Consider the following 49,130-nt stretch of genomic DNA (forward strand, 5'->3'; position numbering starts at 1 on the left):
ATACGGAGATTGAGAAGATGGAGATCGCGCGGCGGTTCCTGGTGCCGAAGCAGATGAAGGCCACAGGCATGGAAGCCGACAACGTCGCATTTGACGATTCGGGCCTGCTGGCGCTGGTGCAGGGTTATACGCGAGAAGCGGGCGTTCGCAACCTGGAGCGCGAAATCGGGAACGTATGCCGCAAGATCGCACGTCAGATTGTTGTGGCGCAGTCGGCCGCGGAAGCGAAGGCTGAGGCGGAAGGCGGCCCGAAGGCGTCGAGTGATTCGGTGGTGCCGCCGACCAGCGTTTATCCCAAGGTCGAAGTGGATGCGGCCAAGGTGGGCGAGTTGTTGGGGCCGGCCCGGTACCGGGACCTGACGACGGAGAAGAAGCCGGAAGTCGGGATTGCGACAGGTTTGGCTTGGACGGAAGTGGGCGGCCAGGTGTTGACGACGGAAGCCAGCATCATGGAAGGCCGCGGCCGGTTGATGATTACCGGCAAGTTGGGTGATGTGATGCAGGAATCGGCGCAGGCCGCGATGAGCTTTGTGCGGTCGCGCGCCAGTATGCTGGGTCTGCCCAGGGACTTCTACCGGCACCTGGACATTCACATCCATGTCCCCGAGGGCGCCATCCCGAAGGATGGGCCATCCGCGGGCATTACGATTGCGACCACGGTCGCCTCGGCACTGACGAAGTTTCCGGTGCGCGGCGATGTGGCGATGACCGGAGAGATCACGCTGCGCGGGCGGGTTCTGCCCATCGGCGGAGTCAAGGAGAAGCTGATGGCGGCTCACCGTCACGGCATTTTCGAGGCGCTGCTTCCGCGCGATAATGAGAAAGACCTTGCGGACGTTCCCGAGAACATCCGGAAAGAGATGAAGATCCACCTCGTCGACTGGATGGACGAAGTGTTGAGAATCGCTCTGGCCGGGGATCTGGACTCTCTTGCTTCGCAGACGCCGGTGCATCCTCTCGAGGTTGTGCCTGAGTTGCCGGCGGAAGAGAACCGGGCCCACTAGTTGCTCGTCCGACAGGAAGAGAATTGAAATAAGCCGGCCGTGGTAACACCCGCGGAGTTTCTATTAAGCGCGACGAATGCCGGGCACTTCCCCCCTGAGGGGATGCCGGAAGTGGCGTTTCTAGGGCGAAGCAACGTGGGCAAGTCCACGCTGCTGAACCGGTTGCTGGGCCAGAAGCTGGCATTTACCTCCAGTACGCCAGGCCGGACGCAGTCGGTAAATTTCTTCCGGGTGGAGGATCGGATGCTTTTTGTCGATCTACCCGGGTATGGATACGCGAAAGCCCCGAAAAGTGTTTCGCGGGCGTGGCAGGAAGTGGTGGATGCCTACCTGCTGCAGCGGGAACGATTGGCGTTGTGTTGTGTCCTGTTGGATTCACGGCGCGGCTGGATGGAGACCGATCTCCAGTTGAAAGAGTGGCTGGAGTTCCATCAACGCCCCTACGTGGTGGTGGCGACGAAGGTGGACAAGCTCAACCAAAAAGAGAAGAATGCGAGCCAGAAGGCGATCCGGGAGCATTACCCTTCCGGAGAAATCATCTGGTTCTCGGGCCTTTCCGGCCAAGGAGTAAAAGAGATTTGGCAAACGATCTGGAAAAGAACGGCTCGGTAAACCCCGAGGCCGCGCCCACTGAAACGACGCCGGAAACCAGGCCGTCCGAAACCCCCTCCAAAGAAACCCAACCGTCCCGGAGAAGGACGGAATCTCGTGCAAAGGGTGATAACGGAGAAGCGAAAAGCAAGTCCGAGAACGGTGCAGAAAAGCCCAAAGTGGAGCCGCCCGTGAAACAGGAAGAACCCAAAGCCGCCACGCCCGTCGTGGCGCCGAACGCCCCACCGGCGGCTGCCCCTCCGGCAGTTGCCACCACTCCCGCGCCGGCTGAAGGCGCGCTGCCACCCCTGACAGCGGAAGAACGCCGCCAGGGTGCGCTCAACAAGCGAGGCAATCTCGACTTGGGTGAGCTGAAGGAAATGTCCATCTCGCGGCTGAACCAGATCGCTCGCGATCTCGATATCAGCGGCGTGGCCGGCATGCGCAAGCAGGAATTGATCTTCAAGATCCTCCAGGCGCAGGCCGAGAAGGCCGGCCTGATCTTCTCGGAAGGCGTAATCGAATGCCTGCCGGACGGATTCGGCTTCCTGCGCGCTCCGGAATACAACTACCTGCCTGGCCCCGACGACGTGTACGTCTCGCCTTCGCAGATCCGGCGCTTCGACCTGCGTACGGGCGATACGGTGAGCGGGCAGATCCGGCCGCCGAAGGAAGGCGAACGGTATTTCGCGCTAATCAAAGTGGACGCGATCAATTTCGAGCCGCCAGAGCAGTCGCGCAACAAGATCTTCTTCGACAACCTGACGCCGCTGTATCCGCAGGAGCGGATCAAGCTGGAGACGGTGAAGGACGGCTTCACCGGGCGTGTCATGGATATGCTGACGCCGATTGGCAAGGGCCAGCGCGGCCTGATTGTCGCTCCGCCGCGCACCGGCAAGACGATGCTGCTGCAGTCGATTGCGCACTCCATCACGGCCAACCATCCGGAAGTCGTGCTGATCGTCCTGCTCATCGACGAACGTCCGGAAGAAGTCACCGACATGCAGCGTTCGGTGAAGGGTGAAGTGATCAGTTCGACCTTCGACGAACCGGCCCAGCGCCACGTCCAGGTGGCCGAAATGGTCATTGAAAAGGCCAAGCGGCTGGTGGAGCACAAGCGCGACGTCGTCATCCTGCTCGACTCGATTACGCGACTGGCGCGTGCCTACAACACCGTGGTGCCGCCCAGCGGCAAGGTGCTCTCGGGCGGTGTCGATTCCAACGCGCTGCAGCGCCCCAAGCGCTTCTTCGGCGCGGCCCGCAATATCGAAGAGGGCGGCTCGCTCACCATCATGGCGACGGCGCTGATCGATACGGGCAGCCGCATGGACGACGTGATCTTTGAAGAGTTCAAGGGCACGGGCAACATGGAAATCCACCTCGACCGCAAGCTGGTGGACAAGCGCATCTTCCCTGCGATCGACATCAACAAGAGCGGTACGCGCAAGGATGAACTGCTGATCCCGCGCGATGAGCTGAACCGCATCTGGGTGCTGCGCAAGGTGCTGGCTCCGCTATCGCCGGTGGAGAGCATCGAGCTGCTGCTGGACAAGCTGGCCAAGACGCGCTCGAACTCAGAGTTCCTGGCGTCGATGAGCGCCTAGTCCGCTTACTGCCGAATCAGAATCAAAGGGCGGAGAGCCTGTTCCCACCAGGGAGCGCGGCCTCCGCCCTTTGTGTTTCGATCCTGGTTAGAATCGAAGACGCATGGCGCGTGTCACCCTGATTCACTGGAATGCCGGAGAGGCCGCCGGGCGGTTGGAACAACTGCGCGCGGCGGGTCATGAGGCCATTCACTGGGCGCCGACTTCGGGCAATGACCTGAAGACCTTTGAAGCTGCCGACCTGTTCGCCATCGACCTCTCGCGCGTGCCTTCCCGCGGTCGCGATGTCGGCACGGCCCTACGGCGCGGCAAGGCCACGCGGCCCATTCCCCTGCTGTTTCTCGACGGTGAACCGGACAAAGTGGAGCGCGTGCGCAGCGTGCTGCCGGACGCCGTATATAGCGATTGGGCGCATGTGCGCGCAGCCGTTCTTCAAGCATTGAAGACGGTTCCCTTGAAGCCCGCGGTGCCGGACGCCATGGCCGGCTATTCCGGCACGCCGCTGGTGAAGAAGCTGATGATCCGCGCGAAGGATTGCGTGGCGCTGATCGACGCTCCCGACGGCATGGAGGAGAAGCTGGCGCCGCTGCCGGAAAGTGTGCGCATCGTGACACGGCTGAGTGTGCAGTCGGACGTGATCCTGCTGTTCTGCCTGTCGCGGCATGACCTGGAGTCCCGGTTTCACAGTGCTTCGAATGCACTTGTGAAGAAGGGACGCCTGTGGCTGGCGTGGCCGAAAAAGTCTTCCGGGTTACAGTCCGACCTGACTGAGCCGTTCGTGCGCGAATACGGCCTGGCGCAGGGTTTCGTCGATTACAAGATCTGCGCGATCGACACAACGTGGTCGGGGCTCTGCTTCGCACGCCGCTAGAAACGTACAATGAGCCCTATGAGGGTTTTCCTTTTTCTTTTGGCCGCGACGGCGCTGCCCGCGGCCGACCTGCGCCTGGGCATCGTCGGCACCGACACCTCGCACTCCGTTGCCTTCACCGCGTTGCTGAACGATGCGGCGAACAAGAACCACCTGGCCGGCGCACGTGTCGTGGCTGCCTATAAGGGCGGCAGCAGCGACATCAAGGAAAGCTCCAGCCGCGTTGATAAGTTCGCCGAAGAACTGAGCACGAAATACGGTGTGGAGTTGACGCCCGATATTGCCACGCTGCTGACCAAGGTCGACGCGGTGCTGCTGGAGAGCGTCGACGGCCGCAAGCATCTCGAACAGTTCCGGCAGATCGTCAAGGCCGGCAAGCCCGTATTCATCGACAAGCCGCTGGCCTCCAGCCTGGCCGATGCGCGCGAGATCGCACGCCTGGCCCGTGAGAACAATGTGAAGTGGTTCTCAGCCTCGGTGCTGCGGTTTAGCGATGTGCTGCCCGCGCTGAAGGTGGACGGCCTGAACGGAGTTTATGCGTGGGGACCGGGGCCGCTGGAAGAGCACCACCAGCTGAGCCTGTCCTGGTATGGCGTGCACACCGTGGAGACGCTGTTCACGATGCTGGGCCGGGGCTGCGAAGAGGTGACGTTCACTGCATCGGACGATGCGGATGTAGTCACCGGCAAGTGGAAAGACGGGCGTATTGGCACGATTCGCGTGATCCGGCCCTACTCCGCGTTTGGCGTCACGGCGTTCTCTCCGAAGGCCATCAAGACCAATGAAAAAGACCTCTACACCGGCTATCAGAACCTGGTGAAGGAGATCATCCAGTTCTTCCAGACTGGCAAGGCGCCGATCGATGAACAGGAGACCCTGGAGATGTTCGCGTTCATGGATGCCGCGCAGCGCAGCAAGGAAGCGGGCGGCGCGCCCACGAAGCTGCGGTAGCGATCCGCCATGCGTACGGATTTCGTCCTCTTCGGGCCGGCGCACTTCGCCATCATCGCGGCCATTCCCTGTTTCGGAGCCCTGCTCGCCTGGGCGGTGCGAGGTAAACCGGAAGCCGCTCGCCGCACCCGGCTCGGCTTCGGCTTGTTCCTGCTGGTGAATGAACTGGTGTGGTATGGCTACAAGCTGGCCCATGAGGGCAGCCGCTTCCCGGAGGGGCTGCCGCTGCAGCTCTGCGACCTGTCGCTGTGGCTTACGGTGATCACACTGCTTGCGCTGCGCCCCTGGACGTTTGAGCCCGGCTTCTTCGTTGGCATTGCCGGCGCCGGCATGGCGGTACTGACGCCGGAACTGTGGGCGCCCGCATGGTCGTACCCGACGGCCTATTTCTTCGTGGCGCATGGCGGCATCATTGCGGCCATGCTGTTCCTGGTCTGGTCGGGCCAGGCGCGGCCCAGGCCGCACGCCATGTGGCGCGGTTTGCTGGTGCTGAATGGCTGGGCGGCCTTTGTGGGAACGTTCAACGCCATATTCCACACCAACTACATGTTCCTGTGCCGTAAGCCCGTCAGCGCGTCGGCATTGGATGCGATGGGCCCGTGGCCCTGGTATCTGCTGGGCGGGGAGGCGGCGGCGCTGGTGCTGTTCGCGCTGATGTCGCTGCCGTTCAGGAAGCCCAAGGCGGCTTAACCCCGCCGCTACGCGCCCAGTAGTTCCGGTTTCTCGAGGCGGCCCTTCATCACGGGCGGCAGGCGGAACACCTGGCCCTTCTGATTAGCGAAGTAGAGGCACGATTCCGAGGGTTTCAAGGCATTGCCGTCCGCCCAGAAGGCGTAGAAATCTGGATGCGCGTTCAGCGGCCGCCGCACATAGGAATGGTTGCGCTCGCTGTTCTTCGTCAAAGCCTGCGTCCGCTTCCAGGTCAGGCCCTCATCGAGGCTCTCCCAGTTCTCAACTTCGCCGCCGGTGCTCCAGGCCTGGGGGCCGGCCCCCGTGGGTCCGATGAAGCGCCACACGCTTCCCTCGAGATAGAGCGACCCGTGATCGTAGTTGTGATCCGTCTCCGTGATTGTGGAAAAGCGCCATTCCGTACCCGCCCAGCGTGCCAGGCAAAGCTGCCGCGGACCATTCCGCGGACCAGGCTCATAGCCCTTGCTGGTGAGATAGAGCAGCACTGGGCGGCCCTGCGCGTCATACTGGATGTCCTTGAGGTAGACCAGCAGCCCTTCCTTGCGGTAGTTGCGGACGAGGGCTGGGCCTTCCTCCGAGGAGATGGGCAAGAGGAGGCCCTCGCCTTCCACGGATTCCCAGGAGAGACCCGCATTGACGGTCTGCATGAAGTAGAGATTGGTGCGCTGGTTGAGCCCGCCGGGGTCCGGATGGAAATCGAAGGCGGTTCCGAGACGCGTCCCGGCCTGGTTGGGCCAACTCACCTGATAGTGGCCCTGGCCGGCGAAGGCGATCTCGCGCGGCTTGCTCCAGGAGACCCCATCCAGGCTGCTCATGGAGTACAGCGCGCGGCCCGAGGCGCCCTTCTCGTCGCCCAACTGGCGGTAGCGCGTATGCAGGAACAGGAAGCCGTGGCCGGTCAGATACCAGGGCTGCGTGTAAGAGAAGTTCGTCTCCAGGACACGCTCGAAGGCGTCGATGGAATAGGGCCGCTGGCTGCGATGGATGAAAGACGGCCGCGTGGTTCCATGCGAGCTGGAGAAGATCCAGATGTAGCCTCGATCGTCGAGGGCGATGGTCGGATTGTCGTGTGCGTCGTCGGTGTGCTTGTTCAGGAGGATGGTGGGCCTGGGCACCATGCCGGTCTTGTGGTCGTAGTAAGAGACCATGTGCAGCAGTTCCGGCTTGTCCTTGAGCGACCCGCCGTAGCAGAAGAAGGTCTTCTGTGCCGCCTTGGAATAGATCGCGATGGGTGCGTGCTGCTGCGGATAGGTGGCAAAACCTCCGCTGTACTTGTAGACGTACTGATCATCCGAAGGCTGGTTGAAGTACCAGATCCCGCGGTAGCCGTCGTCTTTCCTGGGTTGGGCGCCAGCCTGGGCCTGCAACTTCCTGGCGATGGCCGGCGCGCCCGCCAGGGCTCCGGCCAGGAATTTTCTCCGGTTGAACATGGATGAGAACAGTCGACTAACTGGACTCTATCATGCTCCTTTCGCAGGTTTGAAGGGGGCTTTTCCCTAGATTGTGCTAGACGGAGTGCAAACGGCGGGCGGCGTCGACCCTTGAAGCCCGCCAGGCGGGGAACGCCGCGGCCGCGATAGCCGCCAGGGTGACGGAGACCCCGGCAGCCAGCAGGGTGGCCGGACTGCGGGCGGTGACCCCGAAAACAAGGTCCTCCAAGCCGCGGGCGGCGGCCCAGCAGCCGGCGCAGCCGAGGGCGATGCCGGCGAACGCCAGGCGGAGTGCGTGAAAACCTGTCCAACCGAGGATTCTGGAGGGTGTGGCGCCCAGGGCAAGCCGGATGGCGATTTCCGGCTCCCTGACGCGCACCCAGTAATTCAGCAGGCCGTAGATGCCGACGGCGGCCAGGCTGAGGGCGAGGGCTGCGAACAAGCCCAGCAGCACGGTGATGAACCGGCGGCGGTTCAAGCCGTCCTGCAGGCTCCCGGCCAGGGGGAGGAGGCGCTGCACAGGCAGATTGCGGTCGAGTTCCGACACACGTGCCCGGATGGCCGCAGCGAGCAGGGCCGGATCTCCGCCGGCACGGATCATCACGGCCATGGCGCTGCCGGTCTGCTGGGCGAAGGGCTGGAAGATCTCCGGTTGGGGTTCGCTATCCAGGCCGCCCTGTCGGACGTCGCCGGTGACGCCCACGATTTCGAACAGGGGGCCTTCCATATAGGGACCGCCCACTTTGATGCGGCGGCCCACGGCGGATTCGCCCGGCCACCACCGGCGCGCGAAGGTTTCATTCACAATGGCGGTCTTCGGGCCGGTGCCGGTATCCTCCGCGGTGAAGGCCCGGCCCTGCCGGATGGGCACGCGCATGGTCTCGAAGTAGCCCGGCGTTACCGTGTTGAATAGGGCGATGGGGACTTCGTTGCGCGCGGGCGCCGGCCGGCCCGGGATGGAATAGAACCAGTCGCCGCAGTCGCCGTTGCCGGGCGGGCAGTGGACTGCACTGACGCTGGCAACCCCCGGAATGGTCCGCAGGCTCACCATCAGGGTGTCGTAGAAGTGGCCGCGTGCCTGTTTGTTGGCGTAAGTGGCCTCCGGCAGCAGCAGTTCGAGAGAGGTGACCTGCCGCGGATCGAAGCCAGGATCGGCATTCCGGGCCGCCGAGAGGCTCTTCAACAACAGGCCGGAGCCAAAGGCCAGCACGAGGGTCAGCGCGATCTCGGCGACTACGAGGGCGCTGCGCAGGGCCTGGCGGCGTTTTCCGCCGGTCGAACGCACGGAGTCTTTCAACGCGGTTGTCAGATCGACTCGCCCGGCTGTAAAGACAGGCGCCAGGCCGGCGAGCAGGCCTGTGGCTAAGGTGATGGCCGAAGCGAACAGCAGCACGGGCAGGTCGAGCGTAATCCCGGCGATGCGCGGGATGCCCTCCGGGGCAGTCAGGATCAGCAACCGCAAAGCCCAGCCTGCCAGCAGGACACCGGCCAGGCCGCCGCACAGGGCCAGCACCAGATTCTCGGTGAACAATTGCCGGACCAGACGCCCGCGACCCGCTCCAATGGCCGTCCGAATGGCCAGTTCGCCTCCGCGCGCCGTGTTGCGCGCCAGCAGCAGGCTGGCCACGTTGGCGCAGGCGATCAACAGCACCAGCCCGGCGGCGCCCATCAGCACCAGCAGCGTACCCTTGACGTCGCCGGTGGTCTGTTCGGCATAGAACCGCCCGAAGCTGCTGTGTTCGTTCTCGGGACCCGGGTCCGCCTCGGCCAGGTGGCGCATGATCGCGTCCAGATCGGCGCGAGCTTCCGCCAGCGTCACGCCCGGCTTCAGGCGCGCCAGGGCGCGGATGGAGCCGTGTTTGGCACGGTCAGTGGTCGACCCTTCCACGGCGCCCAGCGCGACATAGTAATCCACAGGACCCGGGCTCCAATAGGGCGCGGCCACGCCGGCGACTTCATACAGTTGCCCGTCCAATGTCAGGGACTTGCCCGCAATGCGGGGATCGCCGCCCAGTTTCTCAGACCAGAAGCGGTGGTTCAATACCACGGAGCGGGTGGCGCCGGGACGGTCGTCCGCCGCGGTCCAGAACCGCCCCAGCACCGGCCGCATGCCCAGAAGGGAGAAGTAGTGACTCGTGACGGCCAGGCCGCGCGTCATCAGCGCCTCGCGGCCGCCGGTGAGGGTCATGCCTACGCCGCGAAAGGCAGCCATGTCTTCCAGGGTGTGGTTGCCGCCCAGCCAGTTCTGATAGTTCACCCAGGTGACACTGATCCCATTGGCTTTGCCGGTGGACTCGCCCAGCCAGATGAGCCGCTCACCCGCCGGATAGGGCAGAGGCTTGAGTACCACCGTATTGAGAACGCTGAAGATAGCCGTATTCACGCCGATGCCCAGCGCCAGCGTGAGGACAATCACCAGGGTGAGCGCGGGCGTCCGGCGCATGGCACGGAAGGCGTAGCGGACGTCCTGCAGCAGGCTTTCCAGGGCAGGGAACCCCCAGGCGTCCCTGGACTGTTCGGCCACCCGGACCGGATTCCCGAAGTGGCGCTGTGCCGCCCGGCGAGCCTCTTCCCGGCTCAGGCCGTGCGCCTCACGGTCGGCCGCATCCAATTCCAGGTGAGCCTGGATCTCTTCGGCCAGGTCACCGGAGATCGCGTCGCGGCCCGTCAACCAGCCTTTCAGGCGGGACCACCATTGGCGCATACGTGTCAGCCCTCCGGATTCAGCACGCGGGTCATCGCTTCGACAAACCGCTGCCATTTCGAACTTTCGCGGATCAGTTGCTCGCGCCCGCCAGGGGTGAGCGTGTAATAGCGTGCCCGCCGTGAGTTGGGCGAGACATTCCATTCGGCGGCCAGCCAGCCGCGCTGCAGCAGTCGTTGCAGCGCCGGGTAGAGGGAGCCGTTGTCGACCACAAACTCATGGCCCGATTGCTGTTCCAGGAACTGGGAGATGCCGTAGGCGTGGTTGGGGCCGGCTTGCAGGCTGCGCAGGATCAGGACTTCCAGGGTGCCCTGTAGGAACTCGAGTGGTTCCCGTGGATCGTCTACCGTAGACATTCTATCTGTAGAATGCGGGCAGACAGCCGGCAGGTCAAGAATGAAAGCAGTCGAGGCGGTGAGTTGTTACAGGAGTGACGGAAGGGAGGAGGAAGAGGGGAGCTAACACAAAAAGAGCAGGTCGCCGGACCTGCCCTTCTCGCGAATTCGGTTGTAGAAGAGGGAAGTTACTTCGCCTTCTTCTGTTTCTGCTGACCGACGCGGACCTTGAACTGCTTCTGCTGCATATCTTCCCAGGCTTTCCAATCGAAGCGCTTGGAGGCATCGGCAAGGTACTGGTCTACGTCCGCACCCTTCGGCAGGACAGCCATCAGGGTTGCTTCCTGGCCCGTGGGGCCGGTGATGCGAAAACGGCGGACATTCGGGATCGACATGACCACTTCACTATAGCAAATCGGATAACGCTTCGCCTAGTTCCGGGCGTTGAAACTGGAATCCCTGGTCCAGGGCAGCTACCGGCATCACCCGCTGGCTCTCGGTGAGCACAGCCGCCATCTCTCCGTACAGCAGCTTCAAGGCAAAAGCCGGTACAGGCAGGAAGGCCGGGCGGTGAAGGGCGGCCGCCAGGATTCGCGTAAAGTCTTTATTCGTAACGGGATTGGGTGATACGCAGTTGATGGGCCCCTGCACCTCCTGGTTCGAGACAGCCCAGCCAATCAGGCGCACCATGTCCTGCACGTGGATCCAGGACATCCACTGCCGGCCACCGGCCAGCGGCCCACCGATTCCGGCCCGGAATGGCGGCAGCATTTTTGCCAGCGCTCCGCCGCCCCGACCCAGGACGACCCCGGTGCGCAGCTTCACGACGCGGATGCCCAGCGCCCGGGCGAGGTCGGCGGTGGCCTCCCACTCCCGGCAGGTGTCCGGCAGGAACCCTCGGCCGGGCTTCGAAACCTCGCTGAGTACTTCCGCCCCGCGATCGCCGTAGTAGCCGGTCGCCGATGCGCTGACCAGCACCTGCGGACGGGGCGACAGCGTTGTCAGGGCCTCCACCAGATGCCTGGTTCCCTCCACCCGGCTGCGGCGGATGGCGGCTTTGACGGACGGGCTCCAGCGCTGGGCAACCGGTTCACCCGCCAGGTGAACGACGGCATCGGCGCCGGCCAGGCTCGCTTCGGGCGGCTGTCCCGACTGGGGATCCCAGGCGAAATAGCCTGCGCGGCCTGCCGGATTCCGGCTGAGAATGCGCAAGTCGTGGCCCTCGGACCGCAGATGCGCTGTCAACGCGCTGCCGAGAAAGCCGGTGGCTCCGGTGAGTGTAATCTTCATGGCCTTTTTAGCGGACCCGGAACGGATCCTTTCCCGTCTGCTGCAGGTGTCCGATCTCGCGCAGATAGGCGTCGACGCCGGTCTTGCGCTTCATCCCTTCCAGGTTCATATATCGGATCATCCCGAAAATCGGACGCTCCTGCCAGGGCCTGTCGTGCAGTCCGAAACACCACAGGATATTCGTATAAGTATTAGGATCGCGCCCGTCGAGCGCGTAGCGGTCGTGGATATGGACCATGGTCTCCAGCGCAGCCTGGCAGGTGGGTGACCACTCGATGATCTTCTTGCCCCAATACATACGGTAGTAGCCGTGGATCTTGCCCCGCAGCAGCATCTCGGCCTGGCAGGCGTTCCACAGGGCATCATGCGTTTCGGCCTGCTCGAATTGCTGCAGGGAGTAAACCGGAGATCGCTGGTCCGCCGCATGTTTGTTCAGCGTGGCCTGCGCCCAATTCGGCAGATTGCGGAAGGAATCGGGCTGCTCCACATGCCGGGCGTAGTTGAACGCCAGTTCGCGGCGGACGATCAGCTCTTCCAGGAATTCCGATGCAATCAGGTCGTGTTCCTGCGCGTACTCTGACGCAGCGAGCGCAAGCTCCAGCGATGAGATGTGCCCGAAGTGCAGGTACGGGCTCATGTCGGACGTGGCGTGGGCGGCGGGTTCGTTCCGCTCCCGCGCATAGCGCCGCAGGTTGTTGCGGAGGAAATGCTGGAGCAACTTCTCGGCAGCCAGGCGCCCACCCGTAAAGGAGATCGACGGCGCCACCGAGTGATCGATTTCGCACGAGGCGACCAGCGCCGGAATCTCCTCCGCGGCCAGCGGCACGTGCCACTCAGGAGCGGCCGCCGCCCACGCGCGCTTCGGCTTCGTCACGACGCACGGTGCCAGATACTCCGGCAGCAGGCGTGTGATCTTGGGCCGGATCGTATACGCTGCGTACTCGCGCTTCTCCAGGACGTTCATCGGCACCACGCAACTCGAGTCCACCACGCTGAAGGAGACATCGAGCTTCGCGGGTACAGACGCGTTGTGACGGGCCGCGATAAACGTGGGATAGTCGTCCGTTACGACACAGGCAGCCCGCCGGGCCAGGCGGTACAGCACGTCATTTGGATCCGCGCGCCGCCGGCGTGGATAGAAGCAATAGCCGATGCCGAGCCGGGCCAGGCGGCGCGCCATCTCGGGCACACCTTCCAGGATGAACGTATGCAACCGGTCATTGGCTTGCTGGTAGGAGCACGTCAGGCCCTCATAGCAAAGGACGGGCAACTTCAATTCATTCGCGCGTTGAATGGCCCAGGCCAAGGCGTGGTTCGCATCCACGCGCCGGTTCATCTGGGACCAGTACAGGACGTACTCCGCATCGGGGCGGACCGGCGCGCTGTTGAGCGTCCGCACGCGCTGTTCAAGTTTCGTCGTGGCTGCCACTAACTCTCTGGATGACAAAAAAGCACGCGATGGAACAAAAGCGTGTTTGTTACATCCATGCTAGATCCTTTTCGCACCGCTCTTGCGCGTCTTTTCACAGCGGGCCACTGACGCAGAAAACAAGACCCGCGCAATCTTAAGGAGATTCAGCATGAGCAGAACAGTATGGGCGTGGTGTGCCTTCATCGGGGTATCCACTGTCTTTGGTCAGCCAGTCATTGGGAAGAGGAGCGTTCGTCCGGTCGCGCCGACTGCCTCGGCGGCTGGCCTGGCGCGCGGTTCGGCCTTCCGCATCCTGGGCGACAACCTGGGTCCCCTGGACACGGTGAAGGCCGAAATGCCCTACCCGACGGAGATCGATGGTGTGAAGGTCATCCTCAAGAACAAAGCCAGCGGAACTGAGGTCCAGGCCTATCTGTCGCTGGCAGGCGCCTTCGAGATCCAGGGTGTCGTGCCTTCCGCCGCGGAAGCGGGCGCCTCCACCGTGCGCGTGCAGACCAATGCCGGCACCAGCAGCGAGATCGAGGTCAACGTGGCCGACCAGGTCATCGGCATTGTCACCACCACCAACCTGAACGGCGCGCTGGCCGCGGCGAACATCGTCCGGCCTGACGCTGATCCGCAGCGGTTGCGGCTGACGGCGCCCGCGCACCCAGGCTCCACGCTCAGCATCCTGGCCTCCGGCTTCGGCCCCATCAACACTTCAGACGGCGACCCGGCCGTTGAGCAGCCCCTGCTGGAAGGAGCGGAACTCCTCGTCGGAGGAGTGGCCGTGCCCGTCCGCTACGCGGGCCGCTATCCCGGCAAAGCGGGCTATGACCAGATCCTGGTCGACCTGCCCGAGACCGGGCTGCAACTCGGTTGCTATGTGCCCGTCTCCCTGCGCTCCGGCGACAAGCTCAGCAACGCTGCCTTCGTCTCCATCGCTGCCGCGGATCAGCCCATCTGCGACGCTGGTGGTGCCCTGACCCCCGAGGCGATACAGGCGATTGACGAAGGCCGGCAGGTGGTCATCCCCGGGTTCGAGATCACGGACAGCGCCACCGAGTTCGAGTTCGGCGACGAGTCGATCGAATTCCACACCCGCGCGGCCAGCGGCGCCTTCTACGCCTACAGCAGCTATGAACTCGAGTCCGGCCTGGCGTTCCTCAATGGCAGCGTCCAGAACCTGAATGGCTGCTCGGTGGTGACGCTGGAAGGCTCTTCGGACGAGTATGAAGCCGCGGAAGCCTCCGGGCTCGATGCCGGCCAGATCCTCAAATTCAATGGCCAGGCCGGTGCGCAATTCGAACTCGAGCGGCAGCCGACCATTGTCTACACCGGCGACCTGGGCAGCAGCATTCCCGTGCTGCCCGGCATGTTCAGCCTGGAAGACAAGGCAAACAACATGATCCGGCAGGCCAAGTCCGCTGCCGTCAAGCAGGCCGGCCGGCGCCGTGCGGATTTCCCCGTGATTGCGCAGGATCTTACACCCGGCACCTACAGCCTCATCGGCACGGGCGGAACGGCGATTGACGCCTTCTCCGCCACGGTGGACCTCGGCGCGCCCATCACCTGGACGAACAAACAGGCAATCAACGACATTGACCGCGGAAATCCGCTCTCCATCGTATGGACGCCTGGTCCGGACGCCGACATCGTGACAGTCACCGGTTTGGCCATCGGGCCCGTACCCGGGGCCCCCAAGGCCCTGGGCCGCCTGTTCACCTGCCAGGCCCCGGCCAGCGCCGGCGGGCTGACCGTTGGAGCCGATATCCTGCAACTGATGCCCGTCACGGGCGGGTCGGAAGACAGCATGGGCCTGCTCTCCGTCCTGCAGAGCAACACACCCCCGAACGGCCGCTTCAAGGCTCCGCTGGTGGGCGGCGGCGAGACCGAGTATGGCAAGATCGGCTACACCTACGGCGGTCAAAAGAGCGTCAATTTCCAGTAAACCGCTAGAATGGTACCAGGTGAGAGCCTGGAACCGAGCCAAATTGTTGTGGGGCTATGCGCGCGGCCGGATCCGGCTGCGCGCCCTGCCCGTTGAGTACATCGTCGAAACCACGGCGAAGTGCAACATCTACTGCCCGATGTGTCCGCGGGAAACCCACCCACAGCCCAAGGAAGACATGACCGACGAGGTCTTCGAGACGCTGGTCCGCCAGGCGTCGGAGACCGGCGAGCACATGATGCTGATCGGCCTGGGTGAACCCTTCCTCGATCGCAAGATCTTCGACCGTATCCACTTCTGCGACCGCCACGGCGTCTCTTCGCTCATCTCCACCAACGGGACGCTGCTGGACGAAAAAGCCGCTGCCCGCCTGCTCGACACGCCGCTCGAACACATCACGCTCAGCTTCGACGGCTACAGCAAGGAGACCTTCGAGTTCTACCGCAAGGGCGCGAAATTCGAGCGTGTGCGCGACAACTTCCTGAGCTTCTGCCGCATGAAGCACGACCGTAAGTCGAAGCTGCAGGTCGTGGTGCAGATGGTCCGCATGGACGGCAACCGCCACGAGGTGGACGACTTCACGAAGTTCTGGCGCGATGTTCCAGGCGTTGACCTCATCCGCATCAAGGAAGACGAAACGAACCTGATGCGGCCCGATGCCGGCCACGGCGCGGCTGAATGGACGCACCCCTGCCATTACCTGTGGCGCGGGCCCATGTACATCAAGCACAACGGGGATGCGTATCCGTGCTGCCAGAGCTACATGCTGGATGGCGCGCCGGTGGGCAATGTGACGCAGTCGAGCATGGTGCAGATCTTCGACGGCCCCGAGATGCAGCGCATGCGGCGTCTCCACCTGGATGGGCGAGCCGGAGAGATCGACATCTGCTCCCGCTGCTGCACCACCATCCCACACCCTTTCCTGGTGGCCGGCAGCCTGTTGTTTCACGGCCGCACGGTCCGCACCCTGCTGCCGTTGGTCGAACGCCTGGTTTACCTGGCGAAGTTGCCCGCCCGCTGGTTGAATCCGCCCAAGCCGGCGGCAGTCAATCGCCAAAGCTCAGACTCGCCTGCCGCTCCGCTGGTTCAGATAGGCCCGCCTCAACCCCGCAAGTCCTCTGACTCCGCCAGGCCGGAGTAAAATCCGGCGTCACGGTCCAACGCAGCATGCGCCAGTACTCGAAATCGCCGGGAGCCGTATCCAGATGCGCGCGCCAGCGCTCCGCTCCGAAGTTCGAACCCCAGGCTTCATCCGCCAGCGGTACATAGGGCCGCTGCCCTGCGACGTGTTGTGAGGCGCTCGACCACGGGTAGTCGCCCGGCGCTGCCGCCAGTCCGATGCGTTGGGGTTCCAGTTCGATGCAGGCGAGCGCCGGCCAGCGCTGTTGACCCGCCAGTTCCCGCACTCCATAGCCGGCATGCCAGAGCCTGCGCCGGTCACCGCGGTCGTCGCGCAGATAGCTGGAGAAACTGCGGCGCAGCCAGCGGATGCCGGTGTGAAGGTCCTCTGGTCTGGGCACACTCAATAGCAGGTGGGTTCGTTCCGGCAGCAGGCAGTAGCCCGATATGCTCCATGAGAAGCGCTGCACGGCCCGCCGCGCCAGGGCCAGGTAGACGTAACGGTCGCGGTCGCCGCGAAAGAGTGTGCGATGCTCCAATGCCGCCTGGGTCACGAGCTTTGGGCAAAGCAGGGGCCGGGCGGCGACTTCACTAAGCATACTCACTTAGTCGCCGGGCAAGAACATTACTCTCGAAAATGTTTCAGAAGTCCGGATGCTTCTCTGGTTGAACTTCCTGCGGGAGCAGCGGATTGTACAGATTGTGGTCGAAGTAGTAGCCGGGCCGGGCACGCTCCACGACGTTCGCCACGGAGCGGCTGATGACGCGGAAGAAGGGCCGCGGTCCGAGGCCGATCCAGAAAGTGAGGATCAGCAGCGGGGTGAAGTAGGCGATTTCGCGCCAGTTCAGGTCCTTGAGCGTCTTGTTCTTCTCATTCTTCAAGTCGCCCAGCATGGTCCGCTGGAACAGCCACAGCAGATAGGCCGCACCCAGGGCGATGCCGATGCCGCAGGCCAGCGCCCACCAGAACGACATCTCGAACGCACCCTTGATAATCGTGATTTCGCCGATGAAGCCGTTCAACGGCGGCAGGCCCATGGAGCTGAGCGCCGCGATCAGGAAGATGAAGGTGAAGATCGGCATCACCCGGAACAGGCCGCCGTATTCGGCGATCTCGCGCGTGTGCCGCCGCTCGTATACGACACCGACGATGAGGAAGAGCATGCCGGTTGAAACACCGTGATTGATCTGCTGGATGATCGAGCCGGAGATGCCGGCTGGATTCAGCGCGAAGATGCCCAGTGTGCAGAAGCCCATGTGACTCACGGAGGAGTAAGCCACCAGCTTCTTCCAGTCCTTCTGCATCAGGCTGACCAGCGCTCCGTAGATGATGGCGATGATCGAGAGCGCGACCACCGTGCCCAGTACCTTGGGATCGCGTGCTGTTTCGGGCAGCATCGGGATGGAGAAGCGGATGAAACCGAAGGTGCCCATCTTCAGCAGGATACCCGCCAGGATGACTGAGCCGGCCGTGGGCGCTTCTGTATGTGCGTCGGGCAACCAGGTATGCAGCGGCCACATCGGCACCTTGACGGCGAAACCAACGAAGAATGCCCAGAAGACCCACCAGGCCATCTCAGGCGGCATCTTTGTCTCCAGCAGTGCCGACATGTCGAATGACAGGCGGTGGAACTGTACGTATTGCTGCCAGTAGAAGGCCAGAATGCCCAGCAGCATCAGCACCGAGCCGGCCAGCGTATAAATCACGAACTTGATGCTGGCATAGCCGCGCCGCTTACCGCCCCAGATGGCGATGATGAAGTACATCGGGATCAGCGTGAGTTCCCAGAAGATGAAGAACAGCAGGAAATCACGCGCCGCGAAGACGCCCAGCATGCCGAACTGGAGCATCATGAACCAGCCGTAATACTCCTTCAGGCGCTCAGTGATCGCACTCCAGGAACACAACACCGACAGAAACCCGATGAGTGCGGTGAGAATCACCAGCAGCATCGCGTAGCCGTCGACACCCAGATTCCAATATGCCCCTATGGACTTGATCCACGGAACCTTCTCGACAAACTGGTAATCAGCCCGCCAGTCAAATTGGAACCACAGCGGTAACGTGACGAGAAATCCGACAAGGAAGACGAAGTTAGACCAGAGCTTGATCAACTTCGGGTTCGAAGAAGGCAGGAAAAAGAGAGGAATCAGTCCCAACAGGGGGATGCACAGAACTAGCGAGAGCAGGTGATCCATAGCGACCGTCCGGCCAAGCAGCCATTCTATCCCAGATGGGACAGAAATGGAGAATTGTATCTGAATTCACTGAAAGGAAAGGGCGGGGCCCTGCGAGCCTCGCCCTCTGTGTATTCAGACCCGGACGTATGGTTACTGGTAGCTGAGCGTCTTGGTCCAACCCACCAGCCAGGCGAAGGCGCCCGGTTCGGTGTTTCCGCCGGCCACCAGAGGAGCCGTAAACAGCCCGTTGATGGGCAGGCTTACCTGCTGCAGCGACAACGAACCCAGCGAAACCTGGGTTGGATCGGTGCTGATATCTACACCCGAGGAGACCGGCAGCTGCTGGAGGAGGGAGGACGGCACCACAATCTGGTGCACCGAACCCTTGGCCCAGCAGGTGAAGACGCGATTGACTACCTGGCTGTTGTCCTCAGGCGCAGGCCCGCGGGAAAGCCCTGTCACTTCAACAAGATCCGAGTCGGCTCCGCCAGACCACAGGACACTGAGGTTGTTGGCCCGGGTCACGGCCGTAATCGCATCCTTATTGGTCCAGGTGATTGGCGAGGTCATGTCCGTCGTGGCTTCGAATGGACCGACCACGGTTCCGCCCGGCCCGGTGAGCTTATACTGGCCGGCGACCAGCACATTCGCCGTCGCGCCAGTGCCCGGCAGGCCTGGGATGTTCGGCAGGCCTGGGATGCTGGGGATCCCGGGGATGCTGGGGAATCCACCGCCGCCGATGCTGGTTGAGGTGCTCAGCGAGAGTGTGTAGGTGTTTCCTTCCACTCGGGGCACGTCCTTGGTCAGCCCGGGTCCTGTGAGCGCCAGTTTCTCGCCCGCGTCCACTGCTACGGCGGAGGGACCGCTCACGGCGGGATCGGAATCCGTCACCGTGAAGAGGTAGCACCCGCTGTCAGGGTTCACCAGATATTGCGGCATGAAGTTCTGGGCGGCGTAGAGCGCGAACGCCTCGGCGTTGTAACTCTCAAAGCCGCCGGCCACCGCCTCTGTCGTCGTATCCATGGAGATGCCTTCGATCGTGGCGGAAATCGACTGCCGGGTGAGGGTAAAGCCGCCGAAGACGATCGAGCCGCCGCTCACCAGTTGGTCCAGGGAAGCAGGCGAAACGCCCATTGGATTCGTGCAGGCCGCATCGGCCGAGGCCACAAGAGGCATCGTGAAACTGGACGAGGTGGTGCCCCAGTACTTGATCTGGAACTCGACATCGCACCCGGTAGGTACGTTTTCCGTAGGCAGCGTGAACTGCACGAGGTCGTAGCCGGGACGCGCCGGATTCCGGCCCAGGTAGGTGATGGGAATCTCCTGGCCCGCCACAACGATGACCGCATCGCCGATGACTGAGCCGCCGGCCGGAAATTCGTTGTCCGGTGTTTCGATGGGACCCCAGCCCGTGGCGTCGAATTCCACCGCGGCGCCCGGCGTGACGGCCTTGGTGTAGGTCACGGCCACCGCGCCCGTTTCAGGCACCAGGACGCGGCCAGCCGCCTGGCCTTTGACCAGTCCGGCGGCGGTGATCAACCCAAAGTTCTGGTCGGCGACCTTCACGGCGAACGGATCACTCGTCTCGCCGTTGTAGGTGACGGTGACCTTGTAGTCGCCAGCGGGAGTGCTGGACGGGACCAGCGCGACAATCTTCCCCGGGGCGGTGGAAAGGAGATAGGCCTGGACTGTGGCGGCGTCGTCGGCCGTGGTCAGGGCAACGGTCAACCCGCCGCCGTCCTGGGGATAGGGCACGTCAAATGTGACCGGATCCACCCCGGCCAGTTCCTGGCCCACGATGGAGAAGACCGAGCCGCGCGCGAGTGTAGTCGAAGCGGCGGTCGCGGCCAGGGTGCGGACTCCATTCTTCGCATTGATTTGCGGCTTGGCGAAAGCCAAACTGGCACACACACTTGTGGCCAGTACGAGATACAGCACTTTGTTCATATTCCTCCTAAACGAACAACGGAAGGACCAACACAAGCCCGGAACGGGACGTATTCAGGACCTGTCTCCGAAAGTCTTCAATCAAGATTAGAGAAAACACCCCCGCTGCGCAAGGAAGAATGTATCTAATTGAAAGATAGCGACTTGTTGTGAAACGGATGTGTAGCAGCCGTCACAGATCTAGGGGATCGTCAATGGCCCCACCGCATAGGAGTACCCATAGCGGAAGCCGGCCGACTCCGTGGTCCCGCCATTCACCAGCGGCGCTGAAAAGAAGCCGGTATTGTCCGGATTGGAATGCGCCAACGACACGTTGGCCATCCAGGCGCCGGTCGGATCTGTATACTTGATCGCGGCGATCAGTGGCAGTTTCTGCACCTGGCTGGCTGCCAGCGTGACCTGCCCTTTGTCGGCCGTCGTGTAGCAGGAGAATGCGCGCGTGACCAGCTTCGAAGCATCCTCCGGAGCCGGTCCGTGCGCATACCCGCTGGCGACGATCATGTCGTTCGGTTGCCCGCCCGTCCAGGTGAAGACAACGTCTTTCGAACGATCCAGCTTGTCCGTGAAAGCGCCCTGATTTGTCCAGGTGAAGGGATCGCTGACGTCGAGGCTGACCGTGAAGGGGCCGACGACCGAGCCGCCCTGCCCGGAGAGTTCGTAGTGCCCACCCACTATGTTTAAGCCCAAAGACGGTGTGATCACGGGCGTTGGTAGCCCGGTGAGCAGTGAATTCAGTGTCACGTTGTAGATGTTCGGATCCGCCACGTTCCTGGGTACGGCGGTGTTCCAGGCTGGCCCGGCCAGCGCCAAGCCGTCGCCGGCATCCACATAGACTCCACCCGATGTGACCGGGACGTCCCACACCACACAGCCATTGGCGTCACGATTGGCCAACTGGAACTGGCCGCGGGCCAGATTGTCCAGATACTGGGCGGCTGTCCACTGTATAAAGCCGCCGCTGAAGAAGTCACTGGTCTGCGTATAAGTGACCGTGCCGGAACGCGTGGTGGAGATCACCCGGTTTAGCGTCATCCCGCCCCCAATTAGCGTTCCGCCCTCCGAGAGTGTCTTCAAGCCATCCACCGAGACGCCCGCCAGGCCGCTGCAAACTGCCCCCGAAGCTTCAACTGGTTCGCCCTCGGACGGAAGTGCCGCCAAAGGTAGGGAATACTGTGAACTGATTGCCTCGCCTATCCGCAGTTGGAACATGGTCAGGCATCCGGTCAGGGTGACATCCGAGGGCAAGGTGACCACCACTTTGTCATAGCCCGGCTTCAACGGGTTCCGGCCGATGTAGGACACGGGGATCTCCATCCCGCCCAGCACCAGCACTACCCCTTCCCTTGCATTCACCTCCAAGGGAAACTCGTTATCCGGTGCTTCGACCGGACCCAGGCCCGTCGCATCCAGTTCCAAAGTGGAACCAGGCAGGGCGCTGTTGACGAAAGTGAGCGCCGATGGCTCCGCGCCTTCCTTCAGGATCCGGCCCACCACGCCGCCGCCGGCCGCTCCCGTATTCGTCACTAGTCCGAAGCTCGAGTCCGCCACCTTCACGGCCGTACCCACGCTCGGCTCACCGTTGTTTGTCACCGTCACCACATAGTCGCCCGCGGGCAGGGAAGACGGCACGATCGCTACCAGTCGCGTCTCGGCCGTGGATACCATGTAGGCCTGCGCGCTGAGCGATCCGTCGGCCGAGGTGATCGCGATTGAGACGCCGTTCAGCTCCTGCGGGTAAGGAACCTCGGCGCTCACCGCGTCGCCCTCCGCCAACTCCACACCGTTGACAACAAAGACTGAGCCGCGTGCCAGAACGCCCCGGTCGGCCGTCGTCGCGAGGCTCAAGACTCCGCCCGGACTGGCCACCAGTGGGTGGGCTCCCGCCACATTCGTAAAAATGAAGACACTTGCCGCGCAGGCAAGAATTGCTTTGACCAATTGTTCCTCCACCAGGAGCCAGCCCCAGAGGCAGACCCGCCGCTCGCAGATATTCCCTCTCGGAGGCTACTCTCCTCCGATCCCCAATTAAGGCTAAGCAGAATGGCGAGGCGATTCAAGTTAAAACTGACAGGATGGTTCTGATTCCGCCCTGTCCTGGGTGGCTACTCGCGCGGAGCAATGCCCAACGCCCGCATCTTCTTATAGAGGTTGCTGCGCTCCAGCCCGAGCAGTTCCGCAGTCCGGCTGACATTCCCACTGGATTCATCCAGTTTCTTGAGGATGTAATCGCGCTCGGCTGCCTGCCGGACCTCCAGCAGACTCGCTGTGCGGTCCGACGGCTTCGGCGTTACGCGCCGCGTGACCGGCAGGGGAATGTGGCGTGCATCGATCCGCACCTGCGGATACATGATCACGATGCGCTCCATCAGGTTCTTGAGCTCCCGGACATTGCCCGGCCACGAATACTCCGCCAGCGCCGAATATGCTTCGGGCGTGAGTTCCTTCCCCTTGCGGCCGTAGGCCGAGGTGAACTCGTTCAGGAAATGCTCGGCCAGCAAGGGGATGTCCTCGATGCGCTCCCTCAGCGGCGGAACCTCGAACGGAATCACATTGAGCCGGTAGAACAGATCCTCGCGGAAGTTGCCCCGCTCGATCTCTTCCTCCAGGTTCTTGTTCGTTGCCGCGATGAGGCGCACATCCACCTGGATCTGCTCGGCCGAACCCACAGGTTCAAAGCGCTGCTCATCCAGCACGCGCATGACCTTCGCCTGGGTTTTCAGGCTCATGTCACCCACTTCGTCCAGGAAGAGGGTGCCACCGTCGGCCTTCTCCAACTTGCCGATCTTGTCGCCGTCCATGCCGGCAATGCTGCCCTTGCGATGGCCAAACAATTCACTCTCGATCAGCTCTTCCGGAATGGCGGCGCAGTTCAATTCGACAAACGGCTGATCGGCGCGGGCGCTCTCAGCGTGGATCGCATGGGCCACCAGCTCTTTGCCCGTGCCGCTCTCCCCATATATAAGGACCCGCCCGTTCGTCGCCGCCATCAGCAGGATCTGCTGGCGCAGCGCCTTCATCGGAACGCTTTCGCCGAAGATCCGCAGCCGGCTGCGGCTGGTGTCCTTGATCTCACGCAGTTGCAGTTGCATGCGCCGCTGCTCCAACGCGTTGTTCAACACGACCATGACCTTCTCGATCGTGAGCGGCTTTTCCAGGAAATCGAACGCGCCCAGTTTGGTAGCCCGGACCGCCGACTCAATGCTCCCATGGCCCGAAATCATAATGACGGCCGGCAACGCCGCATGCGATGCGCTCTTCACCCGCTGCAGCACTTCCAGCCCGTCCATGCCAGGCAGCCACACATCCAGCAACACCGCCTCGTAGGCGCCGTTGAGAATCTCCTCGACCGCCATCTCGCCTGTAGGCACGGCCTGGACCTCGAATCCTTCGTCCTCAAGGACGCCCCTGAGTGACTCGCGGATTCCAGGTTCGTCGTCGACGATCAGCACCTGGGTGGGCTTCATGCACGCACCTCTGCCGGCCGGGCGTCAAACTCAGCGGACGCGATGGCCGGTATTTCGATGATAAAGCGTGCACCCACCGGATTGTTGTCTTCCACACGGATCCGCGCGCGGTGTTCGGCCACAATATGGCTGACAATGGCCAAGCCGAGCCCCGTGCCGCGCTGTTTGGTGCTGAAGTACGGCAGAAACAGCTTCTCCTTGTCGTCGGTCGTAATGCCGCAGCCGGTGTCGGCAATCACCAGTTCGACCACTTCCGGCGAGGCGGCATGCGTCTCGATAAAGAGGTGGCGCAGCGGCGACTCCGCCATGGCCTCGGCTGCATTGTCGACCAGATTCACGATCACACGCTTAAACTGGTCGCGGTCCAACGCCACCATGGGCAGCAACGACGAAAGCGACACATGGATCGAGATATCCTCCAACCGGCCGTGGAATACCGCCAGACCTTCTTCCACCACGGCGTTCAGGTCGGCCGGAGCCGGGTGCGCCGACGGGAACCGGGCAAAGCGCGCAAACTCGTCCACCAGCGTTTTGACGCTCTCCACCTCCCGGCCGATCGTTGCGCAGCACTCGCTGACGATCCGCCGCACCTCGGGCGGAGCCGCGGTCTTGTCCAACTGCCTCAGAATGCGTTCGGAACTGAGCGCGATCGGCGTCAGCGGGTTTTTCAGCTCATGCGCGATCCGCCGCGCCACCTCGTGCCAGGCCGCCGCCCGCTGTGCGCGCATCAACTCGCTCGTATCTTCGACCACCACCACAAAGCCGCTGGTGACGCTCGCCTCCAGGGCGGCCGCCGTGACCGAGAAATGGCGGACTCCGTCTTCTGTCCGGATCTCTACCTGGCGGTCGGCTGTCCCCGTGCGGCGCGCCCGCTTCAGCAGCCGGGAGAACTCTTCCTGCCGGTCCCGCGGCAACAATTCCATCAGCTTGCGCCCGGGCTGTACCCGGCCGTCCGGAAAGATGCGCAGCAGCGCCCCATTCACCAGTTGCACCGTGCCGTCATGCGTCAGCGAGAAAACACCCGTCGGGATGCTCTGGAGCACCGCCTCGATAAACCGCCGCCGCCGCTCCAGTTCATCCTGGTTCGCCTGCAGGTCCTGGGTCATCTCGTTGAAGGCACGGACCAGCGAGGCCAATTCGTCGGTTGCCTCCACCTTTACCCGATATGACAGATTACCGCCGCGCACCGCGCGCGCCGCCTCCAGCAGGGCCGCCACCGGGGAAGAAATTTGTCGCGCCAGGAACAGCGCCACCCACACCGCTATAAATAGGATAAAGATCGTAATCAGCACCAGAAGTTGCAGATAGAAGCGGCGCGTCTCCTTTCGGCCTGACGCCAGCCGGTCGTAGTCGCTCACCTGCTGGTCCATCTCCTTCTTCCTCTGCACCAGGTCGAGTGGCAGACGCGCCTCAATCACCACGTCACCCACCCCATCGATGGGAGCCGTGGCTCTCACCGGTCCGCCCTTCTCCGGTTTCTCGCCTTTGGGGTCAGGATTGGTCTGGCAGATGGAGATCTGGCCGCCGTCCGAGCGATGCACATACGCCCGGTCAGCTCCGGCGAGATCGCACACCGAGGCGAAGAACTCGGCCGGCACGTGTCCGGTCTTCAGGAAGGAACGCAGGTCTTCACTATCGGCCACCCAGCGGGCCGAAGCCTGCAGCCGCCCGCTCGCCTCCCGATCGATCACGGCGCTGATCTCCTGCATGTTCAGCTTCATGATCTCGGCCGGCCGGCTGAACCATTTGTCGAGATTGCGATTGAGTACGGAGATGCTCCACAGGACGAGGAAGATGGTGGGCAGAAACGTCAGGCTGAGTGCGCCCACCAGCATCTTGGTGCGGATGCGCGAACCTTCCACTCCGGCGCGCCGGGCGAAGTACAGTTTCACCGCGTCGCGGAACAGCATGAACGCCAGCAGCACCGTGAGCAGGAACGTGAGGGTCGACAGCCCCCAGAAGACATACGTCTGCTCCGGGGTCGAGGGGCCGTAATCGCCCACCGTGAACGACCCTTGCAGGACGACGAGGTAGATCAGGATGGAAAGCACCACTAAGCCGGCGCCGAACCGTACCCGCTGTCTCATGTGCCTATTCTGCCATTTCGGACTTGACGAGTTGCCTCAAATATCTGAGCCTTGCACAAACAAAACCGGCTTCCGTCCGTTGGGAGGGAAGCCGGTTTGATGCGGGCGTACCCGCGCTTAACTGGAACGCTTCTCTAGAAGATGAAGCGCAGGCCCAGGCGGATCTCTCTGGGGCTCTGGTAAGCGAGAGGCAGCTGGTAGATCGGGCTGTAACGGGCGTTGGTCGATTTCCCAGTGATCTTGTTGATGTTCTGCGGATTGACGTAGTCGCTCAGCTTGTAGCCGCCGAAGAACTGGCTCAGGGGCAGTTCCGCCGCGGTGATGGCCGCGCTGCGGTTGATCTGCTGCTGAACGTTGGTCACCGCCGCCTGGTTGAACAGGTTGATCGCATTCGCTTCCAGGCGCAACCTGGACCGCTCGGTCAGCGGGATTTCGTGCGAAACCTGCATGTCGGTCTGCGTGTAGAACGGCGTCCGGCCCATGTCGCCGCGACCGTTGGTATAGGTCGGCGCCGACTGGTAGATCACCGACGTCGACAACGGCGTGCCGCTGTAGGCGTACTGGCTCAAACCGAAGATCGTCGAGCCTGCACGCGTCTTCAGGTCGTAGCTCGTGAACACCTTGAAGGTGTGCGGACGGTCCGTTGCCAGGCGTCCAAACACATTCTGCTGGCTGCCGCTGCCATCGAAGTAGTAGTACGGCAGGTCGAACGCGCGATCGTTGTTCGGGTTCGAACGGCCGTTTTCATCCGAGTTGGCCAGGCCGGCGTAGTTGCCGTACAGGCGGCTGTAAGTGTACGAAGCATTCATCTGGATCCCGCGCGCTACGCGGCCGCGTACGCTGAGTTCCACGCCATCATAGTCTCGGGTCGCCTGCGGAACCAGAAACTCCTTGCCGTTCGGGGTCTTCTGTCCGTAAACGGAACTGGTGTCGCGGGTCAGACCGCGGCCCGGGTTGCCGATCAGGTAGACTTCGTTGTCTTCCGCATCCAGCACGCCGATGTCGTCGATCGAATTGATCAGGCGCTTGCGCGTGTAGCGGATGCCGCCAACCATCTTGTCACTCAGTTGGTGATCCAGGTTGAAGAAGAGCTCCTTCGTCTGGTACGGCTTCATGTTCGGATCGTTTCCATCAATGACGCCGGCCGAGTTGATCGGCAAGGTGCGGTTGTCGTAGCTGATGATCTGGGTGCCCAACACGCCAGGGTTTCCTTTGGCCAGGTTCTGCACGTTCGGATCATTCAACTGGTAAACGTGGGTAACCCAGAACTCGCCGCCGAAGGAGCCGCGAGCCAGGTTGAACTTCATAACGTCAAACACAGAGGCGTAGCCGCCGCTGAGCTTCCACTTGCCGTCGCCCAGGACGTCCCAGGCCACGCCGATACGAGGAGCCACCTTGTCGCCCCAGCCGAACGAAATCGGGTTGGCAATCTTCACGCCAGCCTGTTCCTTTTTGTAGGGAGGCAGGAACTCGTTCTCCAGACGGATACCCAGGTTGACAGTGACGCGGGAATGAATGCGCCACGCATCCTGTACGTAGAAGCCCATGTTGCGGCCATTCACGTTGGAGTTCAGGCGGACCCCGTCTTCCCAGGTGTAATAGCCATAAGTGCCGGTGGCCTGGTTGATGCTGCCGCGGCTGTACTTTTCACCCCAGTAGATGAGGAAGCGGCCGTTTGTGTAGTCGGTGGCCACATCGTTCGACTGGCGGTTCAAGGCGAAACCAAACTTCACCGAGTGCTGGCCCTTGGCTTCGAAGATCTTCGTGGCGTCGACATAGACGTTGTTACGCGTCGTGATGTCGCGAGCCGTGGCCAGCGTCGAGCTTGAACTCGAGAAGCCATTGGAACCCGCCACACCGGAGGGCACTGGCACAGGAGAGGATGCTGACGCTGTCTGATAGGTGTAATAGGGAACACCCGGCAGACCGTAGTTCGAGGACTTGGCGTTCTCGTACTTGTAACCATAACGGGCCGTGACCAGGAATTTGGGGGTGACCGTGTAGGTCGCCGAAGCCGTGAAGGCCTGGGTTGGCGCCCAACCGCCGGTCACCGTCAGGTCGTTCGACGGCGGAGCGCGACGGATGTCGGTGGAGGGCAGCGTGCCCGACAGGCGGTAGGGAGACCACAGCCAGGAGGTGTTGATGTTCAGCTTGGAGGTCGCCGAATAGTCAACGCGCGCGATCGAATAGTGCTGGATCTGCTCCTGGTTGTACTGACGCGTGCCGAGTGTCTTGTTCGCGGTCACCGGGTTCGAGGCTGCGTCGTAGTGGTTCGTGCGCATATTCCGGATGAACTCCGGCATGTAGCCCACAAAGAAGTAGATGCGGTCCTTCAGGATCGGGCCACCAAAGGTGAAGCCGGGGTACTGTTTGCGATAGGTGTCTTCGGTAGGGGCAAAGAAATCGGCCACGTCGGCGTTCAGGGGAGACGTCTGCCACGCGCCGCGGGGCCGCGGGTTGAGCTGATTGCTGGTGAACTGGTAGTTGAGTTCCCCATGGTATTCATTGCTGCCGCTCTTGGTGGCCAGATTGACCACGCCGCCGGTCGCACCACCATACTCAGATTCAAAACCGCCGCTCTTCACCTGCACTTCGCGCAGGAACTCGAACGGGATGTTGGCGGAACCGCCCAGCGAGCCGTTCAGCGTGTTGCTGACTTCGACGCCGTCCAGAATAAAGACGTTTTCAGAGCCGCTGGCGCCGTCGACGGAGATACCGCCGACACCGGCGGAACCGGACTTGGATTCCAGGCGCACGCCCGGGGCCATGGCAAGAAGGCTATTGAAGTTGCGCGACTTGGGCAGCTCAACGACTTGGTCGGAAGTGATGTTGGTTGAGGTACGGCTGCTGGTGACGTCCAGCGAAATCGCGGTTTCCGTGACTTCCACGGTCTGGGAAACCGTGCCGACACCCAACTTCGGGGTCAGCGTGATCTTCGCACCGAGGGTGACTCGGATGTTCACCTGCTTCGACGTGGTGAAGCCGGTTTTCGTAATGGTGATGGAGTACACGCCAGGCGGCAGACTCGGGAAAGCAAAGTACCCGGCTCCGTCCGATACGGTTTCCAGGTCTCTCGGCAGAATTGGCGCCGAAGCCACCAGTTTCGCGGCTGGCACTGCGGCACCAGTCTCGTCAAGCACCGTGCCGTCGATCCGGCCCGAGTTTTCCTGAGCGAAGAGAGCGCCCGTTAACCCCAACAGAACTGCGAGCAGGAGAACACACGTCCTCACTGCCGCAAAACTACGCTTAAGCATACAGATCTCCCTTTCCTTTGCTAAGCACCCTGGTTAAGTGGTGCTGCGCGATGCCTCAAAGCCCACTCCTTGGTGAGGAGGATTTTGCAAGAGTAAAATACGGCATCCCTGTATGTCAATGAAGAATTTACAAATAGCCTCAATTGTATTAATTCTATCGACATCGGGTACATTGCTTCGGTGTCGTATTCCGCCGCAAAACTGCCCCGTTGCCTCGGCGGCGTGCCACCAGCCGCAGGGGGTGCTGATACGCCTGCAACGCGACCAAGTAACTCCAAGTGTTTGAGTTACCTGCCTGTCACTGTCGCTGGCCGCTCGCGGGGCGAAAGGACCTGCCGGTCCGGTCCCCACTGCAGCCAACTGGATTCCAGTTACAAGTTTTCCCTTTGAAACATTTATGTGTAGATTGCAGGGATTTGCTCGAAAGATAGGTTGTCTGGATAAATCACTACACTTCCGTCTGGAGACGCACTCGAGATTTTGAAGCAGATACGCAGAAGCTCAGCGGCGAGCACCTGTCTGGCCGGTGTAACGGAGGCGAATATCTGATTTTTGATGCGAACTTCAACGGTTTTGAGAGCCAGATCGTTCGATTGGGGCGAAGCGAAGGCGAACTTGCAGTGAATCTCCGATTGGTTTGTTTACTTTTGTTTCGTTACACTTGCAAAGTTACGGTCTTGAAACCGCGGATGCCCGGCAACGGGTGGGGAAGTTAAGAACATCAGATCCGCGTATGCTCAATTTGATGGCTTGATAAGCTCCCGTGATGTTACAATCAACACATTGACGTGTGATCTCTGTTTGGGGAGTTTAGGAGTGCTTTGGATGATAGCTTCTCCGGGGGGTTTACCAACCGTCCGAAGAGCTCGAAATCGAGTTGGAGCAACTCCTGCGACCAGGTTGCAGGTGGCCATTCACACTAGTTGTGACCCGACCACTCCAAGCGCCAAAACGCCACCCTGCCCCAACTACGAAGCAAATCTCCCGGTCCCGATCGGACGCTCCCAGCAGAGTTTCACAGTCTCGTTCCAGGCCCACGTTGGTTTATGGACTCGGCGGGGTGAAATCGTTCGGGAGTAGCCAATCAACCTAATTTTGGGAGGTTTCAGTGTTAAGTAAACTAATCAAATGCTTCAGGGGCTCAAAAAGCCTCTTAACCGTGTGCCTGGCTCTAGTCACCTTGCTGGCAGGCATTGCGGTCGGTCAGGAGACCACTGGCACTATCGCCGGACAGGTGACCGATGCCTCCGGCTCAGCAGTTCCTAACGCCAAGGTCGAAGTAACCGGCCCTTCTCTTCCGCGTCCCATCGTAGTTAATTCGGACGCGACCGGCCAATACCAAATCAGCCAGATTCCTGCCGGTATCTATACGGTGAGTGGCACGGCTCAAGGGTTCTCTATGGTCAAGAAGAACTCGGTCCCCGTGAACCTGGGCCGTACAACCCGCCTCGACTTCAAGATGGAAGTCGGACAAGTCACTGAGAGTGTTGTGGTTAGCGCGGACGCCGTCCTCGTCGACACGAACTCCAGCTCTTCGGCGGTCGTGGTTGACAGAACATTCTTTGACACCCTGCCCAAGGGCCGCGGCTTTGACAGCCTGGTTGCCCTGGCTCCCGGCGCCCGCAACGAAGGCAAGGGCGGCGGCTATCAGGTGGACGGTTCCTCCGGTTCCGAAAACACGTTCTATCTCGAAGGTCTCGAAGTCGGAAACGTGCAAAACGGCACCCTGGATAAGCGGAATCAGATCCCGATGGAAATGATCCAGCAGGTGCAGGTGAAGAATGGTGTCATGGAAGCCCAGTACGGCGGCGCCATGGGCGGCGTGGTCAACGCGGTCCTCCGCAGCGGCTCCAATGACATTCACGGCTTCGCCGGCTTCTACTTCAACAACTCGGCCATGCAGGCCCGTCCGCGGCCGACTCTCCAGTTGGATCCGACCAGCGGCAGTGACGACACCTACCGGTATTTCAATCGCAGCGACAAGCAGGTCGACCAGTTCACCACCTGGAATCCGACGTTCAATCTCGCTGGCCCCATCCTGCGGAACCGCCTGTTCTTCTTCGCCGGCTTCAGCCCGACGACGACGAACACCGATCGGTATGTCGTTTTCAATGACGGCCACACCGGTAACTACCACCGCAAGGAATTCAATCAGAACACGATCGGGAAGCTCGACGCAGTGCCATTCGGCAAGCTGCGGCTCAACGCGACCTGGATCTGGAATCCCAGTTACGGCCGCGGCAACCTGCCGGCCGCCGATGGCACCAGTTCGTTCACCAGCCCTTACTCCGGCCTCGGCAATTATAGCCCCGGAAACGTTCTCTCCGGCCAGGCCGACTACATTGTTAGCAGCAAGTTGATCCTGTCGTTCCGCGGCGGCTACAACTACAGCAACAACAACACCGACTATGGGTTGCCCAGCTTCACGTCGATCTACTACTCGGGCGACTCGACTACCGTTCCGCCCGCCGATCTGCGGGCGCCGAATGGTTACATCCAGAACCCCACGACGAAGGTCGTGTTCGACATCTACAAGCGCACCAATCTGAACGCCGATGCGTCCTACACCTTCAGCTTCGGTGGCCAGCATACGCTCAAGGGCGGCTGGCAGGCGAACCTCCTGTCCAACTCCGTCAATCGCAGCGATTGGGCCAACGGCTACTACCGTTACTACTGGAACAACAAGTGGACCTGTATCACCAACCAGTGCTCTGGCGCGCAAACCGGTACCCTCGGTTTCTACCGCTATCGCCAGATTGGTACTTATGGCGACGCTTCCAGCACCAACCACGCGATCTTCCTGCAGGACAACTGGCGCGTAAACAAGCACCTCTCCCTGAACCTCGGCATCCGTACCGAACGCGAATACCTCCCCAGTTTCTCGGTGGCCGGCCAGACGACAGCCGCTCCGCCCATCGAATTCTCCTGGGGCAAGAAGTTCTCCCCTCGCGTCGGCGCCTCCTGGGATCCCAAGGGTGACGGCAAGATGCGCGTCTACGGTTCGTTCGGCTACTTCTACGACATCATGAAGTACGAAATGCCTCGCGGCAGCTTCGGTGGTGACGTGTGGCTGGAGTACTACTACTCCCTCGACGATGCGAATGTGGTCAGAACCAATACCGGCATCCCGGCCGATCCGCGCAAGCTGCCCGGCAAGCTGTTCGAAGTCGTGAATTGGCGCATTCCGTCCAACGACCCCTCGGCCCAGTTGATCGACCCCGATCTCAAGCCGATGAAACAGCGCATGATGGATTTCGGTGTCGAATACAGCATCAACCCGATGCTCGTCGGCGCCGTCCGCTACACCAACCGCCGCCTCATCCGGACCATCGAAGATACCGGCTACATCGGCGAAGATGGCGAAACCTACCTCATTGCCAACCCGGGCTATGGCGTCACCGCCAGCGCCGCCAATTGGCTGAAGTGGATGGGCCCCGGCATCCCGACGTCGCCGAAAGCCCAGCGCGACTACGACGCCGTTGAGTTCCGCCTCGACAAGCGTTTCGCCCGCAGCTACAACTTCACGGCCAGCTACACCTGGAGCCGCCTCTACGGCAACTACAGCGGTCTGGCCAGCTCTGACGAAAACGGCCGCACCAGCCCGAACGTCAACCGCTACTACGATCAGCCCTGGGTCGGCATCGATCAGTCCGGCAAGTACAGCTACGGCCGCCTGGCTACCGATCGCCCGCATACCTTCAAGTTCTTCGGCACCTACAGCGCGAAGAGCAAGCTCGGTACCACCACCTTCGCTCCGAACATCCAACTCTATTCGGGTGTTCCGCTCACGACTGAAGTCAACGTTGTGTCCACCACCCCGGCGTTCCCCTACGGCCGTGGCGACCTGGGCCGCACGCCCGTGTTCTACAACTTTGACATCAACCTGATGCACGAGATCACCCCGTTCAAGAGCCATGAAGCGCTGAAGGCCCGTTTCGAACTCGCGGTCTTCAACCTCTTCAACAGCTCCATCGTGACCGACAAGAATAAGACTCTCCTTCACGAGAACGACGGGCAGATCGGCTTCGATGACTACGCGGACGTGTTCAAGGGCTTCAACGCCCTGCAACTGATGAAGACCCAGGATCTCCGCACCAACCCGATGTACGGCTTGGCCAGCGCTTTCCAGTCTCCTCGTCAGCTTCGTCTGCAGGTTTCTTTCCTCTTCTAACCGATCAGGAATCAGAACTAATCCAGCAAGGCGGCGCCCACCGGCGCCGCCTTTGCTTTTTCCGACTAGAAAGTCAGCCGGAACGTCAACCGCATGCTCCGCGGATTCTGCCACCCGTACGGCATCCCATACAGGCTGTTCAACGTCCTCGATTGCGAGTTCGCTGCTCCGATATAGTCATACCCCTTCGACATCAGGGCCCCGTAATCAAAGCCCGACTGGTTGATCTGCGTCGGAGTGCAATTCGTCCCCGCCGTTCCGCATTGCGCCGGATTCAGCCCCGATGTGCTGATCAGGTTCTGATTCACCAGCGTCACGCTCTTCTGGTTGAACAGGTTGAAGATCTCAACCCCGACCCGCGCCTTCATCTTCTCGTTCGACTTGCTCACATTGAAGTCCTGCGAGAAGCTCAGGTCCGACTGGCTGAAGATCGGCGTTCTTTTCGAACTCACCCCACTCGCCGACCAGTCGCCCGTCGTCGCATCGCGCGTTACGTTCACGAAATTCCCGCGCCCTTCGACAAACACTGGAGCGCCCCACACGCTGATATAGCTGCTGAGCGGTGTGCCCGAGTAGATCTGCTGGAACCCGCCGATCATTGCGTTCACCTTCCACCACCGCAGGTTGTAGTAGCCATACCCCTTAAAGGTGTGCGGACGATCTGTGGCCAGCGGACCATTGGCTACATTGCCGTGCGCGTCAAACTGCATGAACGGCTCGTCGAAAGCCCGGTCGCTGTTCGCGGCGTTCCGTCCGCCGCCGCCGTCACTCACATCCGTGGCCGTCAGGCCGCTGTAGTTGCCGTACAGCCGGCTGTACGTGTACGAAACCGAACCTGTGAAGTTGGAACTCATCCGCTTCGTCAGGCGGAATTCGATCCCGTCATAGTTGCGGATTGCCTTCGGGTTCGGCGGACAGCCATTACAGTCCTGCACGCTCTGGTTCACGCCATAGCCCGGATTCACGATGTAGTAGACCTCGCCGTTCTGCGTGATCGTCCCCGCGTCCTCAATCGTCCGGTCCAGCCGCTTTCGCGAGTACCGCGGCTCGAACACCAGCGAGGGGGTGATTTCCCATGCGGCGCCGAAGACCATCTCGTGCTGCTTCATCGGACTGAGGTTCGGATCGACCAGGCCCGTTGATCCCAGCGAACCCACCTGGTTCGGATCGTTTGCCGGCTCGCGGTAATCGAAGTTCTCGATGAACCGCAGCCCGTTGGCCGGGAAGTTGCCCACCGCCGGAGTGGCGCCGCCGCCCAGCGGACAGTAATGCCCCTGCGCATCCCGCTGCGGCAGGATCTGCGTGAAGTTTGGAGTGTCCAGCGCGTACACGCAGTCGTGCCAGTAGTCGCCGCCGAAGCTGCCGCGCGGCAGTTGGTATTTCATGATGTCGAAGAAGTAGCCGAAGCTGCCGTAAACCTTCAGCTTGCCCTTGCCGGTCACGTCATAGGCGGCGCCCAGTCGCGGCGCCACCTTCTGGCCCCAGCCGAAATTGATGCCCTGGAAGCCGGGCAACGAGTTGTAGGAGGGCAGGCTCTCTTTGTCGAGCCGCACGCCCACGTTCACTGTCAGCCGCGGCCCGATCGTCCACGCATCCTGCGCGTATAACGCATGATTCCAGCCGCCCACCTTGCCTGCCGTACCCAGGTCGCGCAGGTTCACCGTACCCCACAAGCCCTGGCATGAACTGCCATCGGCCGCTCCGCCCGGTTGCCCGTACAGGCTCTGGTTCTGGGCGATGATGCCCTGGCATCGCGCGATGCCGTTCGTGGTCTGCGGTCCATAGGGCACGTTGTACGCGACAAAGACGTCCGCCGAGTTGTAGCCGCTGATCGTATTGTTCGTGCCGTGGTTGAAGGTGTAACCGAACTTCAGGTTGTGCGTGCCGAAGCCCCGCTTGAACCACGCCAGGTCCTGGCTGAAGTTGTACTTCTTCCACTGGTCGAACACGGTCTGCGTGTTGTTCCCGATGTTCGTCCAGCCCGTCGAGTTCACATATTGCGACGGCAGCAGCGTTCCATCCAGCGCCTTCGTAGTCGCCAGCGCCGGAGCGTTGCCTGTGCTGTACGGATAGTTGGTGTCGCGGTAGATATACTTCAACCCACTGGCCAACCCGCGGTCCTGATAGTCGTAGTAGAAATACCCAAACCGCGAGGTCAGCACCAGGTTCGGCGTCAGGGTGATGTCCGCGCCCGAGCTGTAAATCACGTTCGGAGCCACATAGCCGATGCCGTTGTTCCAGTTGTCCGGATTCGTCGTCGAGTTCGAATTGAACTGGCTGCTCAGGTCGTCGGCCTGGGGCAGGGAAGTGCCGGTGCCCTTCGCATACGAGTACGACCACGATCCATACAGCCGGATCTTCTGCGTCGCCAGATAGTCCAGCCTCCCCGTCGAGTAGTAGGTGTCAATGTTGCGGTTGAACGTCCGCAGGCCAGGAGTACCTGAAGCCGCCGCGAAGTTCACAGTCCGTCCCAGAACCTGATACTCGGGCGCGCCGGAGGCGAAGAACCACAGCCGGTCTTTCACCAGATATCCGCCCAGCGTGAAACCAGGTGTCACTGTGCGGTAATGATCCTGCGCCGGCTGATAGGTCTCAGCGGGCTGGTCCAACCGCTTCGCGCCATTGGCGTTTGTCGGCACCAGCGGGTTCTTGATCAGTGTCGGATTCGGTCCGACATCCAGGCCGGAGCCCGAGTAATACGTGAACAGGCTGCCTGTGAACTGGTTGGATCCGCGCTTCGAGATGACGTTGACCACGCCACCCAGCGCGCCCCCATACTCCGCCTCAAAACCGCTCGTCTTCACCTGCACTTCCTGGATGAAGTCCATCGGGACGTTCGCGGCCGAATGACCATCGAACAACGAAGCCGTCTCCATGCCTTCCACCAGGTAGGCGTTTTCCGAATTGCTCGCGCCGTCGATCTGGTAGCCGGCCTGCAACGGTTCGCTGCGCGCCCCCGGCGCGAACTGAATCACGCTCTGGAACGACCGCGATTGTGTCGGCACGTTGGCCAGAATGTTGCTGCCGATATTGGTCTGCACCTTGCTCTGGCTGACGTCGATGGTCACCGCATCGGCCGCGACCTCCACCACCTCGGCGGTCGAACCTACCTCCAGCACGATGTCGAGCGAAGGCAATCGGCCCACTTCCAGCGCAATGTTCTCTCTCCGGTACCCGCGGAATCCGGAGGTCGTCACCGAGACCGAGTACAAACCCGGCGGCAGGTTGGCGAACCGGAAGTAGCCGCCCTGGTCGGTCTCCTGCTTCTTGACCCCGATCAGCGCGGGGCTCCTGACTTCCACGGCCGCGTTGACGATGACAGCGCCGCTTGGATCCTTAACGGTCCCTTGCAGGCCGCCCATGGTCTCCTGCGCAACGGCGCCCATAGACAATAGAGAGAGTGAGAGCAACGTCCTGAGAAGGACGGCTCCAGATGGTCTTAGACCATCGTTGATTACGATGTTCTGTCCGTAGATCTTCCTATTCATTTCAACTCCCAGCGAAAATCCGGCGTAGCCAACGGATGCTTCGCGCGCCCAAAGCCCTCGAAACTCCAGGCGGCTGTTGATCCACTTGGAGTCCGCTGTCTTCATAATGCCGTTTACAGCTTCACATTTAAAGTGATTAATGTAACTCAAAAGGGCTATTGGCTCACCCTGGATAATTTGCAGGAAGAGTTCATCGGTGGAAGTAGATGGTTTATAAAACCTTTCAAATCAGTTGGTTATGTCGATTCATGGAGATGGAGCCAGGAAAGAGCAAGCTGGAGAGTCCTTGTCCGAAAGATTGGGAATATCGTTTTCCGCAATACTTATTGCTGATTCTGGCTGGTACGTAACAGAAGCAAGTAATTACAGTTGCGCCGCGATATCCAAAAGATTGGATAATTCTGGATGCTCTGTGCCAAAGTGAGTACGGCCGCCGGCTATTTCGATCAGGCCTGTGGCGTCCCGCTGCCATCCCAAACCAAAAGATCTACTGATTGCGGTGAATGATCGCAGTACAATGCGCTTGTCCAGGCCCGCCGGATCTTGACCTGCTCGCTCGAGCGCACCTATCCCCGATGACTCCGGAGCGCTGGGTGCTGTGACGATTGTTTGGCTCGGCCCGAATGGCTCAGTCGCCGGTATCGGCGATGTAGGCATCCACTTCGATCTCTACGAGTAGTCGCGAATCTACCAGGCCGCTGATCTGGACCATTGTCGCCACGGGCCGCACATGGCCCACCGCCTCGAAATGCGCCCGCCCGATGGCATCCTGGTGGCTGAGATGCGTGATGAACATCCGCGTCCGCACCACGTCGTCGAGGCTTGCGCCCGCCTGTTTCAGCGCCCGCCCAATCTTCTGGAAGACATACTGCGCCTGTTCATACGCGTCGTCCTCGCCCACGATCTCGCTGTTTTCGTCCACAGCCGTGGTCCCGGCCACCCAGACGTGCGCGCCCACCCGCACTGCCCGCGAGTAACCCACCACCGGTTCCCACTTGGCGCCAGAGGATATGTTGATTCTCTGCTCGCTCACGCCGCCTCCATCGCCAGGACGAACGCCCCGCTCAAACCCGGATACTCCAGTCCCGGCGGCACAATCGCCGGCAACGGCAGATAGCCCTGGCTCAGCTCTTCGGCCCGTGTCCGCACCAGGGGAAACAGGTGCCGTTGCCCCATGACGCCACCGCCCAGGACAATCACCTGCGGCGACACCACGCATGCCAGATTCACGCAAGCCTGCGCCAGGTAGTCGGCCTCAATCCGCCACGCCTCGTGCTCCGGTGGAAGTTCGTGGGCCGGTACGCCCCACCGTGCCTGCATCGCCGGACCGCTCGCCAGGCCTTCCAGGCAGTCGCCATGGAACGGACACACGCCCGCGAAATCAACCTTTTCTCCCGAGGCGCGCCGCACCAGCAGGTGTCCCATCTCGGGATGCATCAGGCCGTGCACCAGTTGCCCGCCCACCAGGGCTCCGCCGCCGATGCCGGTGCCTACGGTGATGTACACCAGGTTCTCCAGTCCCTTGCCCGCACCGCAGCGGGCTTCGCCCAGCGCCGCGCCGTTCACGTCGGTATCAAACCCGACCGGGACATTCAGCCCGCGCCGCAGAGCATCGCGAAGCGGAAAGTTCTGCCATGCCAATTTCGGAGTGTTCGTGATCGCGCCGCTGGCGAAGTCGATGGGCCCGAATGTCGCCACGCCCACGCCCTTCAGCGGACCCCGCTCCTGGAAGTACTGCACCACTTCCGCCAGGGTTTCCAACGGATTGTTGGAGGTCGAAAAACGCCGCACCTCGCGCGGCTGCAACGGATCATCGCCGACGGCCACGACAAACTTGGTCCCGCCTGCTTCCACGGCTCCGTACAAACTCATCCCTACAGTATGCCGCGACCGCCAGACCCTTGCCCGCGCCCGACTAGAACGACTCGCCCGAATCCGCCAGCAGGTTCATCACCGCGTCTCCACTGCGCCGGATCTCCTCCCGCGCCATGGCAACACTCCGCTGGCCCGCTGGAGCCCAGGGTTGCAGCATCCTCCGGAACTGCGCCATCCACTCGGCCGGATGATCGCTCTTCACCGGGGTGTCCCGCAGAAACCCGACATACGACGCCAGCGACGCGTTCAACAAGGCATCATCCGGCGCCACATCCAGCAGTTTCCGGTACAGGCCCGCCTTGCCCTGGAAGAACTCCATCGCGTCCTGTCCCTGTTCGGGGCGCCAGCCCTCCACACGGTGCAGCACGGCTGTGAATCGAGGCGTCCAGTCGTCAGCTTTGGCATCCGACGCCATGCGCAGTTCATTCAACGCCTGTCCGAGGTCCCGCGCTAAACCCTTCGCCGAAAGCGGTTCCGGCGCCTCGTCCGCCGGACATGGCTTCGCCTGCTGCACACCCACGAAGTATTTGTAGGCAGAGGCCAGCAGAGTGCCTTCCTGCGACCCTTGCACCAGCCCTTCCACTTCCTCGTCCAACTCCGGAACTGCCGCAAATGACCGCGGATCCGCGGGCGCCGACCGTAGGGCCGAGCCCAGCGCCGCGATCAACGCCGTCCGCTCCTTCTCGCCCGTTTCAAACTGCGCCACCAGCCGCACCGCACCCAGCAGTTGCCCAGGCGTCGACGACATCGCGATGATGTGTGCCAGGTACTGCGCCGGCCGCCCCTCCTCGCGCTGCTTCGTCGTGAAGCCGCGCCGTGCAATCGCCAGCGCCAGCCCGTAATACTCGTCCACCCGGGCCACCAGCAGGTCCGCACACGTAGCCTTTGGCGGCGCCGGGACCTGCATCGACAGCGCCATCTCCTGCGCCCGGGCCGGACTCAGGTTCATCATGGCCAGGACCGCCCGCACTTGTAGCCCCAGGCCATCCAGGTTCTGCAGGCTCGCCTCCTGCCGCTTTCCGGCCACCGAGTCGAACGAGACTTCCGCGCTAGCCCGCACCAGTGGATACGGCATGCTCGCTCGCGACGCCAGTTCGAACGCCTCCTCCAGCACCGCCATGCGCCGCTCTTTTGAGGGGATCCGTTCCGGTGTCGCCTGCTTCATCAGCAGCCAGGCCGCGATCTCCGGCGGAGCCTGCGCCGCCCGCTGCACCAGATCCTCCGGCGGACTCGCCGCCAGGCAAATCCCGGCGCAAGCCCCTGCCCACAGCAGCGCGCGCGCAATCACTATTTCTTCACCCTGGTCATCGCCTTCGTCACTGCCTCCTGGATCCGGGGCTCCACCTCTTCCGTGAATGGTCCAGGGTGCCCGTAATAAATCATGCTGTCCACCGCTTCATATCCGCCTTCCCGCAGCACACGCGCACTCGGGATGTAGCAGGCGACGTCGTTCGAATAGCCTGCCACCATCAGACGCTCTCCGGGGAACGTCCGTTGCACCCACAGCGAGTAGTCGATCACTACCTCGCCGCCCAGGGCCACCAGCGTGAATCCCTGGTCAAAGCGGATGATCTGCACCGGATACTGCAGAGTCCTCGGCGCCCGGCCCTCTTTGTAAAGGGCCAGCATCATAGCGGCTCGCCTCGATTTGAAGACGTTCTTGTCATTCAGTTCGTTAGTAAACTGCTCACTGGAGTGCGGAGCGAAGGGCAGCTCCACCATCTGGTATGCGCTCTTGATTCGCCCTGCTACCGCCTTCATCGGACTCTTCACGACCCGCGCCACTTCACTGCCCAGCGCCCCACCATGCCGCTCGGCAAACTCCAGTTTCGACCGCGGATTCGGATTCTGGTCCCCCGCGCACAGTTGTACAAACAGAGCGATTGCCCCAGGGAAGGTCTTCTCCACGGAAGACTGCGCATACCCCGCATAGTCGCCCGTAATTTCGTAAAACTCCGCCGTCAGCGTCGTGTTGTGGCAGGCATACCCGAACAACACCGCCCGCACCTGCCCGTTCGGCGCCAACACCCGCAGCACCGGCACCTTGTGATCCACTGGCCCATTCGGGTTCACGCCCAGCAGCACGCCCTTGTCCGTCACCACCCGCCGGTTCGTCGCAAAACCCGTTTCGCCGTAATCGAACGCCAGCGTCGCCGGCTGAATGTCGCCGAGCGCGGCCGCGATCACCGTCACCAGTTTGTCGCGCAGCGTATTCGCGTACTCTTCCACCACCCGCTTCTGTGCCGGCTCCTGCGCCCCCATCACCGACAGGTTGTTCCGCACCACCGGCCCCGTATGCGTGTGTGAGGAGTTGAAGACAATCTGGCTGCGCTCCAACTTGTACTTCTCAATCACCTGAGCCGAGACCACGTCCGTGATTGTCCTCGGCAGGCCAATCAGGTCGGTCGTCACAATTACAGCCGTTGTGCCCTTTGAATCCTGCAAAGCCAAGGCCTTCGCCCAGATGGGCGTAGCTCCTTCGCTCGGCTTGGTCCGCGCCGCGTACCCCGCCATCCAAATTGGACCTGAGGGTGTGATTTCCACCTTCGCGACCCCCGCTTTGGAGCTCGGAGCCGCAAATATATACGGTGAAGTACTGAATAAGGCGATCAGAAAGAGCGTAGGTTTCATATCAATGTAATGTTAGAATCCCTCTGTTCATGTGTGAGTCGGCGTTCCTGGAGTCGCTCATGATGCTGTGCCGTACCCTGTTGACGTTAGCCCTGTTGCCTCTCGTCCTGTATCCGCAGGCACAGAGTAACGCCGGAAGCGTGAAAGGTTCCGTTCTCGATCAATCAGGCGGAGCCATTTCGAATGCCAAGCTTACCATCACCGACGCGGCGCGGGGCATCTCGAGAAACGCAGAGACCAACCCGGATGGGGCCTACTACTTCGCCCTTGTGCCGCCCGGTCAGTATCGCCTCAAAATAGAGGCCGACGGCTTCACCACCAAAACACTGGAAGGCGTCGATGTCCGCGTCGGGGATACCCTTTCGCTTCTCATTCAGATGGTGGTCGGCGGAGTCCAGCAGGAAATCAGCGTCCAGGCGGAAGTGCCCGTCGTCGAAGGGGAACGCGTCCAACAGGCCAACACGATTGAACTCGGCCGCATTCAGGGCCTGCCCATCAATCGCCGCAATTACCTCGACTTCGCCCTTCTTGCGCCCGCTACCGCCGACACTTCCGCCATGGTCGACGGCACCGACTACCGCGTCGCACAGACCCCGCAATCGGGCATCAGCTTTGGCGGCGGCAATGGCAGAGGCAACGGCTTCTTCATTGATGGCGTGGAGAATTACATCAACTCCGGCGGCGTCCGCCCGTCCATCAGCCAGGAAGCTGTCCAGGAGTTCCAGATCAATCGCAACTCGGCCTCGGCCGAATTCGGCTGGGCCGCCGGAGGCACCGTCAACATCGTCACCCGCGGTGGCAGCAACGATCTCCACGGCAACGTCTTCGGCTTCCTTCGCAATCGCAGCATTCAGGCCCGCAACTTCTTCGATCCTGAGAAGTCCGGCTTCACCCGCGTCCAGGCCGGCGCCACACTCGGCGGGGCCATCCGCAAGGACCGTACCTTTTTCTTCGCCGCCTATGAACGCCTCTCCCGCCAGGAGACCGCCTTCGTCCCCATTCTGCAGGACCGCTCGGCCTTCAACGCCCCCACCGTGCCCCAGCAGAATCTCCTCGCCGCCCTCAACGCCTCCGGCAGCCCCACACTCATCGGACTCGGCCGCGCACTCACCGCCGCCCTAACGCCCGGCGCGAATCCTTACGTCACCAAACTCTTCCAGTCCAACAGCGGCACCTTCCCCTTCAGCGAAGGCGATAACGCCGTCTCCGTCCGCCTCGATCATCGCTTCTCTGATCGCCACAGCATCTACGGCCGCGGCAACCTCTCCACCCTCCGCAACCAGAACGATCAGTTCGGAGCCCTGGTCGCCTACAACCGGGGCCGCAACTTCAAGCTCTGGGACGGCACCACCATGCTCAGCGATATCTTCGTGCTCGACAGCAATTGGGTGGTGGAAACACGCGCCATGTTCAACTTCAGCACCGTCTTCGTCACGCCCACCGACGGCGCGGGGCCGGAACAGAACGTCACCGGCTTCGGCTACTTCGGCCGCGAGATCTTCCTGCCCTCCCGCACCTACGAGCGCCACTATCAGGTCATCCAGAACTGGAACCGCCACTCCAACGCCCACGACATCAAGTTTGGCGTCGACCTCAATCCTGTCCGCGACACTGCCGACACCGAGACGTTCTTCAGCGGCCGCTTCAGCTTCGGCGAAGCCATCCCGCTTTCCAATGTCATTGCCGGAGCCGCCGGCAGCACCGCCGTCGTCCAGCAGATCTCGCAGTTCCTCCAGGCCGCCGGTCAAAGTGCCCTGCTGCCCGTCCTCAGCCAGCCGGTCAGTGCGCTCCAATCGCTGTCATTGGGCCTGCCCACTTACTATCAGCAGGGCTTCGGAAACCCCAATTGGATCGGTTGGTCGAAACGCTACGGCTTCTTCCTGCAGGACCGCTGGCGCGTCCACCCCGACCTCACGCTCAGCGCAGGCATCCGCTACGACATCGAAGTCAACGAGAAGGTTCTTGGCACTGACAAAAACAACTTCGCCCCACGCTTCGGTTTCGCCTGGAATCCGGCCGGCAGCCGCGGCTTCGTCGTGCGCGGCGGTTATGGCATCTACTACACGCCCACCAACCTCCAGGTCGCCAACGTCGCCGACGCTCTTTCCGGCCGCTCCATCAACCAGGTCTTCGTTCCCATCACTGGCATCCCGCAGATCGTGAATCCGCAAACCGGCCGGCCTACCACCTCGGCCGATATCTACCAGAGCATGTTGAAGCAGGGCATTCTCGGCACGCGCACCATCACCCCGGCAGATCTTCTGCCCCTCGGCATCCGCGTCGGCCCCGGCCTTCCCCTCCGCGTCGAATTCGGCAGCGACCGCCTCCGCCAGGGCTACTCCCAGCAAGGCAGCTTCGAGCTGGAACGCGCCTTCGGAGACTGGGCCGTCTCCGCCGGCTACCTCTTCAATCACTCGCTCAAAATCGCCCGTACCTCAGGCCGCAATCTCTTCTACACCGGAGCCACCAACGCCAATGGCACCCCCGCCTATGGCCGCATCGATCCCACCCTCCTGCAGAAGAATATCTTTTCCTACGACGGCAACTCCAACTACCATGCCGGCGTCCTCCAGGTGCAGCGTCGCATGGTCAATAACCTCACCCTCAACGCCCACTACACCTGGTCCAAAGCCATCGACGACTTCACCGATTTCAACTCGGACTTCTCGCCGATGGATCAGCTCTGCAAGCGCTGCGAGCGCGCCCTGTCGCCCTTCCATCATTCGCATCGCGTCGTCATCAACGCTGTCTACGAATCGCCCGCGCACAACTACATCCTCGGCGGCTGGAGCCTAGCCCCCATCTTCCAGGCCAACTCCGGACGCCCCTTCAACCTGCTCGCCGGCGTCGACCTGAATGGCGACAATTACAGCACCAACGATCGTCCCTTCGGCGCCGGACGCGACATCGGCCGCGGTCCATCCTTTGTCTCCGTGGATCTGCGCCTGTCCCGCCGCTTCCGCCTCGGCGGCTCTGAGCACACAGCTCTCGAATTCCTGGCCGAGGGCTTCAATCTGGCCAATCACACCAACTTCAAGACTGTGAACAACACCGTTGGCGCGGTCCCGCTCAGCGCCATCCGCCAGCCCATCGCCGGCATCAAAGGCGCTTCGCCGACCACACCACTGGCGTTTACCTCGGCCTACGATCCCAGGCAGTTCCAGTTGGGTCTCAAGTTGAGTTTTTAATCGCGGACTCGCGCCGCCCTACGTCCAGACCGTCTCGACCGCACCGGCGATCGTAGTCTTCTCCGCCGCCTCGGCTGAGTCCCAGTAGTACATCGCGTCCAGCTTCGCCAGGTAGTAGAACGGCAGGTTTCCGAAGCTGGGCGTCTCCGGATTTGGCTGGTACACCACCACCGCCAAGCCCACCACCTTTGCGCCCTTCGATTCGATCAGCGACTTCAGCTCTGTCAGCTTCCTTCCGCTACGCAGCACGTCGTCCACCAGCAGCACTTTGTCGCCCGGCGCCGGCTCCAGGTACGGACGGAAGCGCATCGGCCCGCCGTCCTCACCGCGTTCAGCCCAGTACACCTGCTTTGCCCGCAGCGCCTCGCATACGCCATAGGCCACGGGCAGCCCGGCGGTCGCCGGAGCCACCACGGACAGCTCGCCGATCATCGCGCGAATGTCCGTATGCGCCCTCAGTTTGCGGCTCAACGCCACGCTCAGCATCTTGGCTACGTCATAGTGACGCATGGCCAGCGCTACCTGCAGGTACCGGTCGGAATGCAGTCCATTGGGATACTGGAAATGGCCCGAACGGAGGGCGCCCGTCTCTCGCAACACGGCGACGACTTCATCTTCAGTAGGAATCAGTTGCATAGCTCTCTCGAAGCTCCTTCTGCCTCGGCCGCGCGCCCGCTCACCCTGGTTAGGGAGCCTGCAGCGCAGCCGCCGCCCCTATTGTGTCACTCGCTGGCGTGCCGCGGGTGGCGGGCCCGCTGCCCTATACTCAGCTCGACGCCGGTCCCAGAATGGACCGTACTTTCTCTCCCAGTTGATCCGGCGTGAATGGTTTCGGCAGAAACTCCAGCCCCTGTTCCGCCACATCCTGCTGCGCGATCACATTGGCGGTATACCCGGAAATAAACAGCACCTTCAGATCGGGCTTCTTGGTCAGCAGCTTGCGAGCCAGTTCCCGCCCGTTCATCCGTGGCATCGCCACATCCGTCAACAGCAGATGCAGCGGGCCCGTGTGCGCCGCCGCCACCTGCAGCGCTTCTTCGCCGTCGCGCGCCGTCAATACTTCGTATCCAAGGCCTCGCAGCACCGATTCGCTGAAGCCGCGAACCTGATCGTGATCCTCCGCAATCAGAATCGTCTCCGTCCCCTTCGAGTTAGGCTGCTGCGCCACTCGCTCGTCTGCTTGCTCCGGCCGTCCGTCAGCCGGAAGGTAGATCTTGAAGGTGCTCCCTTTCCCCGGCTCGCTGTAGACCCAGATCCAACCGCCCAACTGCTGCACGATGCTGTACACCGTGCACAAGCCCAGCCCCGTTCCTTCGCCGCTGCGCTTGGTCGTGAAGAATGGCTCGAAGATCTGGCGCACCGTCGCTTCATCCATCCCGCAGCCCGTGTCACTCACCGTCAGAAGGACATATGCACCTGGCCGCACCGGTTGCTGGCCTGAGCTGTAAGGCTCGGTCAAGTTGGCATTGCTCGATTCAATGATCAGCCGCCCGCCGTCCTGCAATGCATCCCGCGCGTTCACCACCAGGTTCATCAACACCTGCTGCAGCTGCGTAGCATCTCCCATTACCGTTTGCAGGTCCGGCGCCAGCACGGTGGTCAACTCGATGTCCGATCGAATCAGGCGCCGCAGCATCTTTTCCAGGTCATTGATGACGTCGTTCAGATTCAAGGGGCGTGTCTCAGGCAGCTGTTGGCGGCTGAACGACAGCAGTTGCCTCGTCAACATGCCCGCGCGCAGCCCCGCACTCCGGATCTCCCTCGCCTGCGCATAATAGGGACTCTCCAGAGGCAGCTGCGACATCAGCATCTCCGCGTAGCCTTCGATTACTGTCAGATGGTTGTTGAAGTCATGCGCCACGCCGCCCGCCAGGCGGCCCACGCTTTCCATCTTCTGTGCCTGCCTCAGCCGCTCTTCCAACTCTTTGCGTTGTGTGATGTCGACCATCGTCCCTACGAAACGCAGCGGCTGGCCCTCTTCGCTCCAGACAATCACTTTGCCGCGGCCCACCAGCCACACATACTTGCCGTCCTTCCGGCGGGCCCTGCATTCGATCAGGTAGCCCGGGGTCTCCCTGCGGAAGTGGCGCTGCACTGCTTCCATGTTCCGGGCTGCATCCTCTGGATGCAGGCGGCTGGTCCATTCGTCCAGGGAATCGGAAACCTCTTCATCGCGGTACCCGAGAATCTCTTTCCACCGTCGCGAGTAATACACTTTCCCGCTCTCGAGATTCCAATCCCAGACGCCCTCTTCCGCGCCCTCCACCGCAAACTGCCAGCGGTCTTCTATCTCCTGCAGGGAGCCTTCGGCCTGCTTCTGCGCGCTGAGATCCAGCAGCAGTGCGACCGCGCCCGTCGTCACTCCTTCGGCATTGCGCAGCGGAGCCGCCGTCAGCTCCAGCGGAATCATGCTGCCATCCTTTCGTTTGCGATGCACTTCCCGGCGTTCGATCGTGCCCCCATCCACCACGCGCTGGAACTCGGCCCGGAACTCTGCATCCGTCTCCGCGGGTACGATGGGGATCTGACGGCCAACGATCTCCGACGCCGTCCAGCCAAACACCCGCTCCGCTGCCCTGTTCCAACTGGTCACTACCTGATCCGGGTTCAAAGTCAGAATCGCCGTCGGCGCTGAGTCCACAATCGCACGCAGAGTCTCGGTGACCGAACGCAGCGCCTGCGCCGACTCCAATTGCTGCTCATAGTGCGCCGCCTGCTGGTTCCTCCAGATCACGATCCCTGTCGTAGCGCCGGCCAGCATCAACGCAGCCAGGATCAATCCCAGCATCCGCGCCTGATTGTTCAGCGGCTCGAATACTTCGGCCGCGTCCACCTTGCTGCCGACTATCCAGTTCGTTCCGCGTACCATCCGCCACGCCGCAACAACCGGAATGCCGCGATAGTCGAAGATCTCGCCCGTTCCCGGCACACCGGCAACCGGCTTGACGTTCTGCCCTGTGAAGCGCTCGATCTGGGTTCGCGTCATCTTGGTGCCCGGCTGATGGCGCAACTGCGTCAACAACACCACCTCAGTACCCTCGCGTCGCAGTAATACTGCCTCCGCCGTGGGACTTGCGGTGGGCCACGTTTGAATCAGCGGAATCAAACGCGCCTCGGGGTCCACTTCCAGCAGGAGTATGCCCAGCACCGCGCCATCGCTTGTGGAACGCAACGCGGCGCTCACTCCCACATGCGGAGAGAGGCGGTTCTCGGCCACGTCGAAATCACGGAACACCGGCGTCCGTGATGAGGCTGCTTCGTTCGCCGCCGCTGCCAGCTGCGTATGCGATGCTTCTGTTCGGCCCACCTCGATCAACGGACGCCCGGTCAGGTCCGCCAGCGAAAGATGAGCATAGCCGTAGGTGCCGCGCAAAGTCTCCAGCCAGGAGGCGATCGATGCCCGGTCCTGTCCGCTGGCATGCCCGTCCAGCAGTCGCCCCACCTCCGGCATCAGCACAGCTGCCGTCGCCGCCGCCGAGGCATCCGCAATCCGTTCCCCGCGCCACGCCGAAAGTAACGTCGCCTTCTCTTTGGCGATGGATGCAAGATCCCCAGCCACTTCCCTGCGGATCGCGATTCTACTCGTCGCGTAGTAGTAATAGCCCGCCCCGCCGATACCCAGGATCAAGCCGCTGAGTATCAGGGATAGCCGGATGCTGCCGCGCGCACCATGGAGATTGGACCGCATGCAAAAACTTCCTACACCAGGACTCGACCTGCTTCAGGTATCGTCCAATGTACCGCTTTGTCCGTTGTCGCAGGGGACGGGCTGTCTAGTTCGCGCCTTTGCCCAACACTACCGTTGGAATCGTCTGCAGAATGATGCTCCAGTCCAGGCTCAGAGACCACTGGTCGATGTACGCCAGGTCCAGACGCATCACTTCTTCGAAATCCAACTGGTCGCGGCCATTCAGCGCCCACAGGCAGGTGAGACCCGGTCTCATGCGGAGCCGCCTGCGCTGCCACCGTTCGTACCGGACCACTTCCTCCGGTACGGCCGGTCTCGGCCCCACGATCGCCATCTCGCCCCGCAGCACATTCCATAGCTGCGGCAGTTCATCAATGGAGAACTTCCTCAGCCACTTGCCCAGAGGGGTCAGCCTCGGATCGTTCGGGATCTTGAAATTGGTCTTCTTGACGTTCAGGTGCTCCAGTGCGGCCTGCTGCTTCTCCGCATCCGCCACCATCGTCCTGAACTTGAACAGCGAAAACTTGCGGCCGTTCAAACCACAGCGGATCTGCCGGAATAGGATAGGCCCCGGCGAGGTCAGCCTCACCAACAGCGCCACTGTCGCGAGCAGCGGCGAAAGCACAATCAGGGCCAGCGAGGCGCCGGCCAGGTCGGTCACCCTCTTGATGAGGAGCCGGATCTCGTCGTGCGGAGCGCCGGCGAAAGTCAGCATCGGCTCACCCTCCAGCCGCTCCAACCCCACCCTGCTGTGGATATGCGGAAAGTAATCGACGTGAACCCGGGTCCGGACTCCTTCCTCTTCACATAGAAGGAAGGTCTCTTCCATGAGGGGTAGCTTGTCCGCCGAGACAGCGAAAACCAGCTCATCCACCACCCCGGTCCGCAGCAGCTCCGGCAGCCGCTTAAGGGGAGAAACCGAATACTCACGGGACAGCCTGACCGGTCCCTCGCCATCGCCCAGGAATCCCAGCAGCCGCAATCCATACGGCTCACTTTGTTCAATCAGTCTGCCCACCCGCAGCGCCGTAGGTCCGGTCCCCACTACATATAAGTGACGCAGCGACGAGTCAGCTCCAAAAAACGCCGGAGCCGATAGCCGGGCGAGCAGTCGCAAGGTAGAAAGGAAGACCAGTGCGTAGATGAAATGGAGCCCAATGAAGGGGCGGCTCAGGTCAATGCGCTGGGCGTACTGGAAGAAGACC

General features: G+C 61.9%; 31 protein-coding genes (2 of these 31 running past the window's edge). 10 read left to right on the forward strand and 21 right to left on the reverse strand.

The features are described from left to right. The 6 genes from lon to ACR9Y2_RS12495 all read left to right on the forward strand — a co-directional run. Window positions 1–1,004 carry the 3' portion of an endopeptidase La gene (gene lon, locus ACR9Y2_RS12470; protein WP_435041630.1) on the forward strand. Its footprint begins 1,480 nt before the window's first position, so the window shows 1,004 of its 2,484 coding nt (coding positions 1,481–2,484); its start codon lies beyond the left edge, outside the window; its stop codon occupies window positions 1,002–1,004. A gap of 39 nt (window positions 1,005–1,043) precedes the next feature. Further along, a complete protein-coding gene (gene yihA / locus ACR9Y2_RS12475; protein WP_435041631.1) occupies window positions 1,044–1,616 on the forward strand; it encodes a ribosome biogenesis GTP-binding protein YihA/YsxC in 573 nt (190 codons plus the stop codon). A 359-nt stretch (window positions 1,617–1,975) separates the two neighbouring features. Continuing rightward, a complete protein-coding gene (gene rho, locus ACR9Y2_RS12480; RefSeq protein WP_394766722.1) occupies window positions 1,976–3,199 on the forward strand; it encodes a transcription termination factor Rho in 1,224 nt (407 codons plus the stop codon). A gap of 103 nt (window positions 3,200–3,302) precedes the next feature. Continuing rightward, window positions 3,303–4,070 (forward strand): hypothetical protein, encoded by a 768-nt coding sequence (locus tag ACR9Y2_RS12485; protein ID WP_435041633.1) that lies wholly within the window; start codon window positions 3,303–3,305, stop codon window positions 4,068–4,070. 18 nt (window positions 4,071–4,088) lie between these two features. Next, complete coding sequence (locus ACR9Y2_RS12490; protein ID WP_435041634.1) at window positions 4,089–5,021, forward strand: Gfo/Idh/MocA family protein; 933 nt, start codon at window positions 4,089–4,091, stop codon at window positions 5,019–5,021. A gap of 9 nt (window positions 5,022–5,030) precedes the next feature. Further along, window positions 5,031–5,711, forward strand: coding sequence for a YwaF family protein (locus ACR9Y2_RS12495; RefSeq protein ID WP_435041635.1), 681 nt, complete (start codon window positions 5,031–5,033; stop codon window positions 5,709–5,711). An 8-nt stretch (window positions 5,712–5,719) separates the two neighbouring features. Here the strand turns inward: ACR9Y2_RS12495 and ACR9Y2_RS12500 are convergent, their stop codons facing one another. The 6 genes from ACR9Y2_RS12500 to ACR9Y2_RS12525 form a co-directional block, all read right to left on the reverse strand. Next, window positions 5,720–7,141 (reverse strand): BNR-4 repeat-containing protein, encoded by a 1,422-nt coding sequence (locus tag ACR9Y2_RS12500; RefSeq protein ID WP_435041636.1) that lies wholly within the window; start codon window positions 7,139–7,141, stop codon window positions 5,720–5,722. A 76-nt stretch (window positions 7,142–7,217) separates the two neighbouring features. Next, window positions 7,218–9,845 (reverse strand): ADOP family duplicated permease, encoded by a 2,628-nt coding sequence (locus tag ACR9Y2_RS12505; protein ID WP_435041637.1) that lies wholly within the window; start codon window positions 9,843–9,845, stop codon window positions 7,218–7,220. Window positions 9,846–9,850: 5 nt separating this feature from the next. Then, window positions 9,851–10,201, reverse strand: coding sequence for a PadR family transcriptional regulator (locus tag ACR9Y2_RS12510; RefSeq protein WP_435041638.1), 351 nt, complete (start codon window positions 10,199–10,201; stop codon window positions 9,851–9,853). Between the two features lie 167 nt (window positions 10,202–10,368). Further along, window positions 10,369–10,575: a hypothetical protein gene (locus ACR9Y2_RS12515; RefSeq protein ID WP_194446594.1), complete on the reverse strand. Its 207-nt coding sequence runs from the start codon at window positions 10,573–10,575 to the stop codon at window positions 10,369–10,371. A gap of 10 nt (window positions 10,576–10,585) precedes the next feature. Continuing rightward, window positions 10,586–11,470: a TIGR01777 family oxidoreductase gene (locus ACR9Y2_RS12520; RefSeq protein ID WP_435041639.1), complete on the reverse strand. Its 885-nt coding sequence runs from the start codon at window positions 11,468–11,470 to the stop codon at window positions 10,586–10,588. Between the two features lie 7 nt (window positions 11,471–11,477). Continuing rightward, entirely contained in the window at window positions 11,478–12,869 is a 1,392-nt protein-coding gene (locus ACR9Y2_RS12525) for a deoxyribodipyrimidine photo-lyase (RefSeq protein WP_435041640.1), read from the reverse strand. A gap of 181 nt (window positions 12,870–13,050) precedes the next feature. On the opposite strand from ACR9Y2_RS12525, the gene ACR9Y2_RS12530 reads away from it, so the two are divergent. Both ACR9Y2_RS12530 and ACR9Y2_RS12535 read left to right on the forward strand, forming a co-directional pair. Further along, on the forward strand, window positions 13,051–14,832 hold the full coding sequence (locus tag ACR9Y2_RS12530) for a hypothetical protein (RefSeq protein ID WP_435041641.1): 1,782 nt from the start codon (window positions 13,051–13,053) through the stop codon (window positions 14,830–14,832). A 19-nt stretch (window positions 14,833–14,851) separates the two neighbouring features. Continuing rightward, window positions 14,852–15,973, forward strand: coding sequence for a radical SAM/SPASM domain-containing protein (locus tag ACR9Y2_RS12535; protein WP_435041642.1), 1,122 nt, complete (start codon window positions 14,852–14,854; stop codon window positions 15,971–15,973). On the opposite strand, the gene ACR9Y2_RS12540 is transcribed toward ACR9Y2_RS12535, so the two are convergent. From ACR9Y2_RS12540 to ACR9Y2_RS12570, 7 genes are all read right to left on the reverse strand, one after another. Next, the gene (locus ACR9Y2_RS12540) at window positions 15,879–16,550 is read right to left on the reverse strand and encodes a transposase (RefSeq protein ID WP_435041643.1); all 672 of its coding nucleotides are present in this window, start codon (window positions 16,548–16,550) and stop codon (window positions 15,879–15,881) included. The two genes, ACR9Y2_RS12535 and ACR9Y2_RS12540, sit on opposite strands and share 95 nt — an antisense overlap. A gap of 43 nt (window positions 16,551–16,593) precedes the next feature. Further along, a complete protein-coding gene (locus ACR9Y2_RS12545) occupies window positions 16,594–18,150 on the reverse strand; it encodes a complex I subunit 4 family protein (protein ID WP_435041644.1) in 1,557 nt (518 codons plus the stop codon). Window positions 18,151–18,282: 132 nt separating this feature from the next. Continuing rightward, on the reverse strand, window positions 18,283–20,079 hold the full coding sequence (locus ACR9Y2_RS12550; RefSeq protein WP_435041645.1) for a hypothetical protein: 1,797 nt from the start codon (window positions 20,077–20,079) through the stop codon (window positions 18,283–18,285). Window positions 20,080–20,259: 180 nt separating this feature from the next. Continuing rightward, the gene (locus ACR9Y2_RS12555; RefSeq protein WP_435041646.1) at window positions 20,260–22,017 is read right to left on the reverse strand and encodes a hypothetical protein; all 1,758 of its coding nucleotides are present in this window, start codon (window positions 22,015–22,017) and stop codon (window positions 20,260–20,262) included. A gap of 164 nt (window positions 22,018–22,181) precedes the next feature. Then, window positions 22,182–23,543 (reverse strand): sigma-54-dependent transcriptional regulator, encoded by a 1,362-nt coding sequence (locus ACR9Y2_RS12560; protein WP_435041647.1) that lies wholly within the window; start codon window positions 23,541–23,543, stop codon window positions 22,182–22,184. Continuing rightward, window positions 23,540–25,630 (reverse strand): sensor histidine kinase, encoded by a 2,091-nt coding sequence (locus ACR9Y2_RS12565; RefSeq protein WP_435041648.1) that lies wholly within the window; start codon window positions 25,628–25,630, stop codon window positions 23,540–23,542. Before ACR9Y2_RS12565 ends, ACR9Y2_RS12560 begins: the two co-directional genes overlap by 4 nt. Before the next feature lie 134 nt (window positions 25,631–25,764). Then, window positions 25,765–28,884, reverse strand: coding sequence for a carboxypeptidase regulatory-like domain-containing protein (locus ACR9Y2_RS12570; RefSeq protein ID WP_435041649.1), 3,120 nt, complete (start codon window positions 28,882–28,884; stop codon window positions 25,765–25,767). A 1,159-nt stretch (window positions 28,885–30,043) separates the two neighbouring features. Between ACR9Y2_RS12570 and ACR9Y2_RS12575 the strand changes: the two genes are divergently transcribed. Beyond that, window positions 30,044–33,055 carry a TonB-dependent receptor gene (locus ACR9Y2_RS12575; protein WP_435041650.1) on the forward strand — a complete coding sequence of 1,004 codons (3,012 nt, stop codon included), beginning with the start codon at window positions 30,044–30,046 and terminating at the stop codon, window positions 33,053–33,055. 65 nt (window positions 33,056–33,120) lie between these two features. Here ACR9Y2_RS12575 and ACR9Y2_RS12580 read toward each other — a convergent pair whose 3' ends face one another. The 5 genes from ACR9Y2_RS12580 to ACR9Y2_RS12600 all read right to left on the reverse strand — a co-directional run bounded on the left by ACR9Y2_RS12580 (window position 33,121) and on the right by ACR9Y2_RS12600 (window position 41,049). Next, on the reverse strand, window positions 33,121–36,543 hold the full coding sequence (locus ACR9Y2_RS12580) for a carboxypeptidase regulatory-like domain-containing protein (protein ID WP_435041651.1): 3,423 nt from the start codon (window positions 36,541–36,543) through the stop codon (window positions 33,121–33,123). 628 nt (window positions 36,544–37,171) lie between these two features. Next, window positions 37,172–37,576 (reverse strand): RidA family protein, encoded by a 405-nt coding sequence (locus ACR9Y2_RS12585; protein WP_435041653.1) that lies wholly within the window; start codon window positions 37,574–37,576, stop codon window positions 37,172–37,174. Next, the gene (locus ACR9Y2_RS12590) at window positions 37,573–38,415 is read right to left on the reverse strand and encodes an ROK family protein (protein ID WP_435041654.1); all 843 of its coding nucleotides are present in this window, start codon (window positions 38,413–38,415) and stop codon (window positions 37,573–37,575) included. Before ACR9Y2_RS12590 ends, ACR9Y2_RS12585 begins: the two co-directional genes overlap by 4 nt. A 43-nt stretch (window positions 38,416–38,458) precedes the next feature. Continuing rightward, window positions 38,459–39,706 (reverse strand): hypothetical protein, encoded by a 1,248-nt coding sequence (locus ACR9Y2_RS12595; RefSeq protein WP_435041656.1) that lies wholly within the window; start codon window positions 39,704–39,706, stop codon window positions 38,459–38,461. After that, window positions 39,706–41,049, reverse strand: a complete 1,344-nt coding sequence (locus ACR9Y2_RS12600) for a neutral/alkaline non-lysosomal ceramidase N-terminal domain-containing protein (RefSeq protein WP_435041658.1) — start codon at window positions 41,047–41,049, stop codon at window positions 39,706–39,708. The genes ACR9Y2_RS12595 and ACR9Y2_RS12600 overlap by 1 nt, the downstream gene beginning before the upstream one ends. A 59-nt stretch (window positions 41,050–41,108) precedes the next feature. On the opposite strand from ACR9Y2_RS12600, the gene ACR9Y2_RS12605 reads away from it, so the two are divergent. Further along, window positions 41,109–44,237, forward strand: a complete 3,129-nt coding sequence (locus tag ACR9Y2_RS12605; protein ID WP_435041659.1) for a carboxypeptidase regulatory-like domain-containing protein — start codon at window positions 41,109–41,111, stop codon at window positions 44,235–44,237. An 18-nt stretch (window positions 44,238–44,255) separates the two neighbouring features. Here the strand turns inward: ACR9Y2_RS12605 and ACR9Y2_RS12610 are convergent, their stop codons facing one another. The 3 genes from ACR9Y2_RS12610 to ACR9Y2_RS12620 all read right to left on the reverse strand — a co-directional run. Continuing rightward, window positions 44,256–44,873, reverse strand: coding sequence for a phosphoribosyltransferase family protein (locus ACR9Y2_RS12610; protein ID WP_435041661.1), 618 nt, complete (start codon window positions 44,871–44,873; stop codon window positions 44,256–44,258). Between the two features lie 130 nt (window positions 44,874–45,003). After that, entirely contained in the window at window positions 45,004–47,925 is a 2,922-nt protein-coding gene (locus ACR9Y2_RS12615; RefSeq protein WP_435041662.1) for a PAS domain S-box protein, read from the reverse strand. Window positions 47,926–48,010: 85 nt separating this feature from the next. Next, a protein-coding gene (locus ACR9Y2_RS12620; protein ID WP_435041663.1) for a sugar transferase crosses the window boundary here: on the reverse strand, window positions 48,011–49,130 show its 3' portion. Its footprint extends 227 nt past the window's final position; only the last 1,120 of its 1,347 coding nucleotides appear in the window; its start codon lies beyond the right edge, outside the window — the gene reads right to left on this strand; it ends in the stop codon at window positions 48,011–48,013.

This window comes from Paludibaculum fermentans (assembly GCF_051172195.1).
Lineage (GTDB): Bacteria > Acidobacteriota > Terriglobia > Bryobacterales > Bryobacteraceae > Paludibaculum > Paludibaculum fermentans_A.

Coding starts and splice junctions, on each gene's coding strand:
- rho (WP_394766722.1), top strand. CDS start 1,976: ATGTCCATCTCGCGGCTGAACCAGATCGCTCGCGATCTCGATATCAGC.
- ACR9Y2_RS12485 (WP_435041633.1), top strand. CDS start 3,303: ATGGCGCGTGTCACCCTGATTCACTGGAATGCCGGAGAGGCCGCCGGG.
- ACR9Y2_RS12490 (WP_435041634.1), top strand. CDS start 4,089: ATGAGGGTTTTCCTTTTTCTTTTGGCCGCGACGGCGCTGCCCGCGGCC.
- ACR9Y2_RS12495 (WP_435041635.1), top strand. CDS start 5,031: ATGCGTACGGATTTCGTCCTCTTCGGGCCGGCGCACTTCGCCATCATC.
- ACR9Y2_RS12500 (WP_435041636.1), bottom strand. CDS start 7,141: ATGTTCAACCGGAGAAAATTCCTGGCCGGAGCCCTGGCGGGCGCGCCG.
- ACR9Y2_RS12505 (WP_435041637.1), bottom strand. CDS start 9,845: ATGCGCCAATGGTGGTCCCGCCTGAAAGGCTGGTTGACGGGCCGCGAC.
- ACR9Y2_RS12510 (WP_435041638.1), bottom strand. CDS start 10,201: ATGTCTACGGTAGACGATCCACGGGAACCACTCGAGTTCCTACAGGGC.
- ACR9Y2_RS12515 (WP_194446594.1), bottom strand. CDS start 10,575: ATGTCGATCCCGAATGTCCGCCGTTTTCGCATCACCGGCCCCACGGGC.
- ACR9Y2_RS12520 (WP_435041639.1), bottom strand. CDS start 11,470: ATGAAGATTACACTCACCGGAGCCACCGGCTTTCTCGGCAGCGCGTTG.
- ACR9Y2_RS12530 (WP_435041641.1), top strand. CDS start 13,051: ATGAGCAGAACAGTATGGGCGTGGTGTGCCTTCATCGGGGTATCCACT.
- ACR9Y2_RS12540 (WP_435041643.1), bottom strand. CDS start 16,550: ATGCTTAGTGAAGTCGCCGCCCGGCCCCTGCTTTGCCCAAAGCTCGTG.
- ACR9Y2_RS12545 (WP_435041644.1), bottom strand. CDS start 18,150: ATGGATCACCTGCTCTCGCTAGTTCTGTGCATCCCCCTGTTGGGACTG.
- ACR9Y2_RS12550 (WP_435041645.1), bottom strand. CDS start 20,079: ATGAACAAAGTGCTGTATCTCGTACTGGCCACAAGTGTGTGTGCCAGT.
- ACR9Y2_RS12560 (WP_435041647.1), bottom strand. CDS start 23,543: ATGAAGCCCACCCAGGTGCTGATCGTCGACGACGAACCTGGAATCCGC.
- ACR9Y2_RS12565 (WP_435041648.1), bottom strand. CDS start 25,630: ATGAGACAGCGGGTACGGTTCGGCGCCGGCTTAGTGGTGCTTTCCATC.
- ACR9Y2_RS12570 (WP_435041649.1), bottom strand. CDS start 28,884: ATGCTTAAGCGTAGTTTTGCGGCAGTGAGGACGTGTGTTCTCCTGCTC.
- ACR9Y2_RS12580 (WP_435041651.1), bottom strand. CDS start 36,543: ATGAATAGGAAGATCTACGGACAGAACATCGTAATCAACGATGGTCTA.
- ACR9Y2_RS12590 (WP_435041654.1), bottom strand. CDS start 38,415: ATGAGTTTGTACGGAGCCGTGGAAGCAGGCGGGACCAAGTTTGTCGTG.
- ACR9Y2_RS12600 (WP_435041658.1), bottom strand. CDS start 41,049: ATGAAACCTACGCTCTTTCTGATCGCCTTATTCAGTACTTCACCGTAT.
- ACR9Y2_RS12605 (WP_435041659.1), top strand. CDS start 41,109: ATGATGCTGTGCCGTACCCTGTTGACGTTAGCCCTGTTGCCTCTCGTC.
- ACR9Y2_RS12610 (WP_435041661.1), bottom strand. CDS start 44,873: ATGCAACTGATTCCTACTGAAGATGAAGTCGTCGCCGTGTTGCGAGAG.
- ACR9Y2_RS12615 (WP_435041662.1), bottom strand. CDS start 47,925: ATGCGGTCCAATCTCCATGGTGCGCGCGGCAGCATCCGGCTATCCCTG.